Genomic DNA, 57,671 nt, shown 5'->3' on the forward strand with positions numbered 1-57,671 from the left:
GGTCGCAGGGGCGGGCTGGTCGTCAGACGAGGTGGACACGTACACAAGGATCTCCGATCCCGCCCTTGGTCAGGAACCCGACACTCACACAGGGTGTCTCACAGCAGTCTGACCAAGAGGGCCGCTCTGGTGGAAAGCCAGGGCGACGGCCTGACCCGCGACCATCTCATCCTCATCACCGGTCTGCGCGAACGCGACCTCGATGACACGCTGCGTGTGTGCGCGCCCTACCTGCGTGTTACCACAAGCGGGGCGATTCGCCCATACCATCAGTCACTACGCGACTTCCTACGGCAGTCCGGCGACATGCACATCTACCCGCGCGACACCAACGCCGACATCGCTGACCGGCTCACCCACGCCTACCAGGGCCGCTGGACGGAATGCCCGTACCTGCTCGAGCACCTAGCCACCCACCTCGCCGCAGCCTGTACCCCCGCCGGCGATGCCCCGCCAGTTGTGCGCCAGGCAGTGGCCGTGCTCACTGATCCCGCCTTCCTCCACACCCGCGCCGCCACCGCTGGCATCGACGCCCTCCGCGCCGATGAGGCCCGCCTCCTCGAAGCCCTGCGCACCCCACACCCTGAGCTCATCGCCGCCTACCAGGCCATCCGACGCCAAACCCACCATCTGCGGGGCTGGAACCCACGCCAACAGCCCGGTTTCCTGCTCCAGCAACTGCTGTACGAGACGGTCGCTGGCGGGAACCTCACCCTCACCCGTGCGATAGCTCGGTACCTCGACCAGGAGCAATTCCCGCACTTGCGGACCTTGTGGGCAACTCGGGGGTCCGACCAGCTCATCCATACCCTCAGCGGCCACACTGCTCCCGCGGGCGCAGTGGCCGTCACCCCCGACGGCTCCCGCGTGATCACCGGCTCCGACGATGGCACCGCCCGGGTGTGGGACTTGACCACAGGGCGAGAACTGCACACCCTCACCGGCCACACCACCCCCGTAGGCGCGGTGGCTGTCACCTCCGACGGCTTCCGCGCGATCACCGGTGCCGACGATGGCACCGTCCGCGCGTGGGATTTGATGACCGGACAGGAAATCCACACCCTCACCGGCTACGTTGCACCAACTGAGGCCATGGCCCGTGCCACGAACGGTAATCGCGCCATGGCCCTCGCCTCGGACGGCTCCCGCGTGATCATCGGCTCCGAGGACGGCACCGTCCGGGTATGGGACCTGACTACAGGGCGAGAACTCCGTATCCTCACCGGCCACACCGGCCCTGTACAGGCGGTGGCAGTCACTCCCGACGGCACCCACGCGATCACCGGTTCGAACGGGGATAAAACCGCCCGAGTGTGGGACCTGGCCACAGGAGAGGTAACCCACACCCTCACCGAAGGCCACACGGCCCCCATACATGCGGTGAGCCTCACCCCCGACGGCACCCTCGCGATCACCAGCTCACACTCGGACGATGGTGCCTACACCGGCACCTCCCGAGTGTGGGATCTGACCACAGGAGAGGTAACCCACACCCTCACCGAAGGACACCCCGTGGCGGTGCAGGCGGTGGCCCTTACCCCCGACGGCAGCCGCGCAATCACCGGTGGTAGCGACGGCACTGTGTGCGTGTGGGATCTGGCCGGGAACCAGGAGCCGTACGCCCTTACCAGCCACACCACCATGGTGCGTGCGGTGGCTCTCACCCCCGACGGCACCCACGCGATTACCAGCTCTCAGGACGCTGGCCCCCGCGTATGGGACCTGACCACCAATCGAGAGCGCCAAATCGCCACCAGCTACACCAGGCAAGTAATAAAGGTAGTCCTGATCCCGAACAGACCCCAGGCGATCGTCGTCCCCCTGGGCAACACTGTCGCAATACGGGACCTGGACACTGGACAGGAGCTGTATACGGTCATTAGTGACCACGGCTGGGTGGGAGGAGTAGCTGCCACGCCCGAGGGTGCCCACGCCATTGCTGTCTTCGGCGATACGCCCATTACGTGGGACCCGGAAAAGGGGCAGCCGCTAGGGCTCACTGGTCACACTGACATCGTGACCGCCGTGGCCGTCACCCCTGACGGCAGCCGCGCTGTCACCGGCTCACAAGACGCAACTGCCCGGGTGTGGGACCTGGCCACCGGGCGAGAACTCCATATCCTCACCGGCCACGCCGCCCCCGTAGGCGCGGTGGCTGTTACCTCCGACAGCTCCCGCGTGATCACTGGCTCCGACGATGGCACCGCCTGGGTGTGGGACCTGGCCACCGGACAAGAACTGCACACCCTCACCGGCCCCGTAGGCGTGGTGGCTGTCACCCTTGACAGCAGCGGCATGATCAGCGGCTCCGACGATGGCACCGTCCGGATGTGGGACCTCGCTACGGGTCGGCAGGTACTGTGTTTCGCTGCCCCCCACGAAATCCTGTGTGTAGCCATGACGACCGACGTCCCCCCGAAGATTCTTTGCGGCAGTGGAGGAGACGTGCTCTACCTGGAGGTCCGCTCATATTGAACCGAAACGGCCAGGTCGGTTGCCCGCCTGGCCACCTCACTGACCAGCGGTGTTGCTACCGCAGAGGTGGCAACCGCACAGTTTCGGTTCAATAACTCGATGTTCTTGGCCGCTGACGAGCGGCCGAGCAGAACCAGCCAACCAGCGAGCCGGACGAAGATCAGGTACAGCAATAGCCACGCCACGCCTCACGATCATGCCCTGGCGCACATGGTGCACGATCACCGCAGCTCAGCAGCCCAGGACAGAGTTCTGGCACCTACACGCCGCTCGCGGCGGCACCGAGCTCACCCGAGTTCACCCGAGCCACCCGCCGCGGACTGCGCCACATCCAGCGCCACCCCTCACTGCTCACTGGCTTCCTCACCGGAACCGGCCTCACCCTCGACCCAGCACCATCAACCTCATGGTCAAAGGTCGTTAGCGGTGCGGTGAGGTCGATGTGGGCCGACAGTTCAGCTCGACGCGAGTGTGCTCGGTGATCCCCGGTCAGCGGCGGCCGGTGGTGAGGATGACGAGGAACTGGCCGCCGCCCGCCTCGATGTCGGCGGTCACCGGCAGCCCTGGTACCAGTCGGGAGAACCGGTCCACCAGCCAATCCGCCGCCTCTCGGGCGTCCTGTCTGGTCGGACAACGGGCCACCATCTCGCGGCCCCCCTTGCGCTCCAGCCTCCCGGCAACGGTGATCAGCGGCGCGGGTTCGACCACGTGCAGGCGGTCCGGCCAGGCGATGACCACTTTGACCGCGCCCTTGCGGGTGTTGCACCCGCGGTGCGCGAGCCGCTCGGCGAGCTTGGCCTTCCGGTCGGCGGTCCGGCTGTCGACGCTGGGCCCCCGCGGGTCGTTCACCGACATGTCGGGGTCGACCGGTTCGTCGCACACCCAGCACCGCCAGTCGTCGCGCTCGGCCACATCATCGAGGAGACTCACCCGAGCAGACTAGCCGACGTTGTCCCAGGCGCAGTCGTGCTGCTCGGGCTGGACGGACACCGTCGTCACAGCCCGAGCGACGGGGCTCCTACAAGGGGAAATCAGACTTCCGGGGGCATGTCGAGTTCAACCGGATCAACTCCGCCCGGCCCTCTTGTCCCAGCGGAATCACCCAGACCCAGGAGCGCAGGTCAACGGAACTCGACTCCCGTCGGGCAGCGATGACTCCCTTCGACATGACGAGTCGGTTCCTGGCTTCGCTTTCACCTCGTCGCGGACCTGGATGTCCTTGATGGCCTTGGTCGAGCCGTCGGCCATCAGGACCTGGGTGTCCGGTGAGAAGCTCTCTCCGCCCAAGCATGACTTGGCGGCGTTCGCCGCGGCGTCGGCCTCCTTGGCGGCGGCCGTTCGGTCGCGCCGGAGCCGAGTTGCGCGGCGCAGGCGCCGGCCCTGGCAGCAGCGGCAGATCCCGTGGATTCACGGCAGGGGAGGCGGCGTGCCCAGTCTCGCCGGTTCGCTCACTTCGATCAGCGGCAGCATCAGTACAAAGTGCTCGACACCCGCGACGACACGGGCGGAGTGACCGGCAAGCAAAGTGCTGGAACCATCTGCTTCCCCGTCCTGGGAGTCGCCGGCGTTCCAGCGGCCGGTGTGAAGGCGCTGCTTGTCCGGATCGCGGTCGCCGAGCCGACCGCGACGGGCTATTTGACCGCCTACCCAGACCAGGACAACCGGCCGAGCCTGCTGTCCATGCTCCACTTCGCGGCAGGCGAGAGCAGCTCCAACCTCGCCGTTGTGAAGCCGGGTACGGGCGGCGGCCTGGCTGTCCACCACCACGCAGGCAGCACACACATCGTGGTGGACGTACAGGGCTACTTCACCACGACGACCGGCGGCGCCGGTGGCGGGTACGTGCCGCTCGATCACACCCGCCTGATCGACACCCGCAGTGGGCTGGGCACGACCGCGGGCAAGATCCCTGCCCAGGGCAGCCGCACGGTCACCATCACCGGCGCGGGTGTGCCGTCCGGATCGACCGCGGCCTTCGTGAACCTGATCGCGCCCGGCGCCACCGCCGCCGGATCGCTGGCCGTCGGCGGCGGCGGTCAATCCGTGATCAACTACATGCCCGGCTCAACACAGGCCGGCGCCTTGCTCAAGCTCGGGCCGGACGGCAGGGTCACGTTCCACAACCAAGGCTCGAAGCCCGTCGACCTGGTGGTGATCGTCCAGGGCCACTTCTCGCCCACCGCGGCCCCGGGCACCGGTCTTCGGTTCGCACACCGCGGGTTTCACAATTCGGCCGGTGCGGGAGAACCGCCGCTGGCCGCGGGGGCGACGATCGACGTGCAGCTGACCGGACTCGCTCGGCCGCACGCAGACCCGAGAGGTGCAGGGAGCGCAGGTCGTCGAAGTACCCGCGAGTTTCGAGCACGGTGGACATGGACGCCGCCACCTGCCAGGTGAACCCCACAGCGGAGGAGTCCACTTCGGACTTGTCGCGCACGCACGCCTCGACCGCGGACACGAGGTTGCGCCACTCGGCCTCCAACCAGGCCACCGCATCCGTGGTCAGGTCCTCCGCGCCCGGTACCAGCCAAGGCTCGACCGGCAGCGGGACAGGAGGCGGGCGCCGAGGCGAGAGGCGGCGCGCGGCATCCGCGGTCATGACCACCCATGCGCCGTGGAGCCGACCAGTCGCCGCACGGCGTTCCTCGACACCACAGGCGTCCGCGAGCTCGACGACGTAGGCACGAATGAGGTCGTGCAGTCGGTACCCCGCCCGGCCGGTGGCGTCCCGGCCGGCGTATTCGACCAGCTGGACCTGAACCAGTGTGTCGAGCCTGCGTTCCGCCTCACCGACCGGTGTACCCAGCACAGCGGCCAATGCCCATGCACCGAACTCACCTGTCGGCAGCAGACCCAGGTAGGTGAACGCCTGGGCATCGACGTCCGGCAACGTCTGCCGGCTCAATTCGAGACTGGCCCTGACCTCGATGCCGCCCAAGCGGAGCTCGTTGAGTCGGTGCCGTTCGTCGGTGAGCCGGTCGACAAAGGTCTCCACCAGCCAGTGCGGCTGGGCCGCGCGCCGGCCGGCAGCGATGCGCAGGGCCAGCGGGAGCCGGCCGCACAGCTCAACGAGCCGTTCGACCTGCGTGCGTTCCTCGGACGTACGGTCCGCGCCGAGGATCGCGGCCAGCATTCGCTCACATGCGTCGGCGTTGAGGACATCGAGAGCCAAGCGGTGGGCACCAGGCAGCACCGTCAGCGGCGCGCGGCTGGTCACGATGACCGCGCTTCCCGCAGTCCCCGGCAGGAGCGGGAGTACCTGGGCTTCGTCCGCGGCGTTGTCGAGCACGATCAGGACGCGTTGATCCGCCGTCCGCGACCGATACAACGCAGCCCGGTCCGCCGGATGGTCCGGAATCGCGTCGCCGGGAACACCCAGGGCGCCAAGGAATAGTGCCAGCACATCGTGCGGCTCCTCCGGCGCCGGTCCGTCGCCGCGCAGGTCGACGTGCAGCTGTCCGCCAGGGAACTCCGATCGGACCCGATGTGCGACGTGGACCGCGAGGGCGGTCTTGCCGACACCCGGTTTGCCGTACACAGCGAGCACAGGCACCGTCGTACCTTCCGCCGGGACAAGCGCGGCCACAGCCACCGCGACCTGCTCATCCCGGCCCGTGAAGTCGCTGACGTCCGGGAGCAGCTGAGCAGGCCTGGCCCTGGCCGGTTCGGGCGGCTCAGCGGGCGACGTCGTGTGCAGCAGCTCCGGGTCTGCCTGCAGGATTCGCTGATGCAGCTCCTGCAGCTCGGGCCCGGGTTCGATGCCGAGCTCGTCGGCATACCGGTGGCGCATCGACCGGTAGACCTCAAGGGCCTCGCCACTGCGTCCCAACCTGTGCAGCGCGAGCATGAGCCGGCTGTACGGTCCGTCACGAAGCGGGTGGCGCCTGATCAGATCGGTCAACGCCGCCACGGCCTCCCGATGGCGCCCGAGCGCGATATCGACGTCCGCGGCGCCTTCCACGGCCGACGCATGCGTTGCGGCTGGCCGCGTCGACCGGCTGCTGCCGAACTACGTCGGCACATGTGTGCGACGTCCACACGGCCGACGCGGACTGGCGGTGGGAGGATGTGTGGGAGGAAAGTGGGAGAATCCATTGAGCCGCAACGGAACCGACCCGCATCGAACCGCACTCAACGTCGCGGTCCCGGCATGGGTGCGGTCGTCGGTGGCGTCGCGGCCGGTGTGGTCGGCGGCATGATCCTCGGCGAGGTCGTGGAAGAGGTCTTCGAGGACGACGGCGGCGAGGACATGTCCTTCGAGGAGTGATTGCCTCGTAGTGGAGGTCTGGGGGAGCGGATACGACGAGGCCGTGGCACTGCTGGGTGCCACGGCCTCTGCATGTTCTACCGCTGTATGTCCTACCGCGGGATCAGGGCTGGACGGTGAAGGTGTAGGTCTTCTGCCCGGTGGTGACGGTGCCGCCGGCGGCGAGGGTGGCGGTGACCTCGAAGACCACGGTGTAGGTGCCCGCGGCCTCGAACGCCCAGTTGGCGTGCGCGTGGGTGTTGATCGCGATGTTCCGGCTGTCGGGCGTGCCGTTGCCGCTGTCGAACCACACGGTGGGCGTGCCCAGGCTGGTGGTGTAGACGCTGAAGTGCGCCGGGCCGGAGACCGAGATGAGCTTGGCGGTCACGGCGTTGTTCAGCAGCACCCCGGAGGGCACGCCCTGGGTGTTGATCCCGGGCCACAGGATGTTGCTGACCTGGCTCTGCGGGAGGACCCAGACCGTCGAGCCGGGGGAGCCGAGGAACGAGTACGCGGAGTTGGACGGCACGGTGGTCTTGCTGGCCGAGACGGCGTCGAGCACCACGGTGGACGGGTCCCGGTCGACGGCGGGGGTGACCGTGGCGTCGCGGATGTCCAGTGTCAACGCGCTGCCGGTCCAGTCGATGTCGAGGGCGTCGACGTGGCCCTGGGAGATGGCGGCGTTCGCGGTGCCGGGGAGGAGCAGGGCCACGGTCGCGGCGAAGGCGGTGGCGGCGAGAGTGCGGGTTCTCATACGGGTTCTCATGCGTTCACCTTGAATCGGTAGAGGGCGGGTGCGGAGGTGACCTTCTTGCCGGTGGCGGCGAGGACGCCGCTGACCCGGACGACGACGGCGTAGTTGCCGGCGGCCTCGAAGGCCCAGTTGGCGTGCTGGTGGTTGGCCGCGGTGAGGCCGATCGTGTCGGGCAGGCCGTTCTGGCTGTCCACGAGCACGGTGGGCGCGCCGAAGGCGTCGGTGGTGAAGATGCTGAACCCGGCGGGGCCGTAGACGTACTCGACCTTCAGGCTCAGGGCGTCGTTGACGAAGACGCCGGGCTCGACCTCCTCGGTGGCGATGCCGGGCCACAGCAACGCCGGGTCCTCGACCTGGGGCAGCACCCAGACCGGGCTGCCGGCCGTGCCGAGGAACGAGTAGGCGGCGTCGTCGGGCACGGTGGTGCGCGCTGCGGACTTGGCGACGATCTTCACGTCGGAAGGCGCGTACTCGATGTCGTTGGTCTCGTCGTGGACGTGGATGTCGAGTTCACCGCCCTCGAAGGCGATGCCGATCACGTCGACGTGCCCGCTGTCCAGGACGACCGTGGTCGACGCGGTGGCCGGTCCGGCGGCGGTGCCCAGGAGGGCGGCCACCGCCAGGGGCAGCAGGGCGAGGCGTGCTGAGGTGCGCACGGTGGATTGCTCCATTCGTGGGTGGATGGCCCGATCGGGCCGCGCCCGCAGTGTTACAGATGACAATCGTTATCGTTAGGGCCGAACGGTCGTTGATCGACTGGGCCGGATGGGCTGTTGAAAACGGTTGTCGTTCGGATTAGGGTCGCGGTGCCACGCCGGTCGACCGGCGTCCGTCTGGAGGAATTCCCATGCACGTGCGTGCGTTATCGCGCGCCATCGGGGCGCTCTCGGTAGCCCTGCTGACCGCCTGCACGGCCGCGGGAGGCGGCACGGCCGCGGACGGCGTGTCGGTGGTGACGACCACGGAGATCCTGGCCGACCTGGTGCGCAACGTCGGGGGTGAGCGGGTCCGGGTGGACTCGTTGGTGCCGTCCGGTGGTGACCCGCATTCCTACGAGCCGGTGCCCGCGGACGCGAAGAAGGTCGCCGGGGCCGACGTGACGTTCACCAACCACCTGTTGTTGGAGGAGCAGCGCCTGATCAAGGCGATCGACGCCAACGTGCGGGAGGGCACGCCGAACGTGTCGCTGGCGGAGGTGTCGGAAACGTATGGCGCGCACGTGATCCCGCTGGTGGAGAACATCGGTCTGGACGTGCTGTGGTTGGGGCTGCGGGTGCGCGGCGACGGCAAGGACAAGGGCGCTACCCGGTCCTCGGAGGTGCGCTTGGCGGCGACCGCGCTGGACGGGCCCGGTGAGCTGGTCGTGTACCTGACCGAGGCGCTGGGCAAGCCGGTGGTGTACTTCAACTCCGGGGACGACTTCTCCGACGTCGACGCCACGACGCTGCCACCGGCCGCGCACACGCACCTCAACTGGGCGTTCACCAAGCCGGGCGTCTACCGGCTGACGCTCGCCGCGTCGCTGCTCAACGGCGGCGGCAGCGCGCCGATCCCGTTGGGGGAGAGCACCTTCACCTTCGCGGTGGGCGTGGACCCGACCGGTGTGGCGGGCACGGTCCTGAACGAGGGGCACACCGACCTGACCGTGGACCTGGACACCGGTGGGCTCTACACGCTCAACGACGCGGCGGGCGGCACGAACCAGCAGCAGGTCGTCCCGGCGGCCGACGCGGTGATCGAGGTGCCCAACAAGGCCATCGCCACCATCCCGGACGATTCGCGGTTCGCCTTCCTCGGCGCTCCCGGCGGCTCGGTGCACCAGTTGCCGCAGGCGGTGCTGGGCAAGCACGTCCACGGCGAGATCGACCCGCACCTGTGGCAGGACGTGCGCAACGCCCGCGCTTACGCGGAGGTCATCCGTGACACGTTGCGCACCGCCGACCCGGACGGCGCGGAGATCTACGACCGCAACGCCCGCGCGTACCTCGACCGGCTCGACGAGCTGGACGGCTATGTGCGCGAGACCGTCGCCCGCGTGCCGCGTGAACGCCGGCACCTGGTCACCACCCACGACGGGTTCGGCTACTTCGCCTCCGCTTACGAGATGAGCGTCGCGGGATTCGTCGTGCCGAACCCGGCGCAGGAGCCGAGCGTGGAGGACGTGCGCAAGCTGTCGGAGACGGTGCGCAACCTGAAGGTGCCGGCGGTGTTCATGGAGCCGAACCTGGCGCAGCGCGCTTCGGTGCTGAGCCAGGTGGCCCAGGACCAGTCGGTCGGGGTGTGCGTGCTGTACGGGGACGCGTTCGACGACAAGGTCCGCAGCTACGTGGACATGATGCGGCACAACGCCGACGAGGCGGCCCGATGCCTCGCCTGACGCGGTTCCTCGCACTGCTCGCCGTGCTCGCGATCGTCCAACCGGTCGCCGTCGCACAGGCCGCCGCCGAGCAGGTGGTCATCTCGGACGGCCACGTGGACCTCGGGCCGCGGTTCGTCGACGGCCAGTGGACCGTGCAGCTGCGTGACGACACCGGTGACGAGCCACAGTGGCGCGCGCTGTCCGATGTGGTGCTGCATGTGAACGACACCGCCCGCACCGCGGTGCCCGACGACCCGGCGTACGACTTCCTCGGTGACCGGGGCAGCCCGATCTGGGTGTTGCCGCAGGTCGAACAGAGCGGCGTGGTCTGGCCCGGCTGGAACACCCAGGACCCGGAGGTGACCGCTGCGATCGACCGCGAGGTCACGTGGCGGCTGCACGGCGTGCAAGGCCCCGGCCGGTTCACGCTGTTCCTCAGCGGCAACTTCGGCGCTCCGACCACCATCTTCGGCGGCACTGCGCCGACACCGCAGGAAACGGGCATCGAGGTGGGCACTCACGTGCACGGCAACTGGGTCTTCAGCGCACCGGGCACATACCTGCTCGACCTGGAGATGGCGGCGTCCACGAAGGACCGGCGCGAGGTGGCCGACCGGCGGGTGCTGCGCGTCCACGTCGGCGACGACACCGACCCGAGGTCGGCGTTCGACGTGGCCGTCACCGAACCGGAGCAGCAGGCAGAGCCCGCGCCCGAGCCGGCGGGCGACCGCTGGTGGGTGTGGGTCGGACTGGGCGGCGCGCTGCTGGTGGTGGCCGCCGTCGTGATCGTGGTCGTGCGTCGGCGAAGGGGAGAGCGATGAACGAGCCGATCCTGCACATCCGGGACCTGGCCGTGCACCTGGGCGGACGGGAAGTGCTGTCCTCAGTGGACTTCAGCCTCCGTGCCGGTGAACTGGTGGGGCTGATCGGTCCCAACGGCGCGGGCAAGACGACGTTGCTGCGCACGGCGTTGGGGTTGCTGCCGCCGCACCGGGGTGTCGTGACGGTGCACGGCCGCACCGCCAAGCAGGCCCAGGGCAGCGTCGGCTACGTGCCGCAGCGCCACGAGTTCGCCTGGGACTTCCCGATCTCGGTGGCCAAGGCGGTCGCCACCGGGCGCACCCACCTGACCGGCCTGCTCGGGCGGCGCACCGCGCAGGACCGTGCGGCGGTCGACGACGCCATCACGCGCGTCGGCATGGACGACCTGCGGTCACGTCCCGTGGGCGAGCTGTCCGGCGGCCAGCGGCAACGCGTGTTGGTCGCGCGTGCCCTGGCGTTGCGGCCACGGGTGTTGCTGCTGGACGAGCCGTTCACCGGCATCGACGCGCCCACCCAGGAACTGCTGAGCCGGCTGCTCACCGAACTGCGTGACGAAGGGGTAGCCGTGCTGATGACCACCCACGACCTCGCCGCCGCGACTACGTTGTGCTCGCGGTTGTGCCTGCTCAACCGCACGGTGGTCGCCGACGACGAGCCGTCCCGGCTGGCCGACACCGACATCTGGCTGCGGACTTTCGGTCTGGACCGGGCGGAACAGCTGCTGCGGTCGCTGGGAGTGACCCGATGAGCGCGGTGCTCGATGCGTTGGCCGGGCCGTGGGAGTACGACTTCTGGCGGCGGGCGTTGTTGGTGGCCCTGTTGTCCGGGTTGGTGTGCGGTGTGGTCGGCGGTCACGTCGTGCTGCGCGGTATGGCGTTCATCGGCGACGCGGTGGCGCACGCGGTGTTCCCCGGGATCGCGGTGGCGTTCGTGCTCGGCACCAACCTGGTGATCGGCGGGGCCGTCGCGGGTGTGATCACCGCGTTGCTGATCGCGGTGGTGGCGCAGAACCGCAGGCTCAAGGAGGACTCGGTCATCGGGATCTTCTTCGCGGCGGCGTTCGGGCTCGGCATCGTGATCCTCAGCGCCGCGCCCGGTTACGGCGGCTCGCTGGAGTCGTTCCTGTTCGGGTCGATCCTCGGCATCAGCGACAGCGATGTCGTGTCCGTCGCGGTGATCGGGGCGATCCTGCTGCTGGCCACGGCACTGCTCAACGGCAGGCTGGTGGCCGCGACGCTGGACCGCGAACAGGCCCGTGCCGTCGGCCTGCCGGTGTTCTGGCTGGACATCGCCCTGTACGTGATGGTGACCCTGGCGATCGTCATCTCCTTGCAGGCCGTCGGGAACGTGCTGGTGCTCGCCCTGCTCGTGACACCCGCCGCCGCGGCCCGGCTGCTCACCGACCGGCTCGGCGCGATGATGCTGCTCGCACCGGCCATCGGCGCGGGCGGCAGTGTGCTCGGGCTGTACCTGTCCTACGCGTTCGACCTCGCGGCGGGCGGGCTCATCGTGCTGACCCTGACCGGGATCTTCGTGCTGTGCTGGCTGTTCGCGCCCCGGCACGGCCTGCTCACCCGTCCACGCGGTCGCAAGGCCGCTGTCTCCAACGCTCCGGTGGAGGTGACGTCGTGATCGCGGTCCGTTCCATGGCGGTGGCCGGGGTGACCGGCGCGCTGCTCGTGCTCGCCGCGCCGGCCTTCGCCGCTCCGGAGGCGGACACGGCGTCGGCCGTGATGAGCGTCCGCGACGGCTCGCTGGACCTCGCGACGGGCTCGGAGGCCGTGGTCGCGGTGGACAGCCGGGTCGGCGTGCGGTGGGACACCACGGCGATCGTGCCCGGCACCCTCTTCGGTGACGCGGTGCGGCTGCGTGCCGTCGTGCTCGACGGTCCGGGGCAGGCCGACTCGGAGCCGGTGACCGTGCCCGTGGCGGCCGACGGAACCGCGGACTGGGTGTTCACCGCAGCGGGCCGGCACACCGTCCGGCTCGACGCGGAGGCCTACCTGCTCGACGGCCGCCCGGTCCAGGCGCAGCAGGTCCTCACGGTGGATGTCGGAACGCAAGCGCAGCCGTCTGCCCCGGCCGACGTCCGGACGGAGGTCGAACCGGCAGTCGTCGAACCGCCGTCGCCACAGGTCCGCGTCGCCGTGCCCGATTCCGCTCCGAAGGTCGCGGTCCAGGCACAGCCGCCCACCGCGACCGGCAAGGTCACCCTCGACCGGGGGCACGTGGACGCGATAGCGCCCCGGCTACTCGGCGACGGGCTGAGCGTAAACGTCAAGGACGGCAGCACGATCGGCACAGTCACGTGGCGGGAACCGGCCGACGTCGAGTTCCGCATCACCGACGCCGCACGCACCGCACTGCCCGCGATCCCCGAGCTGTCCTTCCTCGGCTCGGCGGGCAACCAGATCCACCTGCTGCCCCAGCAGGAGCAGCCGGGCATCCTCTGGATCGGCTGGTCCACCGAGGAACTGCGGCCCGCCGACATCAGCGGACCGGTCACCTGGACGCTCACGGCGGTCGACGGCCCCGGCCCGTTCGGGTTGTTCACCACCGGCTCGTTCGGCGCGCCCAGCCTGATCTTCAACAGCACGGACGGGCTGCCCGACACCCACTCCGTCGCACTCGGCACCCACGCCCACGCCAACTGGGCGTTCGGCAAACCCGGCCGCTACCGGCTGGACTTCACCGTGTCGGCCACCCGAACCGACGGCAGCCCGCTCACCGACACCGAGAGCTACACCTTCGTCGTCGGCGACGCCCCGGCCACCGGCAACACCGACACAGGCAACACCAATACCGGCAACGGCGACACCACCACGCCCGGCGGCAGGCGCCCGACACAGCTCGCGTCGACCGGCCCGGCCGAAGTGCCCGCCGCCACCGCGTTGGCCCTGGCGCTGGTCGCCACGGGTGCCGTCGTCCTCTTCGTCACCCGCCGCCGCCCGGTCAAGGAGTCGTCGTGACCACGCACCGCCGCCGTGGCCTCGCCCTCGTCGCCGCAGCCCTGACGCTGCTCGCCGGCGCGTCCATCGTCCCGGCCTCGGCCCAGGACGCCACGACCGTGATCGACCGCGGTCACGTCGACCTGGTGGCGGCCGCCATCGTCGACGGCGAGCTGGCCATCCGCTTCAAGGACGGCACCGGCGCCGAGCCCGTGTTCCGCGACCCCGAGACGGTGGTCACCCACGTCAAACCCGAGGCCAAGATCCAGGTGCCCGACGCGCCGGAGTACGCCTTCCTCGGACCGGCGGGCAGCGACATCTGGATCAGCCCTCAGGTGGAGGATCCCAACCTGGTGTGGCTCGGCTGGAACACCGAGTCGCTGACCGCGGACCAGGTCGCACCCGACTCGGTGCGCTGGACGCTCGACGCGATCGGCGGCGACCTGCCCGGCAGCGCGCCACCGGGTGCCGTCACCGTCTTCCAGGCCGACCCCTTCGGCGCCCCACTGCCGCGTGTCTTCGACACGGCCAACCCCCTGCCCCAGCAGCACCCGGTGGAGCTGGCCACCCACGCCCACGCCAACTGGACCTTCGCCGCCGAGGGCGTCTACCGGCTCACCTTCGTCCTCGAAGCGACCACGCCCGCCGGTGAACCGCTGCGCGACACCGCCACCTACGCCATCGCGGTCGGCGAGGTGGACCCGACCACCGTGTTGCCCGGCACGGGCGAACCGACCACGACCACGACGACGACAACAACCACCACCACGACAACCACCACGACAACGTCGACCACCACCACGACCGATGCCACGACTACGACGACCACCAGCGCCCCGACGCCGTGTGTGGTCCTCGATGACGGGCACGTCGACCTCATCGCGCCCGGCCTGGTGGACGGCGCGCTGCGCACCCGGATCAAGGACGGCACCGCCGGCCCGGACAAGGCGGTCTGGCGTGATCCCGCCGACGTGGTCGTCCACCTCGTCCCACAGGCCCGCAACACCATTCCCGCCGACCCCGCCTACGCCTTCCTCGGCGACGCCGGCCAACCGGTCTGGCTCATCCCGCAGACCCAGATCCCCGGCATCGTCTGGGCCGGATGGAACACCGAGTCACTGCGCGCCGAGGACATCGACGGCGACGTCACCATCACACTGTCCGCAGTGGACGGACCGGGTCGGATCGCGCTGTTCCTGACCGGGTTGAAGCCGACCGTGCTGGCGAACTCCGGTGACGGCCTGCCCGACGCGTTGACCGTCGCGCTGGGCACCCACGCCCACGCCAACTGGGCGTTCAGCCAGGAAGGCGTCTACCGGATCACCGTCGCGGTCTCCGCCACGCTCGCCAGTGGACAGAGCACCGTGGACACCGACGAGTTCACCATCGCCGTCGGCAACGTCGACCCCACCGCCGCCCTCGGCCGCAACTGCACGGCACCGACCGACACCACGACGCCGACCACGACCAGCCCCGACGGCACCGTGCCGCCGACGACCACCACTCGGGCGGCCGCGGGTGGCGCGCGACTCGCCAACACGGGCGGCGGGCCGCTCGGTGCCGTGCTGGCCGTCGGTGCTCTGCTGCTCACCGGTGGAGCGGCCCTGTTGCTGCTCACCCGATCCCGACGGCGAGGACTGGATGGCTGAGTCGACCCCCGCCACGGTCACGGCGTTCGACCAGGGCAGCGCCGAGTTCGCGGAGTGGACGCCCCTGCTGTGGGATCCGATGGGCGTCGCGACCGTCGACGCCGCACCGCCGCGACCGGGCGAACGCGTGCTCGACGTCTGCTGCGGATCGGGTTCCTCCGCCATCCCGGCGGCACGGGCGGTCGGAGCGGAAGGGCTTGTCGACGCCGTCGACCTCGCGCGAGCGTTGCTCGACCAAGGCTCCCGGCGCACCGAAGGGCTGCCGCAACTGCGTTTCCACCACGCGGACGCGTCCCGGTGGACCCCTGCGGACGGCATGCCCTACGACCGGGTGCAGTGTGTGTTCGGTGTCTTCCTCCTGCCGGACATGGACACGGCGGCGGCGCGCCTGGTGGACCTGCTCCGCCCCGACGGCACGTTCAGCGTGACCACGTGGCGGCAGGGCAGCGTGGACGACGTGACCGGCCCGCTGATCCAGGCGCTCACCGAGCACACCGGGACGATGTTCGACCGGCCGCCGCCGGCCCGGCAAGCCGCCCGGGTCGACACCGACGACAAGCTCGCCGGGTGGTTGAGCGGGCTCGGGTTGCGTGAGGTCGACGTGCGCCTGGTGGAGCGGGACATCCCCATCACGCCGGACTCGGCGTGGAAGTTCGTCATGGGCTCGGCCATCCGCTCCGCGCTCGCCGGACTGGACGCCGAGGTGGTGGCCGGCATCAGGACCCGCTACCGCGCTCTGGTGGCATCGACGACCGTGCTGCGTGCCCGGGCACTGGTCGGGATCGGTGCGCGTCCGAGCTGAGCCCCCGGACGCGCGCCGACCCCGAATTCCGAGATCAGCCGATCAGCAGCTGGAACAGCAGCCGCAACCGGGTGCGGTGCAGCCGCCGCAGCAGTTGCAGCTACCGGCGTGTGGCTGTGGTGCGGGCGTGTGGTCTGTGGTCATTGTCAGCCTCCCGTGGCGGAAACGGTGTTCTGAACCGAGCACGTGCGTCCTCACCGTGCAGTGCGCGTGACGAACGAGTGAAGTGCGATCACCCGTTCGCCGGCGATTTGTCACCGGTGTGTCGTAACCAGGCGAGGTAGCGCGCACGATCGGCATCGACCCGGCACCGCTGCACGTGGTGTCCGACTCGGCAGGCTCCGATTGGCATGTCTCATGCGCATGTTCTAATATGTTACTGACGTTAGGCCGTGTCGTTCGCGGCCGTTCAGGGCAGTCGCGATCGGCTGCCGACCACAGCAGAGAGGCGAGATCTTCATGACGGCAACGCACGTCGAACACACCGCACACGACCACGTGCACGGGAACGGCTGCGGCCACGTCGCCCTCCCGCATGCCGACCACGTGGACTACGCCCACGAGGGTCATCTGCACCGCGGTCACGACGGTCACTACGACGAATGCGAGCCGACGGGGCACGCCGCCCACACGGAGCACACGCACGCTCACGGCGAAGGCTGCGGTCACGTCGCGGTTCCGCACGGCGACCACGTCGACTACATCCACGACGGCCACCGGCACGCGGTCCACGCCGAGCACTACGACGAGCACTGAACCGGCGCGGCACCGCCGGGTCCATCGACGGCCGGTGTGGCCGCTGGGCCGTGCTCGACCGCTAACGCCTGCGCCAGGCCAGTACGCCGGCCGGCGCGTCCGTCACCGGTTCGCAGCCCGCCTCGCGCAGTTCGGCGTGCAGCACCTCGTCCGAGGCGACGAACGAGGGGAACGACACCGACTCCTCGGAAATCAGCCGGTCGCCCTCGTGCACGCGGTAGGTGACCGTCCACACGAGACGGTCACCGTCGACCGCCGCCTCGGCTGCGGAGTCGTAGCGACGGCGTCCGAGCGCACGTCCCGGCATCACCGTCGCCGGCACCGCGACCGGCTCCTGCGGCGCCTGGACATCGACGACGACGAGGCCGTCGCTGCGCAGTCGGGGCACCCAACGCCGCCACAGGGCCTGTCGGTCGGCGGGGGAGAAGTGGGTGAGCACGTGCAGCATCACCACGGCGTCCACCGGCCCGTCGACGTCGGCGGTCAGCGCGTCGTCCGGTAGCACCGTGACCGGCGGATCGCCCAATGCCGCCAGTCGGGTGGTGAGGGCGGCGCGCATGACCGGCGCGGGTTCGACCGCGAACACCTCCCCACCGGCGGGGAGCCCGGCCACCAAGGCCTCGGTGAACAAACCGGTGCCCGAGCCGATCTCCACCACGCGTGAAGCGCCGCTCACCAACGCGCCGAGTGCCGCACGCATCGCGTCGCGGTGGGCTGAGGGAAAGATCAGGTCGTAGTACTGGGCGTTGACGGCGTAGCCGCTCGCGCCCGTGGTGTCGGTCATCATCGGTGAGGCCTTGTCCCGGGTAGGCAATCCACCGCGAATCTACACGAGAACGATTGTCGTTACACGGAACATGCCACTCAGTGCTAGCGGCCCGGCAGGTTCGAGCCGGTCCTCGCCGGTCCGGTTCACGGTCCTAGCTGCCGGTGCGCCCGAGCGGTGCTCGACCGTGCAGGTGGTCGGCGCAGTGCCGGCAGATGCCGGAGATCTTCACGCGCACAACGACATCGCTGAATCCGAACGCTTCCGGTGAAGTCCACCCCTCGAACGGTGAGGACTGGTCCGGGATCTCCACCGTCGACCGGCACTCCGAGCACATGAGGTGCTGGTGGGGGAGCGGGGAACAGCGGCGGTACCGGTGGCTGCCGTCCTCGTCGATCACCATGTCGACCAAGCGCATCAACCGAAGAACGTGGAGCGCCCGGTAGACGGTGATGAGCGAGATCTCCTCGCCCATCTGCCGCATCTCGAGGTGGAGTTCTCCGGCCGTGGTGAACCTGTCCTCCCACGTGAGGGCTTTCAGCACGGAGTTGGTCTTGCCGCTCAACTGCTGGTCCGGATCCATGCTTATAACCCCACCATCACGGCCTCATCGATCGGCGACTCTACTGAACATGATTGTGATTCTCGATAAGCTCCGCAAGATCCGTTCGGCCGAGATGGGTTCGACAGGTGTCGTCGGGTGGTCGGCCAACTCGTTGCCATCGCCGTGTTCATGGCGGTGTTCCGCACGAGCACTCGCCGGCACCGGGAAGCGCCCGTGCTGAGGACCACCAGAGGCTTCCCGGCATTGCTCGGCTCGGCGCGGCGGTCCCTACTCCCGCTCCGCCGACCAGCGTGGAACGGGCAACGGGTGCTCGTGCAGGTGTGGTTCGAGGTCGTCCCACGAGGGCAGGGGGTCGTCGAACCGTCGCCACGCGGTCGGACCCGCCGCGAGTTCGGCGTCGGTGAGCAGTGCGGGGTCGAGCCTGCGGCGTGGTTCGTCGCGGTCGAGGTCGACGCCGATGAACACCAGCTCCTGGCGGGCGGTGTGGCCGTCGAGCAGTTCGCCCGGCTCGATGGTGAGGTTCGGCCCGGCCTGGGACCACACGGCGAGGGTGTGCGGGCGGCTGGCGATGTGGCAGAAACCCTTGCTGCGCACGACGCCCTGCCAGTCCTCCAACGCGGCGGCCAGCCGGGCGGGGTGGAACGGGCGGTCGGCGCGGTAGGTGACCGAGCGGATGCCGTACTCCTCGGTCTCCGGCACGTGCGACCCCGCCAACTCCTCGGCCCACCCCGGTGACGTGGCCGCGGTCACCGGGTCGTAACGACCGGTGTCGAGCACCTCGGACAGGTCCACCACGCCGCGGTGCGACCGGATCAGCCGGGCACTCGGGTTGAGCTTGCGCAGCAACCCTTCCACCACCGTCAGCTGCTCCGGTGTGGCCAGGTCGGTCTTGTTCAGCACCAGCACGTCGGCGAACTCCACCTGATCCACCAGCAGGTCCGAGATGCCCCGTTCATCCTCTTCCGCGGCGGCCAGGTCGCGTTCGGCGAGCCGGTCGCCCCGCTCCAACTCGGTGAGGAACCCCGAGGCGTCGACCACGGTGACCATCGTGTCCAGGCGGGCGTGGTCGGACAGGCTCGTGCCGTCCTCGAACGTCCACTCGAACGTCGCGGCCACCGGCATCGGCTCGGAGATCCCGGTCGACTCGATCAGGATCGTGTCGAACCGGCCTTCCCGGGCCAACGCGCCCACACTCTCCAACAGGTCCTCGCGCAACGTGCAGCAGATGCACCCGTTGGTCAGCTCCACCAGCCGTTCACCGCCGCGCCCGGACACCAGGGCAGCGTCGATGTTCACCTCGCTCATGTCGTTGACCACCACCGCCACCCGGCGCCCTTCCCGGTTGGCCAGCACGTGGTTGAGCAGGGTGGTCTTGCCCGCACCGAGGAAACCGGACAGCACGGTGACGGGGGCGCGTGGATCGGCGGTCATGTGGTTCTTTCCAGGTAGAAGGGCGGGTGTGCTCCGCCGGCTGAGCGGAGCACACCCGGTCGGTCAACGCCCTTGGCTGGGGTAGGGGAGCAGTGCCATCTCTCGTGCGTTCTTGATGGCGGTGGCGACCTGGCGTTGTTGTTGCGGTGTCAAACCGGTGACGCGGCGGGAGCGGATCTTGCCGCGGTCGGAGATGAACTTCCGCAGCAGCGTGGCGTCCTTCCAGTCCACGTCGGTTATGCCCTCTTTGCGCAGCAGGTTCACCCGGCGCTTCGGGGCACGTTCGACCTTGGGCACCCGGCTCACCAACTCGACTTGCTCACGCCGGGCAGCTCGCCGCGGTGCGCCATCTCGCGCAGCCGGATGCGGGACAGGCCGAACGCGCGGTTGAACGCCCTGGGGCGACCGTCCACGGCGTCCCGGTTGCGCAGCCTGGTGGGACTGGCGTCACGGGGCAGCTTCTGCAACGCCCGCAGGGCCTCGTCGCGGCGCTCCGGGTCGAGCCGGATGATCTCCTTCAGCTCGTGGCGCCGCTCGGCGTACCGGGCGACGACCTCCCGCCGCTGCCGGTCCTTGGCGATCTTGGACTTCTTGGCCATCAGCGCTCCTCCTTGAAGTCGACGTGCCTGCGGACGACGGGATCGAACTTGCGCAGCACCAACCGGTCGGGGTCGTTGCGGCGGTTCTTGCGGGTGACGTAGGTGTAGCCGGTGCCCGCGGTGGAGCGGAGCTTGATGATCGGCCGGACGTCGGTGGACTTGGCCATCAGACCTTCACCCCCTGGCGGCGCAGGTCGGCGACCACCGCTTCGATGCCGCGGCGGTCGACGGTCTTGATGCCCTTGGTCGACAGGTTGAGCACGACGTACCGGTTCTCCGAGGGCAGCCAGAACCTGCGGCGCTGGGTGTTGGGCAGCCAGCGCCGGGACGTGCGCCGATGGGAGTGCGAGACCTGTTTGCCGAAGCCGGGCTTGCGCCCGGTGACCTGGCAGTGCCGTGCGGACACCCTACCTCCAGTTTTAAAACGACAATCGTTACCGTTAGGCTAACCCACATGGGAACCGAGGTCGTACTGGTGGCCGGTCTCGCGGAGCACGACGTGGCCGGGGAGGTCTGGCGCGCGTCGCCGGGGTCGGTGCTGGTCCGCCACGACCTGCGCGATCTCTCCGAGGGCGTGGTGCGCCGCTGGGTCGACGGCGAGCTGACGGTGCTGGAACTCGCGCACGGGTGTGTGTCGTGCACGTTGCGCCTCGACCTGCTGCCGCTGCTGGAACGGCTGGGCGGCCGGGTGGTCGTGCACCTGGACCCGGCGCTGGAGCCGGAAGCCGTCTGCTTCGCCCTGCGGGAGGTGGACGTGCGGGTCGAAGGCGTGATCACCGTGGTGGACCTCGCGACCTGGCTCGCCGACGCGACCGGTGAGGACACGATGGACGACCGCGGCCTGGGCGCGGGGGACGGCGACGAGCGCACCGTGGCGCAGGTGGTCGTGGGGCAGGCGGAGTTCGCCGACGCGATCGTGCTGACCGGCGTCGGCGTCGACCCCGCCTTGGACGCCGTGCTGGACCGGCTGAACCCCCTCGCGCCGCGTCGACACCGGGACGTCCTCGACGTGCCGGAACTGCTGGCCGCGATCCCCGAGGGCGCCCGTCGAGGCCGGTTCGACGACGGCTTCGGCACCCTGCTGCACGGGCAGCCGCCGCTGGAACCGGCGCACGGCGCGGCCGTCGTGCACTTCACCGAACGCCGCCCGTTCCACCCGATGCGGTTGCACCAGGCCATCGACGTCCTGCTCGACGGCGTCGTGCGCACCCGCGGCCGGGTGTGGGTGGCCAGTCAGCCGGATGTCGCGCTGTGGCTGGAGTCTGCCGGTGGTGGCCTGAACGTGGGCAACCTCGGGCCGTGGCTCGCGGCCGTCGACGACTGGTCCGAGGTGCCCGCCGAGCGCCAGGTGACCGCTTCGGCGGTGTGGGACCCCTACTTCGGCGACCGGTCGCAGGAGCTGGTGGTCATCACGGCCTCCGCGTCACCGGAGGAGATCACGGCGGCACTGCGCGAGGCGTTGGTGACCGACGAGGAATTGGCGTTGATCGACGAACTGGAGTTCGTCGACCCCTTCGCCGAGTGGCACGACCAGATGGAGGAGTTGTGAAGCAGGGCATCCACCCCGACTACCACCCGGTGGTCTTCAAGGACCAGGCGACGGGCAAGGCGTTCCTGACCCGGTCCACGGCCACGTCGACCCGGACGATCGAGTGGGAGGACGGCAACACCTACCCGCTCATCACGGTCGACATCACGTCCGACTCCCACCCGTTCTGGACCGGCGCCCAGCGGGTCATGGACACCGCCGGCCGGGTCGAGAAGTTCAACCGCCGCTACGGGAAGAGGACGACCTGATGGCCGTGCCGAAGCGCAAGACCTCGCGCAGCAACACCCGCCACCGCCGTGCGCAGTGGAAGGCCACGCCACCGGACCTCGTCCCGGTGACCACTCTCGACGGTCGCAAGCTCAGGGTGCCCCGCCGACTGGTGGCCGCCTATCGACGGGGACTTCTCTGACCGGAGTGCTCACGCGTGGCTGCCGGTGCCGCCGTTCACCGATCGATCAGTGAGGTCGCGGCGGCCCGGCGCCAGGGGGCATCGCGCAGCAAGCGGAGTCCGTTGAGCCCGACGATCACGGTCGGGCCTTCGTGTCCGAGGACGCCCAGGGGAAGTCGGCGTCCTCTACCTCGCGCTGCCGGACGAGGTGGCGCGCGCCGCGGGATCGCAGGCGCCCCTGGCGTGGCTGTTCGCCCTGTCCTCCCTGCTCGTCGTGTCCGCCCAGCTGCCGGTCACCCGGTGGGCCGGGAACCGGCTGGACCTGCGCAGGTCCATGGCCATCGGGCTATCGTCCTCGTCGGCAGCGCGGCAACCGGCTACCTGCTCGACCTGGCCTCCCGCATGCCGTGCCCTGGCTCGTCCTCGCCACGATCCCGGCGCTGGCCATCATGCTGCTGCCTCGGGGCGTCGACAGTCCTCGATCGACGGACGAACCGGGTGACATCACGGCGAGCGGAACGCCGGTGTGACCGGTGACCTGCGCCAACCCGGCAAACCGCGAGTTCTGGCACAGCGTGCGTACGGGTGCCGGGACTGCGAACGAGCTCGACTGGCAGACCTCCGTCACCAGTGTCATGACTCGCAACAACTAGACGCACGTAGCTTGTAACGATAATCATTGTCGAACTAGCATGCTCCCGACCGACTCGGGAGGCGTGATGGAAGAGCTCGTTCGCCGGGCCGCGACGGCCGGTGAAGCGGCGGTGGCGGCGGCCGATCTCGCAGCGCTCGGTGATCTGGCCGATCTGCTCGACCAGGCCGCGCTGCTCGCGATCGCGTACACCGTGAGACGTCAGGGACTGTTCGACGCGCCCGACACCGCGCACGATCTCCGCGAGATCGTCACTGCCATGAAGGTCGCTCCTCGGCACGTCCGGATCGTGCGTCGCTGGCTCGCGGCGCTCGTGCGCGAAGGCATGCTCGCGCGGGACGCGGCGCGGTATCGAGGACTGCGCAGGGTGGAGGCCGCGGAGGTCGAAGGGGCGCGCGCCCGCCTGGACTCTGTGGCCCGTGGGTTCGAGCACGGTCCGGGGCTGGCGCGTTTCTTCCAGCTGTCGGTGTCATATCTGCCGGAACTGCTGCGCGACGAGATCTCGTTGCAGGCGCTGCTGTTCGCCGACGGGGACCTGGATGTGGCCGACGACGTGTACCGGCGCAACCTGGCAAGTAGGTACACCAACAACGCCGCCGCGGCGGCGATGAGGGCGTTCTCCGAGCGGCACGCGGGACCTGGACCGGTGCGGGTGTTGGAGATCGGGGCGGGTGTGGGCGGTACGACGGTCGAGGTGCTGCCGGAGCTGGACGGGCTGGAAGTCGACTACCTGTTCACCGATGTGACGCGGTTCTTCCTGATGGCCGCGAAGGAGCGGTTCGCGTCTCGGCCGTGGGTGCGCTACGGCTTGTTCGACCTCAACCGCGACGCCTCGGAGCAGGGGCGCCCGCCGGAATCGGTGGACCTGGTGCTCGCGGCCAACGTGTTGCACAACGCGCGGCACGCGGAGCGGACGCTGCGGGCGATCCGCGACCTGCTCGCGCCGGGCGGGTGCCTGGTGTTCATCGAGACCTGTCGTGATCACTACCAGCTCATGACCTCGATGCAGTTCCTGATGTCGCCGCCCGCCGCCGAGCCGGACGCGGACTTCGAGGACTTCCGCCGGGGCACCGATCGGATCTTCCCGACGCGGGAGGAGTGGCTCGGCGAGCTCGCCGCGGCAGGTTTTCGGGATCCGCTTTGCGTGCCGGGTGTGGACCACCCGCTGAGCCGGATCGGGCAGCACGTGTTCTCCGCGACGCGCTGATTGACAATGATTGTCGTTTCCGTAAGCTGACGACGGTCGTCACTCGTCCGAGTGACGACCGTCGTCGCCTGGGAGTGAGCCCGTGAACGAGTCCGTCGCCGTCGTCGGGTTCTCCTGTCGTTTCCCCGGTGCCGGTGATGCGGACGCGTTCTGGCAGCTGCTCGTCGACGGCGGTGAGGCGCTGACCCGGTTCACCGACGAGGAGCTGGCGCAGCGCGGCGTGCCCACCGGGCTGCGCCGCAACCCGGCCTATGTGCCGGTGGGTGGTCTGCTGGTCGACCAGGACCGGTTCGACCCGGCACCGTTCGGCATGTCGCGTACCGAGGCGGAGCTGCTCGACCCGCAGCAGCGCGTGTTCCTGGAGTGCGCGTGGCACGCGCTGGAGCACGCCGGGCTTGCCCGCGGTGCGGGCGTGACCGGGGTGTTCGCGGGCGCCGGGCTCTCCGCCTATCTCGCGACGAACCTCGCGCACCGCTTCGACCCGCTCGGAGGCGCGGACCCCGCGGGCAGCCTGCAGCTGCACACCGGCAACGTGGCCGACTACCTGCCGTTGCGGACCGCGCACCGGCTCGGCCTGGAAGGACCCGCGGTCGCGGTGGGCGCCACGTGCGCCACGTCGCTGGTCGCCGTGCACATCGCGGTGCAGGCGCTGCTCGCGGGCGAGTGCGACACCGCGCTGGCGGGTGGGGTGTCGCTGCGGGTGCCGCAGGGACTGGGCTACCTGCACGTGCCGGACGGTCCGTTCTCCGCGGACGGCCACACCCGCCCCTACTCGGCGCAAGCCAGGGGCACGGTCTTCACCCAGGGGGCCGGTGTCGTCGTGCTGCGGCGGTTGTCCGACGCGCTGGCCGACGGCGACCACGTGCACGCCGTCGTCCTCGGCTCCGCCGTGGGCAACGACGGCGCGGACCGCGCCGGCTTCACCGCACCCTCGTCCGCGGGGCAGGCGCGCACGATCGCGGAGGCGCTCGCGGTCGGCGACGTCGACCCGCGTTCCGTGTCCTACGTGGAAGGGCACGGGACGGGAACCATCCTGGGCGATCCCATCGAAGTGCAAGCACTGCGACGGGTCTTCGGCGACGCCGACCGCCCGTGGTGCGGCCTCGGATCGGTCAAGGGCAACATCGGTCACGCGGACTCGGCGGCGGGCATCGCGGGATTCCTCAAGGTGGTTCAGGCGCTGCGGAACCGCACGCTCCCAGGGTCGCTGCACGCGCATCCGGTGAACCCTGAGGTCGGGCTGGAGGGCTCCGCCTTCCGGATCGTCGACCGCACCGAGCGCTGGGAGACCGAGCGGGTGCGCCGCGCGGGCGTCAGCTCGTTCGGCATCGGCGGCGTCAACTGCCACGTCGTGCTGGAGGAGGCACCGGTCACGCCGGAGCCGGACCGTGACGAGCGGGCGCAGGTGCTGGTGGTCTCCTCGGCGACGGCGCAGGCCTGTCGCGCCACGGCCCGCGCACTCTCCGACGCCGTCACCTCGGCGCCCGTCGCCGATGTCGCGCACACCCTGACCCGCAGGCGGCAGCTCGCCGCGAGGACCGCGGTGACGGTCGCGCCCGGTGAGGACGCCGCCGAGGCACTGCGCCGGGCCGTCGTCGTCGAGGCGGCAGGCACGCCGCCGCGCGTGGTGTTCGCCTTTCCCGGCGGCGGTGCCCAGTACGCCGGGATGGCCGAGGGCCTGTACCGCGACGAACCGGTCTTCGCGTCCACAGTGGACGAACTAGCGGAGTTCCTGCTGCCGTTGTCCGGCGCGGACGTGCGCGACGTGCTGCTCGACCCGGTGGCCACCGCGGCTGCCCGCAGTCCGCGCCGCGGCCTGCCCGCACTGTTCACCGCCTGTCTCGCCACCGCCCGCCTGCTGGAGTCCTGGGGTGTGCGTCCGGACGTGGTGCTCGGGCACAGCGTCGGCGAGTACGCCGCCGCCGTTGTCGCGGGCGTGCTCTCGTGGCAGGACGCCGCACTGCTGGTGGCCGAACGGTCGCGGCTGATGGAGGAGTTGCCGCAGGGCGCGATGCTCTCGTTGCCGCTCGGCGAAGCGGATGTGCGTGACCTGCTGTCCGCACATCCGGCTCTCGATCTCGCCGCGATCAACGCGTCCGACTCGTGTGCGGTGTCCGGGCCGAGCGACGCCATCACCGTCCTGCGGGACGTCCTCGCCGCACGGGGCGTCGAATCGCACGTCGTCGGTGTCGATGTCGCCGCCCACTCCCGCCTGGTGGAGCCCGCCATGCCCGCGCTCCGCGCGGTCGCCGCGCGGCTGTCCGCCGCACCGGCCACGATCCCGCTGGTCACCACGCTCACCGGCCAGGTGGCCACGGACGCGGCGCTCGCCGATCCCGAGCACTGGGTGCGGCACCTGCGGGGCACGGTGCGCTTCGCCGACGCGCTGGACACCGCGCTGGGCGACGGTGACCCGGTCCTCGTGCAGGTCGGTCCCGGCGGCATGATCGCCTCACTCGCCGCGCGCCACGAGTCCGTTCGCGCGGCCATGACGACCTTCCCGCGCGCGGGCGAGGACACCGACGGCCGTGCCGCGCTGCTCGACGCGGCCGGGACACTGTGGGCGCATGGTGTCCCCGTTGACCTGACCGCCACGCATCGAGGTCACAGGGCGCGGGTTCCGCTGCCCGGCTACGCCTTCCAGCGCGAACGGTTCTGGATCGAGCCCCAGCGCACGCGCACTGGGGCGGTGGTCGGCCCGGTCGCGGCCGAGCCCGATGCGGCGGAACCGCTGCAGTTGCCGTCGTGGCGCAGGCTGCCGCCGCTCGCGCCCGTGGCCGCCCCCGCGAACCGGCGGTGGGCCGTGCTGGGCGACGGGCACTGGGCCGACGCGCTGCGCGCCGCTCTGCCCGTGGTCGACGGCGACGCGGACGCGGTGATCGCGGTCCACTCTGGCACGTCCCTGCATGACGAGGTGCTGGCATACGGCCGACTCGACGGCACACCTCTGGTACAGCTCACCGTGCGCGGCGAGCGGGTGATCGGTGACGAGGTGGTGGACCCGGTCGCCGCCGGCGTGCGCGGTCTGCCCAGGGTGCTCGCCCAGGAGGTGCCCGGCCTGCGCTGGCGCACCCTCGACCTGCCGGACGACGAGCCAGACGAGACGGGTGTCGCCGCCGTGCTGGCCGAGACCGCCGATCTGCTCGCCACCCCCGACGGTGGGGCGTGGGAACTCGCGTTGCGCGCCGGGCAGCGGTGGATCCGCCAGTGGGAACCGTGGCAGCCCGACGACACCGAGGATCTGCCCTCGGACCCGGTCGTCGTCGTGACCGGTGGTTCGGGCAACGTCGCCCGCGCACTGGCGGACGCCCTGCACGCCCGCGGCTCGGCGCGGGTGGTGCTCGCTTCTCGCAGCACCACGCCGTCGGTGGACGTCACGGATGCCGACCAGCTGCGCGCGCTGCTCGCGGACGTGGTCGACCAGCACGGCAGGATCGACCTCGTCGTCCACGCCCCGGTCGTGATCGAGCTGGCCGCGTTGTCCGAAATGGACGAGCAGGTGGTGGCGGACGCCTTGGCGCCCAAGGTGACCGGTGCGCTCAACCTCCGCTCCGCTGTCGAGGCCCTGCCACCCCGGGTGCGTCCTCGTGCGGTCGTGCTGATGTCCTCGGCGGCCGGGACGATCGGCGGCTTCGGCCTCGGCGCCTATGTTGCGGCCAGCCGGTTCCTCGACGGGTTCGCCGCCGGTGGCACACCTGGCACCACCTGGGTCGCGATCGACTGGGACCGCTGGCGGTTCGGGACCGCCCAGGAACGCGAGGCCGCGGCCGAGATCACCATGCGGCACGCGCTCGGCGCGGCCGACGCGGTGCGGGCCCTGCTGCGGGTGGCCGGTCTCGCGCTGGCCGGGACCGTTCCGCACCAGGTGGCGGTGTCCCCGGCCGAGCTCAACACGCGTTCTCTCGCGATCGGAGCGCGGCAGACGCGTGCCGAGTCCGGCGGCGACGCGCCGGCCACCGCCGAGGAACGTCTCGTCGCCGAGGTGCTGGGCGAGGCGCTGGGCCGTCCGGTGACCAGCCGCGACGACGACTTCTTCGCACTCGGCGGGCACTCCCTGCTCGCCACCCGCGTGCTCGCCCGGCTGCGCGACGACCACGGCGTCGAACTGCGGTTGCGCGACCTGCTGGCCCGGCCGACCGTCGCGGGGCTCGCCGAGCTGATCACGACGACAACCGGCCCCGCCCGCCGGGAGGAGCCCGCCGCCGTACCGGTCGTCGCGGGGGAACCGTTCCCGCTCACCAGGGTGCAGCACGCCTACTGGGTCGGCCGGTCCGCCGCGTTCGCGCTCGGGGAGGTCGGCTGCCACTTCTACCTGGAGCACGACTGCGCGGAGCTGGACCACGAGCGCTACCAGAACGCGTGGAACCGGCTCATCGAGCGGCACGAGATGCTGCGCTGCGTGGTCGGCCCGGACGGCCACAACGTGGTGCTGACCGAGGTCCCCCGCTACCGGGTACCGGTGCACGACCTGTCCGGTGCGGACGAGCTGGAGGCGCTGCGTGCACGGCTGTCCCACCGCGTCGCCGACCCCGGCCGCTGGCCGTTGATCGAAGCCCACGTCGTGCGGATGCCCGGCGGGCGGCACCGGGTGCTCGTCTCGGTCGACGTGCTCGTCTGCGACTCCGCGAGCTACCTGATCCTCGACCGCGAGCTGCGCGCGCTGTACGAGAACCCGCAGGCCGAGCTACCCCTGATCGGTACGACCTTCGCCGAGTGCGCGCGGGCGATGGACCGCCGCCGCGGTGACACCGAGCACCGGCGTGCGGCCGAGTACTGGCTGCGCCGCGTCGACGCGCTCCCGGCCGCGCCACCGCTGCCGGTGCGCGAGAGCGAGGGCGCGCCCCGGTTCGCCCGGCGCAGCGCCAGGCTGGCCGCGCCGCTGTGGAACCGGGTGCGTGAGCAGGCGGGGCAAATGGGCGTGACGCCGACCGCCGTGCTGCTGACGGCGTACGCCGACGTGCTCGCCGCGTGGTCGCGCACGGACCACTTCTGCCTCACGCTCACCGTGTTCGACCGGCCCGACGTGCACCCCGACGTGGACAGGGTGGTCGGCGAGTTCTCGTCACTGCTGCTGTTCGAAGCCGATCACCGCGGGCTCGTGAGGTTCGCCGAGCGGGCGAAAGCAGCGCAGCACCGGTTGTTCGACGACCTGGACCACCGGTCGTTCTCCGGTCTCGAGGTGCTCACCGAGCAGGCGCGGCGCACCGGCAGGCAGCAGAACGTGCCGGTCGTGTTCACCGGCATGCTGGGGCTGGACCGCCTCGGCGGTGAGCCGCACGACCACGAGTGGCTCGGGCCGGTCGACTTCGGCGTGAGCCAGACCCCGCAGGTGTGGCTCGACCACCAGGCCTACGAGCACCGCGGCGCGCTGGTGCTGCAGTGGGACGTGGCCGAGACATCGCTGGACGCCGCAGAGGCCGACACCGCCTTCACCGCCTACGTCACGTGGCTGACCGCGCTGGCCGAGTCGGACGACGCCTGGACCGGCGGTGAAGCGGGCCCGATGCCGCACGGGGAGTTCGCGCCCTCGTCGTCCGAGGACGAGCACGTCGTCGGCGTGGCGGGCGACGACGCCTCGACCGGCGGCGACGCGGCGTCAGGGGAGTCCCAGGGCGACCACGTCATCGACGTGCTCACCGGGATCTGGGCGGAACTGCTCGACCTCGAACCGGGCGCGATCCCGGCGGACGTCTCGTTCCTCGGTCTCGGCGGTGACTCCCTGCTCGTCGTCCGGATGGCCTCGGTCATCCGGCAGGAGCTGGACGTCGTGCTCGCGCTGACCGAGATCCGCGCCGAGCTGACCCTCACCGATCTGGTCGAGCTGGTGCGCCGACGTGGCGAGGGCGGCTCTGCTCGCAGGGCTCTCGACGTGACCGTGCGCCGCAGGTTCGAGCCTGCCGAGCCGTTCGGGCTGCTCCCACTGCAACAGGCCTACTTCGTCGGCCAGCAGGGGGAGTGGGAGCTGTCCTACTCCTCGGCGCACGTGTGCACCGACGTCGCACTGTTCGATGTGGACGCCGAGCGCGCTCCGGTGGCCTTGGCCGACGCGCTGCGCCGGGTGATCGCACACCAGCCGATGCTGCGGGTTCGGATCACGCCCGATGGCACGCAGCGCATCCTCGGCGCCGACGACCCGCAGACCGCGGTCGTGCCCGAGGTGTGCGACCTGCGCGACGCGAACGACGACGTCGTGGCTGCCGAGCTCGACCGCATCCGGGCCGAGATGAGCCTGCGCGGACCCGACCCCGTCACGGGACCTCCGCTGGAGATGAGGCTGACCCTGTTGCCCGGCGGGCGGGCGCGGCTGCACACCGCGTTCAGCCTCCTCGCGGTGGACGGCTGGTCGGGTGGCGTGTTCGACCGTGAACTGCTGACCTACGTGGCCGATCCCAACGCCGTGCTGCCCCCGCTGCTGGTCGACTTCGGCGACTACGCCACCGCTCTTGAGGAGGTGCGCGGGGGAGAGCAGTGGCGGGCCGACCACGAGTGGTGGTCGCGACGCCTGCCGCAGCTGCCCGCCGCGCCCGCGCTGCCGATGATCGCCGACCCCGACGGGCTGGACGTGGCCGCGATGGCGGCACGGGAGGCGCGCTTGGCGCCTGCGGACTGGGCGGCGTTGCGGGAACGCTGCGCCGAGCACGAGGTCACGCCGACCGCTGCCGTGCTGGCGGTCTACGCCATCGCGCTCGCCCGGCTCGCGGGCGGCAGGCGGTTCCTGCTGAACAGCCTGCAGGCGGCCCGGCTGCCGCTGCACCCGGACGTGGACCGGATGATCGGCGCGTTCTCGTCGACCGCGCTGCTGTCGATCGACCTGCCGCACGGCGGGCGGTTCGCGGACCTGGCCGCCGCCGTGCGCGGCGAGATCACCGATTCGCTCGCGCACAACCTGGTCAGCGGCGTCGAGGTGTCGCGTGAGCTGGCCCGGCACCGGGGCACGCACAGGCCGGTCGCGCCGGTGGTGTTCCAGAGCACCATCGGCATGGACGCGGCACTGGGTGGCGAGCGGCCGCTGACCGCCGGACCGCTCGGCCGGATCGACATCTCCGACTACGTGCAGCACATCCGCACGCCCCAGGTGTTCCTGGAGCTGCGGGTGTTCGAGCTGCGCGGCGAGCTGGTCCTGAACTTCGCCGTGGTCGAGGAGCTGTTCGGCACGGAGGTGGTCGACCGGCTGTTCGGCGAAATCGTGGGCACCGTCCGTGAACTCGCCGCCGGACTGGGCTGGGACGATGTCGTGGAGCTGCCCGCCGACACCGGCGCCGGGCAAGCCGATGAGCCGACCACCGAACGCGGGCGGGTCGAGCCAGGCGCACCCCGCGACGAGCTGGAGCGGCGGATCGCGGCGCTGTGGGCCGACCTGCTCGGCGTGTCCGAAGTGGACAGGTCGGACGACTTCTTCGCGCTGGGCGGCGATTCGCTGCTCGCCGTGCGGATGCTCGGCAGGCTGGCACGGGAACACGGGAGCAGCGCGCAACCCCGCGCCTTCCTCGCCGCCCCCACGCCCGCCGGGCTCGCCGCCGCGGTGCGCGCGGACGAGCCGGTCCCGGTGGCGGACATCGCGGTGCCGCTGCGCGACGGCGACGGACCGCCGCTGTTCCTGCTGCACCCCTCGGGCGGTGACGTCCTGTGCTACGCCGACCTCGCCCGGCGCATCAGCGCACCGAACCCGGTGATCGCACTGGCCGATCCGGGGCTCTCCGGACACGACGGGCCCGAGTCGATCGCGGCGATGGTCGAGCAGTACCTCGCGGTGCTGCGGGCCCATCAGCCGCACGGACCGTACCTGCTCGGTGGCTGGTCGATGGGTGGCACCGTGGGGCACGAGCTGGCGTGCGCGCTGCGCGAGCGCGGCGAGCGGGTGGCGCTGCTGGTGATGATCGACTCCAACAGCCCGGAGCGGATCGTCGCGATCGAAGGGCTGGACCGGCAGCGCACCGACGACGAGGTCCGGCTGCGCTACCTGCGGTCGCTGGAGGCGTACCTCGACGTCGACTGCGGCACCGGCCACGGTGCCGACGAGCTGGAGCGGGCGCTGGCCGAGTGCGGGTTCACCGTGACCCCCGCCCGCTACGCGGTGTTCGCACGGCACCTGCGCGGCCTGGCTTCCCATCACGCGAGCCCGCTGGACGCCGAGACCCCCGTGCTGCTGCTGCGCGCGGGACGCACGTCGCCGCGCAACGCACGCATCGGCATGGGCGTGGACGACGCGTTCGACGAGCACGACCTCGGCTGGAGCGGCCACGTGGCGGGTGAGTTCCGCGTGGTGGAGGTCGACGCCCACCACTACTCGATCCTCGGGGATCCCGCTGTGAAGCACGTCGCCGACGAGATCTCCTCGGCACTCGCCCGGATCGCGAAGGAGAGCTGATGTTGCCCAACTGGCTCTACACCCAGAGCGTGTTGCCGGTCGAGCTGGCGGCGCAGGCCGCCGACCCGGCCGCCGACCGGGCGGAGGTGCTCGCCCGGTTGTCCGCGAGCCCGCTCGCCGACGTGGGCCACCGGGAATGGGAACAGATCGGTCGCGGCCTTGCGGCACTCGGTGCGGCGTCTCCCGGCATCGGCGGGGAGTTCGCCGAGCACCTCGCCCAGCGCTACCGCGGTGACGCGCCCCGGCCGTACCTGGTGCGTGCCGCGCTGCTCGTGTCCGCGGCGGTCGGCGTGGCGTCGACCGCCGTGCGCCGGGCGGCAGCGAGCCAGACCCGCGAGGTGGGTGAGGCGGCCACCGCCGTGCTGACGGCCCAGGCCGCGCTGCTGCGGGTGCTGGGCATGCTCGATCTGTTCGCCGCGACCGGTCGTGAGGCCGACGCCACGGTCTCGGCGGGCTTCCACACGGTGGTCCGCGGAGCGGCGCAGTCTCTGGTCAGGGCGACGGAACTGCTCGCGGGCGAAGACATTCCCGCCGATCTCGTCGAGCACGTCCACCGGACGGCGTCCGACGAGCTGATCGGCGGTCCCGAATGGTCCGCGCGAGTCGCCGAGACGCTCGTGGGGAACTGGTCCTCTTTCGAAGGGTGTGTGTGATGCTCGAAATGTCCCGCCGGACCGCGGTGGGCGCCGTTTTCCTCCTGGCGCTCGGTGGTTGCGCCACAGGGGGCGCGACCCAGCCGGGTGGCGACCCCGGAACACCGGTGGACGGTGGAACACTGCGCTACGGTGCCGTGGCCGCTGGCGGTGGAACCGCCGTGACCGATCCGCACGGCAGCTTGTTCAACGAGTCGGACTGGGTGCGCATGGGCGCGCTCTACGACGTGCTGACGGTGCCTGGCGACAACGGCGCGGTGCTGCCGCGGCTCGCCAGCTCGTGGACGTCGGAGGAGGACGCGACGCGGTGGCGGTTCGAGCTGCGCACGGACGCCGTGTTCAGCGACGGCAAGCCGGTGCGTGCCGCGGACGTGCTGCACTCGCTGCGCCGCATCGCGGCCAAGGCGGTGCAGAACGGCGGCAGGCTCGGCACGGTTGACATCGACAAGTCCACGGCGGACGGCGACCACGCGGTGGTGCTGCGCACCACGCAGCCCGACGCCGACCTGCCGAGGACGCTGGCGGGCGTGACGTTCGTGGTGCCAGACGGCGTGGAGGGTTTTGAGAACCCGGTCGGCTCCGGGCCCTTCACCCTGTCCACCATGGATGGACAAACGGCCGTGCTGGCGCGCAACGACAAGTGGTGGGGCAAGCGACCGCACCTGGACCGGCTGGAGATCCGTGGGTTCGCCGACCCGCAGGCGCTGGCCGCCGCCGCGACCTCCGGTGAGGTGGACGTGGCCGCGAACGTGAACCCGGCCGCCGCGAAGACCGCCGAGCGGACCGGAAACCTCGTGGTGTCGCGCCGTCCGGGTGCGACGACCTACCCGATGCTGATGCGCTTGGACAAGGCGCCGTTCGACCGGCCGGAGGTGCGCAGGGCTGTCAAGCTCGCCGTCGACCGGCAGGCGCTCGTGGACGGCGTCCTGCTCGGCTACGGCACCATCGGTGGTGACGTGCCCGGTGGCCCCGACGTGCCACCGCCCGCGCGTGACATCGCCGAGGCGCGCCACGTGCTCTCGTCGGCGGGAGGCGTCGTGCTGCACACGACGACCGCTTACCCGGGCATGGTGAGCGCGGCGACGCTGCTCGCCACGCAGCTCGGTGAGGCCGGCCTGAAGGTCGAGGTGCGCCAGCACCCGCCGGAGACGTACTGGACTCAGGTCTACACCGTCGAGCCGCTCGCGATGGGCTACTACACCGACGTCCCGTTCCCCGTGTGGGTGCGCCAGACCGCGCTGAGCACGTCGGCGTTCAACGAGACCGGCTGGAAGAACGCGGACTTCGACGCGGAGTTCGCCGCCGCCATGGCCGTGGTGGACCAGGGCCAGCGTGAAGCGCAGCTGAAGAAGCTGCGTGAGCGCATGGCCGCCGACGGTGGCTGGCTCGTGTGGGGCTTCGGCGACGGGCTGGACGTGTCCTCGCCCGCCGTGCAGGGACTTCCCACGAGCACCGGCTTCGCCCGGATCTTCCTGGACGGTGTGTGGCTGCGGCGCTGACGGTCGGGCGCGCCGCGCTGACCCTCTTCCTGGTGTGCCTGCTGGTCTTCCTCATCACCACCGCGCTGCCCGGTGACGCGGCTGTGATCGCCGCCGGGCAGCACGCGACACCCGAGCGGATCGCGGAGCTGCGGGCGGCGCTCGGGCTCGACCAGCCGGTCTGGACCCGGTTCGCCGGGTGGCTCGCCGGCGCCGCGCGAGGCGACCTCGGTGTGTCACTTGTGGACGGACGTCCGGTCGCCCCGCTGCTGTGGTCGCGGTTCACCGCGACGCTCTTCATCGCGGTGCCGGTCTGGGTGCTGGCGCTGGGCGTCGGCACGCCTGTCGCGATGCTGCTCGGCTGGCGTGCCGACCGCGCGGGCTCCGCGCTGCTCGCCGCGATCGCCGGACTGCCGGAGGTGGTGCTGGCCGGTGGGCTCGTCGTGGTCTTCGCGACCTGGCTGGGCTGGCTGCCCGCGGTGTCGCTGGTCCCGGCAGGCGGCACCGCGGCGGACCGGCCGGAGGTGCTCGTCCTGCCCGTGCTCGCACTCGCGCTGCCCGCGACCGCGTGGATCGCCCGCCTGTTGCGCGGCCCGGTCAGCGACGTGGTGGGCAGGCCGTTCGTCACCGATGCCCTCCTGCGCGGCGTGCCGGTGCCGGTGGTGGCGGTGCGGCACGTGCTGCCGCACCTGGTCCCGCCGCTGGCGCAGGCGGGCGCGGTGCTGGCCGGCGGCGTGCTCACCGCGACCACCGTGGTGGAGGCGGTGTTCGCCTACCCCGGCATGGGCCAGCTGCTGGCCACCGCGGTCGGCACGCGGGACAGCCCCGTGCTTCAGGGGTTGGCGGCGCTCGTGGCGGTGGTGGTGCTGATCGCGGTGCTCGCAGCCGACGCGGTGGCTGCCGTGCTGGCCGGACGGGCAGGTGCCCGATGAGGACCTGGTTGCTCGTGATGGGCCTGCTGACGGTGCTGGCGGTCGTGCTGTGTGGTGCGTGGTTCGCCCCGCACGACGTCACCGAGGTGGTCGGCGTGCCGTGGTCGGGTGAGGGCCTGTTGGGCACCGACGTGCTCGGACGCGACGTGCTCTCCCGTCTGCTCGCCGGAGGCGCGGGACTGCTGGCCGTCGCCGTGCCCGCCGGGCTCGCGGCGAGCCTGCTCGGCACGATCGCGGGCCTGGCCGCGACGTGGACCCCGTGGGTCGAACGCCTGGTGCTGCGAACGAGCGCGGGCATGCTCGCCGTACCGGGCCTGCTCGTGGTGCTCACCTGCGCGGTGGCACTGCCCGCCTGGGCCGCTGTGCTGGCGGGCATGGTGCTGCTCGGCACGCCGCTCTCGGCGCGCGTGGTGCACGCCGCCGCCACGCCGTTGCGCCGCGCGGGCTTCGTGCTGGCCGCGGTCGTGCGGGGCGAACGCCCACGCGCGGTGCTGACGCGCGAGCTGCTGCCCGTGGTGGGCGCGACGGTGCTCTCCGACGCCGGACTGCGCGTGGTGGCCGCGGTGCAGCTGACGGTCGCGGTGCACGCGCTCGGTCTCGGTCCGCAGCCACCCGCGCCGGACTGGGCCGTCATGATCAGGGAGAACCTGCCCGGCGTCGCGCTGAACCCGTGGTCGGTGCTCGCCCCGGCCGTGGCCGTCGCGGCGCTGACAGCCGTGCTGCTGCTCGGGCTTGACCTGCTCGGCACCCGGATCGTGCCCCGCACCGTGCCGCGCAGGCACGCGCCACCGCCACCCGGCCCGTCGCGCCCGGCGACCGGTGTGGTCGAACTGCGCGGCGTGACGGTGGAGTCCGAGCCGGGGGTGCCGTTGTTCGCAGGCCTCGACCTGACCGTCGCCGAAGGCGAGATCGTCGGTCTCGTCGGCCCGTCCGGCGTCGGGAAGACCAGTCTGCTCAGGCTGCTGCTGGGCGATGTCCGGCCGGGCGCGCGGGTGGTCACGGGACAGCTCCTGTGGCACGGGGAACCCGTGGTGTTCGGCAGCCGGGCGGCGCGGCGGTGGCGGCGCGCCCACGTCGGCCTGCTGCCACAGGACCCGGCCGCGACGCTGGACCCGTTGCGACGCGTCGGGTCGGTGGCCCAGGCCGACGTGCTCGCCCGGCTGGGGCTCCCGTCCGACATTGGGCGACGCCACCCGCACGCCCTGTCGGGCGGACAGGCCCAGCGGGTGGTGCTCGCCAGAGCACTGGCGGCCGATCCCGACCTGCTGCTGCTCGACGAACCGACCAGCGGACTGGACGCGGCGACCCGGCGTCTGGTGACCGAGGAGATCACCGTGAGGCGCCGCAGCACCGTGATCGTCACCCACGACCTGCGCTGGGCCCGGTCGGTGTGCGACCGCGTGGTCGAGCTGCGGCACGGGGTGCTCGTACCGGCGGGGGAGACGTCCACCCGGCCGCGGACTGCCGTCGTCGAGTTCGGTGCGCCCGTGCTGCGGCTGGAGGACGTGGCCGTCGCGCGGCGCGGCCGGGAGCTGGTGCACGGCGTCGACCTGGAACTGCGGCGCGGCGAACTGCTCGTCCTCGTCGGTCCCTCAGGGGCGGGCAAGAGCACACTGCTGCACGCCGTGGCCGGGCTGCATCCGGTGATCGGGCGGGTCGAGGCACGTGGAACCGTGGCACTGCTGGGCCAGGACCCGGTGGCCGAGCTGAACCCCGTGCACTCGCTGGGATCCGCTGTCGCACGGCCGCTGCGCCTGGCGGGCCTGCGGCGCCGGGAAGCACGGGACCGGGCGGTGGAGCTGCTCGCCGAAGTGGGGCTCGGACCGGAGTTCGCCGATCGCCGGCCGGGCGAGTGCTCGGGTGGACAGCGGCAACGCGCCGCGCTCGCGCGAGCGCTGGCGAGCGACCCGGACGTGCTGCTCGCCGACGAGCCGACCTCGGCCCTGGATGCGACGACCGCGGACGCGGTGCTGGAAGTGCTGGACCGCCGCCGTGCCGTCGGTCTGGCGGTGTTCTTCGTGACCCACGACGAGGACGTGGCGGCCAGGGCCGACCGGGTCTTCGAGGTGGCGGACGGCCGATGTGCGGAGAGGGTGTCGATGTGAGGTTCGACGACGTGTGGATCACCGGGACCGGTGGCGTGCTCGGGGAGCTGCTGCCCGTGCGGCAGGCCGTCACCGACGGCAGGTACGCGGCCGCTGACGCGGCGGAGGCGGGTATGACGTCGGTGTCGGTGTCCGTCGAGCCGCCGCCGGAGATGGCTGTTCGCGCCGGGCGGCTCGCGCTCGGCAGCGCCTCGCCCGGACTTCACCTGCACGGCGCGGCCCGCTTCCAGGGCATCGACCTGTGGTCGGCGTCCTGCTGGATCGCGAGCCGGCTGCTGCCCGGACCGCTGGCGGGGCTGTCGATGCAGGTCGACGCGCTGTGCAACAGCGGACTCGCGGCACTGGAGCTCGCCGCGACCATGCTCACCGCACGCCAGGACCTCCGCGAGGCGCTGATCACCGTGGCCGACTGGTTCCCCGAGTCGGCGGTTGACCGGTGGAACCTCGACTCCGGGGTGCTGCTGGGTGACGGCGGGGCGGCGGCCGTGCTCGGCCGTGGCGGCGGACAGCTGCGGCTGCTGTCGTGCGTGTCCCGGTCCGACCCGTCCCTGGAGGGGCTGCAACGGGGCAACGAGCCGTTCCACGCGGCGTCGCCCGCGGTGCTGAAGCCGCTCGTGCTGCGCCGGTTGGCCCGCGAGTTCTACGCGGTGAGCGGGCGGTCCCCGGCCTCGGTGGTCGACGCGCACGTCACCGGCGTGCGCACCGTCGTCGCACAGGCGCTCGCCGAGGCCGAGACGACGCTCGAAGAGGCGCGCTGGGCCGTGCCGCCGTTCGTCGGCCGCACCTCGTTCCGCTTCGGCTACGCCCAGCCGCTCGGGCTCGACCCGGCGCGAACGCTGATCGACCTGGGGCTGAGTACCGGCCACATGGGCGGCGTCGACCACCTGTACGCGCTGGACCACCTGCTGCGCGGCGACCTGCTCGCACCGGGGGACAAGGTCGTGCTGATCGGCGTCGGCGGCGGGTTCACCTTCTCCTGCGCGGTGCTTGAGGCCGCGTGAGCCGCCCGTCCGCTCCCGGCCAGTGACCGACTTGGCTGTGGTCGTGAGCGGTTTCCGTCGCCAGAGCGACGGAAACCACTCACGACCAGGAGGATCAGCCGGGGATCGGCACGTTCACGGACGAGCGGAACAGGTCCTGCTCCAGCCAGATCGCGGCCTTCGCGCCGTCCGCCGCCGCAGTGATCACGAACGGCGTCGGACCCACCAGTTCGGCCAGTCGCGCGGTGTCGCCCGCGGCGTAGACGCCCGCCACCGTGGTCTGCTGCATGGCGTTGACCCGAACGCAGCCGTCCGGCAGCAGCTCGCAGCCCAGTGACGCGGCGAGGTCGGAGCGCTGCCGCGACACCGGCCGGTGGAAGACCGCGCCGCGCTCCAGTGGTGCGCCGTCGGCGAAGTGGACGGTCAGCGCGTCCTGCACGCCGTCGACGCGGGTGACGGGTTCCTCGCGCACCTCGATCTTGTGGTCGGCCAACGCGGCGCGCAGTTCCTCGGATACCTCCAGCGGGCCGTTCGCGCACAGCACGACGTCGTCGCTGAACCGGTCCGCCACGTACAGCGCCAGCATCGCGTGCGAGAAGTCGCCGCCCAGCACCGCGAGCGGCTTGCCCGCCGTCTCGAAGCCGTGGCAGAACGGGCAGTGGTACACACCGCGCCCGAACTGCTCGGCGACCCCCTCGACCTCGGGCAGCACGTCGGCTTGGCCGCTCGCCAGCAGCAGCCGCCGGGCGTGCTCGCTTGATCCGCCCGCCAGTTCGACGGTGAAGTCGTCCGCGGCTCCGGTCACCGCCACGACCAGGTCCTCACGGATCTCGACGGTCGAGTAGCGCGACAGCTCCTCGCGACCCAGCCGCCTGAGCTCGGCGGGCGGGAAGCCGTCGCGGGAGAGGAACATGTGCATCTCCTCCGCCGGCTCGTTGCGGTAGGTGCCGCTGTCGACCACCAGCACGCGCCTGCGTTGCCTGCCCAGGGTCAGCGCGGCGTTGAGGCCCGCGGGCCCACCACCGACGACGATCACATCGAACACGGTTCGTCCTCTCGTTTACTTCTGCCCTGCGGCGATGCGCCAGCCGCGGGCGTTTTCCCTCTGGGTCACGAAGTCGGCGTACCGGCCACCGCGCTCCAGCAACTCCTCGTGCGTGCCTGCGTCCGCGACACGACCGCCGTCGAGCACGACGATCCGGTCCGCGTTGCGCACGGTGCTGAGTCGGTGCGCGATCACGAGCAGGGTCCGTCCTCGCGCGAGCGTCGCCAGCGCGGTCGTCACGGCCGCCTCGTTCTCCGCGTCCAACGCTGCCGTGGCCTCGTCCAGCAGCACGATCGGGGCGTCCTTGAGCAGTGCGCGCGCGATCGCCACGCGCTGCCGCTCGCCGCCGGACAGTCGTGTTCCGCCTTCCCCGACCCGGGTCTGCCATCCGTCCGGCAGACGGCGCACGATCTCGGTGACACCGGCCAGCCGCGCGGCCTCGCGCACCTCCTCCTCGGTTGCGTCGGGCCGGCCGAGGCGGATGTTGTCCTCCAGGGTCGTGTCGAACAGGTAGGTGTCCTGGAACACGGGCGCGATGAGGCCGAGCAGGTCGGCCGTGCGCAACTCGCGGACGTCCGCGCCGCCCACCCGCACCGAGCCGGAGTCGACGTCGAAGAACCGCGCCACCAGGCGGACCACCGTGCTCTTGCCCGCGCCCGAGGCCCCGACGAGCGCCGTGGTTGTGCCGGGCGCGACGGTGAAGGTCACGTCGTCGAGCACCGGTCGGTCGTCGTAGCCGAAGCGGACCCGGTCGAACTCGATCGAGGGTGGGCCGACGGGCGCCGAGCGCTCGGGTTCCGGCAGCGCCCGCGCGGCGAACACCGCCTCGACGCGATCCAGCGAGCCAGAGGCCATGCGCAGTGCCGCGCCCAGTTCGGCCGCGCTGAGCAGCGGTTCGGTGAACCGGACCGCGAGCACCAGCGCCACCACGACCGCGGGCAGGTCCACGTCCGCGCCGGCCGCGAGCGCCGCGCCGAGCACCAGCAGCGCGGTGAACGCCGTCTGCACCGCCAGGACGAAGCCTGCGAGTCCGGGCAACGCCGTGCGCAGCATGCGCCGTGCCGCGTTGCGCGCGGCGACCAGCGCGTCGTCGAGGAGGGCGAACCCGTGCGCGGAGCGGCCGAACGCCCGCAGCACCGGCTGGTTACGGGCGAACTCGACGACCTGACCGCCCGCTTCGGCGCCGGCCGCGTCTGCGGCGTGGTCGGTGCGCTGCACCAGCCTTCCGGTCCAGCGGTGGGCCGCGATCACGACGGGTGCGGCGACGAGCGCGCCGACCGCGATCCGCCAGTCGACGAACAGCAGCACGACGACAACGGTCGCTGGCGTGACCACCGCGTGCGCGAGCGGATCGAGCAGGTGCCCCGGCACGCCCATGACGCTCATGACGTTCTGCGTGGCGACGCGGCCGAGCGAGCCGACCCGCGTGGTGGTGAACCAGCCCAGCGGCAGCGTGACGACGTGGTCGCCGAGCCGCTCGTGCAGCACGCCGCCGAGCGCGTATCCCGCCCGCCTACCCGACACGACCCCTCGGCTGTGCAGCAGCGCGTACGCGCCGACGGCGACGGCGAGCACCGCGAGCCATGGCCACGCCCGCTGCGGCTCGCCTTCGACAAGCGCCCGCAGAACCGGGAGCAGCACGCCGAACGCCACGCCCTGCACGGCGGCGGCCGCACCGAGGCACCACACGGCACGGCGCAGCTGCGTGGCCTGCCCCGGACCCATCAATGACAGCAACCGGCGGATCACGCGTGCACCGCCCACAGTGCCGCGTACCTGCCACCGGCCGCGAGCAACTCGGTGTGCTTGCCCCGTTCCATGACAACTCCTCCGTCCAGCACGACGATCTGGTCCGCGTCGACCACCGTGGACAGTCGGTGCGCGATCACCAGCACGGTCCGGCCATCGGCCAGTTCGCTGATCGCTTCCTGGATCGCGGCCTCCGATTCGGCGTCGGCGAACGCCGTCGCCTCGTCGAGCACCAGCACCGGGGTGTCGGCGAGCAGCGCCCGCGCGATCGACACGCGCTGTTCCTCACCACCGGAGAGCCGCACGTCGTCACCGAGAACCGTGAGATAGCCGTCGGGCAGCTCGCTGATCCGGTCGTGGATCCGCGCGGCGCGTGCCACCCGGACGACCTCGTCGAAGTCGGCGTCCGGCCGGGCGAGACGGATGTTGTCCAGCACGGTGGTGCGCAGCAGGCGCACGTCCTGCAGCACGAAGCCGATCCAGCGGTAGAGCTGCGCGCTGGGCAGGTCGCGGATGTCCACGCCGTTGATCCGCACCGCCCCTTCCGTCACGTCGTCGAACCTCGCCACGAGCGCGGCCAGCGTCGACTTGCCCGATCCCGACGGCCCGACGAGTGCGGTGACGGTGCCCGGTTCGAGCACCAGGTCGATGCCGTGCAGCACCTCGGCGTCGTCGTCGTAGCGGAACCGGACCGAGTCCAGCTCCACGCGGGCCGGGCCGAGCGGCACCTCCGGCGCGTGCGCGGGCTCGGGCAGCGGCGGCGTCGCGAGCAGGTCCTCGATCCGGCCCGTCGCGGCCCGGCCCGCCCGCAGGTCCTGGACGCTGTAGCTGATCGCCAGCGCGGGTGCGCTCAAGCCGATGCCCAGCACGACGAACGGGATCAGGTCGACGGGCGTGAGCAGACCGGCGCCGATGAGCGCGGTGCCCGCGGTCAGCACGACGAGCAGCGACACCAGCGGCGCCTGGGCGAGCTGGCTGCGGGTGAGCGACGGCGTCACCTGCTCCGCCCACCCGGTCACGAACTCGCCGTAGGAGCGTGCGGCGTCGCGGAACCGCCGGTGCGCCTTGCCCGTCTGGCCGAACGCCTTCACCACCGCGATCCCGTGCACGAACTCCACCACGGCGTTGTCCAGCCGCTGGGTCGCCTGGTGGTACTCCGCCATGCGCGCGGTCACGTCGCGCATGGCGCGGGCGTGCAGCAGCAGCCCCGCGCCCAGCGGCAACAGGGTGATCACCGTCATCAGCGGGTCGATCGCGAGCAGGTAGAGCATCGAGGCCACCGGCACGACGACAGCGGTGACGAGGTCGAGCAGCGAGTGCGCCACCAGGTGGTGCAGCGCCGCGACGTCGTCGTGGACCGCTCGCTTCACCGCGCCTGAACCCCGCGCGGAGAACCAGCCGAGCGGCAGTCGGCCGAGATGGGCGGCGAGCTTGCGGCGCAGGTGCAGCTGCAGGTCGTTGTCCGCGAGGTGGGTGAGCGTCGTGGCGGCAGTGAGCAGGACCACCCGGACGGGGAGCGCGGCGACGCCGAGCATCACGTGATGCCACCACGGGCCACCACTGAGCAGTGCTCGACCGACCTCGGCCACGGCGACGAAGGGGACGACACCTGCCAGCGCGGCCAGCGCCTGACAGGCGATTCCAGTGATCAACCGGCCGCGCACCGGCCGTATCAGGATCATGTCGCCCAGCCTAGTTGACAATAGTTATCAATGTCGACAAGGGTGAAGGGACGCCCGATCGGGTGAGGAAGTTCTTCACGTTCTGGAGTTGTGATGCTCTCCGTTGAGGCGCTGGTCCGGGAATCCGTTGCCGATCTGGTCGGTCTGCCGCCGCAGGAGGTCGACCTCACCCGGCGGTTCGCCGAGCTGGGTGTGGAGTCACTGGAGGCGCTGCGGTTGCGCAGGCTGGTGGCGACGCGCACGGGTGTCGAGCTCCCGCTGACGTGCTTCCTGGGCGACCGCCCGGCGTACGACGTCGTCGCCGAGCTCGCGAACACCCCGGCGGGGGTCCGGCAGGCCGCCGTCGAGATCCCGTCCGTGACGGCGGGGGAACCGGTGCCGCTCACCCCTGTGCAGGCGGCTTACTGGGCCGGCCGCGGTGCCGACTTCGCGCTCGGCGGCGTGGCGACGTTCTGGTACCACGAGTACGACCTCGCCCCCGGCGTCGACTTGGACGCGCTGGAAGCGGCCTGGAACCGGCTCGTCGCGCACCACCCCATGCTGCGCACCACCATCGGCAGGGACGGCAGGCAGCGGGAGTCGGCCTCGATCCCGCCCTACCGGATCGGCCGAACCGAGCTGCGCGACGTCGCCGACGCGGACCGGCTCAGGGAGGAACGCTCGCACCAGGTGCGTCCCGCGCACGAGTGGCCGTTGTTCGACCTGCACGCCGCGTTGCTCCCGGACGGCCGAATCCGGCTGTTCGTCGGGTTCGACGTGCTGGTGCTGGACTTCGCGAGCTGGCGACTGCTGATGCGGCAGTGGGGGGAACTCCTCGCTGACGCAACCGCCCAGCTGCCCACCTCGTCCGCGGAATTCCTCGACATCGTGGCCCACCGCGAGGTGGATCCCGCGTACCGCGAGCGGCGGGCCCGCGACCGCTCCCACTGGCTCGCCAAGCTGGACGAGTTCCCGGACGGGCCGCGGCTGCCGGTCGTCGAGCTCACCGGCGCGCCGCGGTTCGGCAGGCGCTCCCACCGGCTCACCGCCCAGGAGTGGGCGAACCTGCGCACGCGTGCGGCCGAGCACGGGGTCAGCCCGACCGCGGTGTTGCTCGCCGCATACGGCCTCGTGCTGTCCCGGTGGGGCGCCGGTGGCCGGTTCGGTCTCAACGCGACACTGTTCGACCGACCCGAGGACGTGCCCGGCGTCGAGCACGTCGTCGGCGACTTCACCACCACGGCGCTGGTCGGGATGCCCGGGCTGGACCCGCTGGGCTGGTCGGGTTTCGCGTCGTTCGCCAAGCAGGTCAACGTCGAGCTGTGGACGGCCATCGACCACCGCGCGTTCGCGGGGGTCGAGGTCCTGCGCGAACTCGCCGCGCGGCGAGGTGACGTGCTCGCCGCGGGCACTTACCCGGTTGTGTTCACCTCCGGCGTGGGCATCGGCGACGGCGCACCGCCCGCCGCCTGGCTCGGCACCGAGGTCTTCGGCGTCTCCCAGACGCCCCAGGTGCTGCTCGACCACCTCGTCTGGGAGGAGGACGGCACGCTCCGGCTGGTGTGGGACGCGGTCGAGGCGGCGTTCCCCGCCGGTTTCCTCGACGGCTTGGCCGAAGCGCAGTGCACGCTGCTGCGCTCGCTCGCCCGCGACCCGTCGCTGTGGACGGCGGTCGACCTCGGCTGGGATCCCTCCTTCGCGCGTGGAGAACCGCTGGACGTGACGCCGTTCGGCGACTGCGGTCCGCTGCTGGACGCGCCGGTGCGGCAGGCGGCGACGCGCGTGCCGACCGCGCCCGCGCTGCTGTCCGCCGCCGGCGCGGTCACCCACGCCGAGCTCGCCGACCGCGCCCGTGTACTCGGCGAGCACCTGGCCGCGTCCGGCGTAGGGGTGGGGGACTTGGTGCTGGTCGCCTTGCCCAAGAGCCCGGCGCAGCTGGTCGCAGTGCTCGGCGTGCACCGCTGCGGCGCCGGTTACGTACCGGTGGACCCGAGCTGGCCCGCCACCCGCGTCGAGGCGGTCTGCGAGCGTGCCGGGATCAGGCACGCCGTGGTGGCGGCAGGGCACCGTCCGGCACTGCCTGACGACATCCAGGTGTCCGAAGTAGACGACCGGGGCGCGCCCACGGTGCTCGCGACCGGCGCGGCCCAGCCCGGCACTGTCGGGCCCGGCACTGTCGGGCCCGGCGCGCCGGACCCCGCGGACTTGGCCTACGTCATCTTCACGTCGGGCTCCACCGGTGTGCCGAAGGGCGTGGCCATCGAGCACCGCCAGGCACGCACGACCGTGGACGACGTCACCGACCGGTTCGCGATCACCGGCGAGGACCGGGTGCTCGCGTTGTCCGCGCTGAGCTTCGACCTCTCCGTCTACGACGTCTTCGGCGTGCTCGGCACCGGTGGCGCGGTGGTGGTGCCCGACTCCGCACGGCAGCGCGACCCCCAGCACTGGTGCGAGCTGGTCGGCACGCACCGGGTGACCGTGTGGAACACCGCGCCCGCACTGCTGGAGATCCTCGTCGAGTACGCCGAAGCGGATCCGGTCGCCGCCGCGCAGCTGTCGTCGCTGCGCCTCGCGATGCTCTCGGGCGACTGGATTCCGGTGAGCCTGCCCGACCGGTTGCGCGCACTGGTGCCCGGCGTCGAGGTGATGAGCCTCGGCGGCGCGACCGAGGCGTCGATCTGGTCCATCACGTTCCCGATCGGGGAGGTCGACCCGGACTGGCCGAGCATCCCGTACGGCCGGGCGCTGCGCGACCAGAGCTTCCACGTGCTGGACGACGAGGGACGGCCCTGCCCCGTCGGCGAGCCGGGTGAGCTGTTCATCGGCGGTGCCGGCGTGGCGCGGGGCTACCTCGGCGACGAGGCGCAGACCGCCGCGCGGTTCGCCGTCCACCCGGTGCTCGGCGATCGGCTCTACCGGACCGGCGACCTCGGCAAGTGGCGCTACGACGGCACCATCCAGTTCCTGGGCCGCACCGATCGCCAGGTCAAGGTGAAGGGCCACCGCATCGAGCTCGGTGACGTCGAGTCGGCGCTCGACCGCCTACCTGAGGTCCGCCAGGCGGTCGCCGCGGCGGTGCCGGGCCCGGACGACCGGCCGCGCCTGATCGCCCACGTGGCGCTGGCGGCGCCGCTGGCGAACGCCGACCGCGTGCTGGCCGAGGCACTGGGCAAGCGACTGCCGGACTACATGGTCCCGTCGAGGTTCGTGTGGCACGACGCCCTGCCCGTCACCGAGAACGGGAAGGTGGACCACAAGGCACTGCCCAACCCCTTCCGGTCCGCGCCACGGCAGACGCCGTCGCCGTCGGCACTCGTCCATCCGATCGAAGCCGTGCTGCGGGAGGTGCTCGGCCCGGAGGCCGACTTCTCCGCCGGACTGATCGCCTCCGGTGCGACGTCCTTGGACGCGGTGCGCATCGCCAACGCCGTCGAGGACATGACCGGCGTCCGGCCGTCGTTCCGCGACCTGGCCGCTCACTCCTCGATCGACGCACTGGTGCGCTCGTTGTCCGCACCGGCCGCCCGCCCTGCCGAACTCCAGCCCGCCGCGCCGGTCTCACCCGCGCTGGTCTCACCTGCGCCGGTCGGCCCGTTCCCGGTGCCGGACGCGGCGCTGCACCTCGCGGACGCGCTCACCGAGGCCGCGCGCTGGTTGCGCGAGCTGCACGGCTGGGCACGGCAGACCCGTCCGGAGGTTCCGGCCGCCACACCGGGACCGTTCCATCTCACCGAGATGCAGCTCGCTTACCTGGTGGGGCGAGCCGACACGTGGCTCGGTGACGCCGTGGCACCGCACTACTACACCGAGGTCGATGTGGACGACCTCGACGTCGACCGGCTCGCGGACGCGCTGCGGACCGTCGTGACCCGGCATCCGATGCTGCGCGCGACCGTGACTCCCGAGACGCTGCAACAGGTGCACGGCGAGGTGCCCGCTCCCCGGATCGACGTGCTCGACCTGCGTGCGCACGACGAGACGAGCCGGGAACGAACGTTGCTGCGGCTGCGGGAGGAGCGCTCGCACCGGGTGCTCGACCCGGCCCGGTGCCCGATGCTGCACGTGGCGGCGAGCAGGTTGACCGAGCACACCTGGCGTGTCCACTTCGGGCTGGATCTGCTCTTCTGCGACGCGCAGAGCGCGGTCCTGCTCGCGCAGGAGTTGATGACGGCCTACCGCGATCCGGCGGGGTTGCCCGCCGCACCGGCCGTGACGTTCGAGCAGTGGGTCACGTCGCGGCGCCCCGCCGCCGAGCGGGCACTCCAGTACTGGCGCAGTGCCGCGGCGGAGATGGCCGACGGCCCCGCGCTACCCGCCCTTCCGCCGGGCCCCGGTGCGGTGCGGTTCACCCGCCGTCGCGCCGTCCTGGACGAGCGCGCCTGGACGGCGTTGCGCCGGCACGCCCGCGCCCGCGGCGTGACCCCGGCCGGGCTGCTCGTCACCGCGTTCGGGGACGTCCTGCGCGCGGGCGGCGGTGGCGACCGGTTCACCCTGGTGATGACGGCGTTCGACCGGCCCGCCGAGCACGTGGGCGTCATCGGCGACTACACCTCGACGTTGCTGCTGGACGTGCGTGCCGGCGCGGGCTCGTTCGCCGACCGCGCGCAGGCACTTCAACAGCGGCTCTGGACTGACCTGGATCACAGCGCCGGTGTGCACGGCAACGAGGTGCTGCGCGAGCTCGCCACCCACAGGGGTGGACAGGTTCTGCTGCCCGCGGTGTTCTCGAGCGGGCTGGGCAGCACGACGGCGGACGCCTCGGAGCTGCTGGCCGGCTTCGGCCGCACCGCCTACGCGATCAGCCAGACCCCGCACGTGCTGCTGGACTGCCAGGTCTTCGAGCAGGACGGCACTCTGCGGATCAACTGGGACTGCGTGGACGCCGCCTTCCCCGACGGCTACCTGGACCGTCTCTTCACCGCCTACCTCGACCTGGCGACCACGCTCGTGGAGCCGGCGGCGTGGGAGACGGTCGATCCGGCGGGCTTGGCCGCCCGCGCGCTGACCGCACGTGCCCCGGTGCCGCGCCGGCCAGCGCCCGCACGGATCGCGCAGCACGGTGACCCGGCGTTGGAAGCCTCGGTGGCGGAGGTGCTCGGCGGGCTGCTGGACGTGCCCGCACAGCGGCTGGACCGGACGCGGACGTTCTTCGAACTGGGCGCCACCTCGCTGCTGCTGGTCAAGGCGCATCGCGAGCTGCGCGCGACCTGTGCGCCCGCGTTGACCGTGCTCGACCTGTTCGCCCATCCGTCGATCCGCGCACTGGCCGCCCACCTCAGTGGCAGGGATGCCGTGAAGCCCTCCGGGGAATCCGCTGCGGAATCGGCTGTGGACCCGATCGTGCTCGCGGCCCGTCACCGGGGCCGCAGGCGTGCCGGTCGGGTGGCCCTTCGACCGACAGGAGGCGCGAAGCCGTAATTCGCCCGTTGGTGGTGACGATCGACTGTTCCCTCGACTTCGCGCCGGACTCCGTGTCCTGGACTCTGGACAACGCCGAGTTCGAGGAGCCGATGAGCTCCGAAATCCGACAGCGAGTCGAGGAGTTGGCCCAGGAGCTGGACACTGAGGGACCTGCCCTCGACCGCGATGAGATCGGACCGATCTGTGCCACGCGCGTGACCGCCGAGAGGCCGGGAACCGCATGTGTCGGGTTCAGGCGGGCCAGCGGGCGTGGAGGTCGTCGATCCGGTGCGGGTGCACGTGGCACCAGCGGCCATCGACTACTCCGGTGACCCGAACTTCAGCGTGGGCACGTTCGACGGTGGCACGAACAAGGCCAACGGGTTCCTCAAGTTCGACTCGCTCTCCGAAGGCGTCCACGAATCAACGCTCGTGCTCGGGTGCCGCTTCCCCCTGTTCCTCCGGCGAGCCCGGCGGAATTCTTGAAGTCGATGCTCGATGCCGCGCTGCGGCGAGCGCGTGAGACCCTGGTCCAGCGAGGCGTCACCCGACAGCCCGACCAACAACTGGAAGTCGTCGCACGCCTCTGACCTCAAGGCAAGGACGGTGCCCGCTGTCGGGTCTGTCGACGTTGTGCCTGCTAAGAGGCTGTCCACTGTGGATGGTTCGCGTGGTGGACTGAGTGACTAACTGAGTGACAAGCGGTGCGCACCCGCGCGGACGTCGGTGGACGTCGGGGGGATTGTTCGCGCTGGTCAAAGTCCTGTTCGGCCGTGGTGGAAACCCGCTGGAAAGCGTCGCAGGGGCAAGATGTGCCGCCCGCTAACGGTCGCGACTAGGGCGTGCCCGATCCGGTACTACGCGTACCTGAAGTAGCGGCAACCCAACGGGCCATCGTTGTTGAAGGCCATCCAGTACATGGCCCCGCGGGTCTTCGGCCCGAAGATCCCGTCCGCAGTGACATTGATGCGCTTCTGCACGGCGATCAGCGCGGTCCGCGTATTCGGCCCGAACTGTCCGTCGATGGTGATACCGGCGCCGTAGCAGGAGTTCAATCCGCGCTGCATGGCTTTGACACCTGCGCCGGAGCTGCCTTCGGACAGGTGGCAATCACCCGGGGACCAGGAAGCACCACCGCTGACGCCGGGAACGACTGCACGCGCGGTGCTGGTGTCGCTATCAATCGTCACCGCGCTGGTGCAGGTGGCTGCCGCGTTGGCAGGAGCGGCAGTCAGCGTGGCCAACCCAGCGCCCAGCACCGCCACAGAAACGGCCGAACCAAACCAGCGAGCCTTGAACTTGCCCATTCACACTCCTTGGTGATGATGAAATCGCGCATGGATACCCGCGCCGGAACCAGGCGACCGCCCGGCCGCAGGACGGCGGTCGCGGTCGCGCCGCGCTCGTCGGAGTGGATGCTCTCCAGGAGCGGTCCGTAAAACCGTGCCGAGACAATCCAAGTCGGCCGCGTTCATCAGGACCTGTGGATCTACCTTCCTCACCGTCGGACATGCCCATCCTCCGGCACCTCGACGTCGCTCGCCTTCCACGCCAACAGAAACAGGTGTCCACTACCCCGAGCAGGTATCCGTGCCGCAGTGCCGCAGCTGATCACAGGGTAGGAGAATGACGACTCTGCCGATTTCCGGTGAACACCCGACAGCCTGTGGGACTCTGTTGCCCAATTCGGCTATGCGGCGAGGTCGAGCCTGGCGAGGTGGCTGGTGCTTCGCTGGTCGGTTGATTTGCCGCTCCACCATGCGTCCAGGCGGATCAGGTTGAGGGCGGTGGCGGTGAAGACGTGGGCGAGGCGAGTCTTGGGCAGCCCGATGTAGCGGCTGCGGCGGATCCCGGTGACGGCGGCCGTCTGGTGGATGGTGCCTTCGACACCGGATCGGGTGGCGTAGCGCTGTTTCCACTCGTCGGTCGCCTGTTCGGTCCGGGCGTGCTCGACCGCCTCGGGGATGTCTCGTGTGCGCAGCATCAACTGGCGTCCGGACCGGGCGGATCGAGTGCATTGTGGACGGACGGGGCATGATTGGCAGGCGGTGACAGGAAAACGGACCACGATCGAATCCCGGCCGCGTTCGGAACACTCCGACCAGATCGTGTTCCGCGCTCCCTGAGGGCGGACGACCCGGCGTTGGTCCCAGTCGATGGTGAACGCGGCGCGGCCGTAACCGTCGCCGGTGCGGGGTCTGTGCGGAGTTGTCGACGCGCAGCGGGCCGAGCAGGGTGATGCCGTGCTCGCGTCGTGCGCCGACCATCAGGTCGGCGGAGGTGTAACCGGCGTCCACGACGTGCTCGCCGGGCAACAGACCGCGGCGTTCAAGATCGGTGTGGATTCCTTCGAGCACTTCCACGTCGGTGACGGTCGCGTCGGCGTAGCGCGTTGTCACCAGGCCCATACGTAGGTTGTTCAGACGAACCCGTAGCTGTTCGCATTGCGCCGAAAAGTGGCCGCGCCAGGACCCCGCAGGCCAGTAGTCTGCCCAGGAAATCCACCGCTCACCCTGCACGACGCGTCGGGGGACGTCGCCAACACCGCAGGGACACCGAGTGGCTACAAGGGGGGACACCTTGTCCATCAGCACTGCCACGCGCCCGCGTGCGGTTCGTAGACGTGCGCTGAGAACCGCCGTGGCGGTCGTCCTGGCGTTCGCGACCACCTTCAGCGGTACGGCCGCTTGGGCGCAGGAGACCGACGCCCCAACCGTCACCGACACGCCCGTCGAGACCACGACCACCGCTCCCGCCGCCGAGGCGCCGACCACGACCGCGCCGCCCGAGGTCACGCAGCCGGAGAGCCCGGTCGAAACCACGGCGGGCGCCGCGCCCGAAGCCCCGACCGGGAGCCCGGCGGTGCCGGATCCGGGCCAGGACCACCAGCCGGTCGACCGACCGGACACGGCTCCGACGCCGGAGCGCGCCGCCGACAAGGACACCAGGCAGGCCGCCGAGGCGGACCTGAGGATCACCGCGGTGTTCGACCGCGCGGAGTACGCGCCGGAGTCCGACCTCCCGATCACGGTCACCGTCGACAACGTCGGTGACGACGTGGCCACGGAGATCAAGTTCGTGGTCTTCGACGGCAACGTCTGGCTGAACAGGGGCTGGGAGCAGATCTCCGGGCGCTACACCCTGGCACCCGGCGAGCGGATGGTGGTGAACCTCGTCGCACGGCAGATGGACAGCCGGGCCGACCACGCGCGGTTCAGCATCCGCGTCTTCCGGGCGGAAGGCACGATCCCCGATCCGACACCGGCCGACAACGAGGCCATCGCACGGGCGAACGTCGTGCAGGAGCGGGGCGCGGCCTCCGGCGTCGTGTACGCCGACGCCGACGGCAACGGCCGTGTCGACGCCGGCGAGGGCGTGTCGGGCCTGGAGTTCTTCGCCGACGGCGGCTCGCCGTTCACCTCGCTGAGCGCGGTGACCGACGGCGAGGGCCGAATCTCGTTCACCGACGTGCCGACCGGCCGCTACCGGATCTACATCCGCAACACGAGGTTCGTGGTCAAGCCCGGGTTCAACGAGTTCACCGTCGAGCGCGACGCCACCGCGAACCTGGCGATCCCGACCGCCGCCCCGATCTCCGACGTGCTCACCGCCCGGCTCGAACTCGACAAGGACACCTACGGACGCGACGACCAGGTCAACGTGAAGATCACGCTGACCAACTCCGGCGCCGTGCCGCTGACCGGTGTGGTCGCGACCTGCAACCACTCGGGCGAGCCCCACGTGCTCGACGGCAGGGGTCCCGGCTGGGCGCCGCTCGTGTTCGACGGACCGGGCACGACCGTCGGCGCGGGCGAGACGAAGGTCCTGATCATTCCGGACGTCGTCCCGCAGCGCGCGTACGAGCGCGGCGCCCTCTACGCCGAGTGCAACTTCGGCAACAACGGCAACCACGAGGACGGCTACGTCGGCTCGTCCGACAGCGCGAAGGTCGTCGGCGCGCGCGGCGATGCCGAGGGGAAGTTGCACTACTACTCAGGTCAGGGCCCGGAAACTCCACTGGCCGGGGTCCGGCTGCTCGCGCTCGACGGGGTGGGCCTGCCGATCGCCGAGGCGCGCTCCGGTGACGACGGCACGTGGCGGTTCAGCGACCTGCCCGTGGGCAACTACGACGTCCTCGTCCTCGGCCCGTACCGGAACCGCTACGACGGCGCGTTCGGCATCCAGGTCGACGGCAGGTACGTGTCGTCCTCCTACTTCTCCGTGGTCGACGGCCCGGTCGTGGTCGAGCCGCTGCCCAAGCCGAACGTGCGGGTCACCGCGTCGTTCGACAAGCCGTCCTACGACATCAACGAGCAGGCGAAGGTCGTCGTCAAGGTCGTCAACGTCGGCAACGTGTCGGCGTTGGCGCGGTTCGTGCCCGAGCGGGGCGAGGACAGGCTGAACTACGACCACAACCAGTGGGGCGACCTGCGCCCGTGGGGCGGCGCCCACCTCGAACCGGGTGCGGAGCGCGACATCACCCTGGTCGGCACCATGACCTGGGTACAGGGCGGGGTGGTGCGACTGAAGGGTGTGATCGAGACCGCCGACGACGCCGACCCGTCCGACAACGTCATCGACATCAGTGCCGCGGTGACCCACCGGACCGGGGACGCGGTGGTGGTCGTGTACGGCGACCGCGACTTGGACGGCGTGTTCGACGACGGCGAGGAGTTGCCGCGCATCCGGATCACCTTCGAGGGTGGCACGCCGCGCAAGTGGGTCGTCGGCGAGACCGGGGCCGACGGTCGGTTCCGGCTGGACGACGCCCCCGCGGGTACCTACGAGGTCTACACGTGGGACGACAACACCGGTTGGGTGGTCCGCAAACAGCCCGATCTGGTCGTGACGGCCGGTCAGGAGACCACCGTCGTCTACCGCATGGTGCGTCCGCTGTCGGACAAGCTGCACGCGTCCGGGGCGTTCGACCGCGAAACCTACGGCCTCGACGACCAGGTGCGGCTCACGATCACCCTGTCGAACTCCGGCGACGCCCCGATCCTGGCCAAGGCGTTCTGCGGCAGCGCCGAACTGCCGGCGCTCTACAGCGGGCCCGCTTGGGGGCCGCTCGCCCAGGACGGCGCCGGCGTCGAGATCGCGCCGGGCGAGACGCGCACGTTCACCATCCAGGAGACCGTGCCCCAATGGGCCGACGACTACGGCATATTCGGCGTCTGGTGCGACTTCGGCCCGGACTACGCCAACGGACTGCCGTCGATCTCGGACCTGGCCCGCGTGCCGGGAGCGGTGTGGACGGTGTCCGGTCGCGCGCTCAACGGCACCGGCCCCAACCCGGCGGGCATCCCCGGCGTGAAGCTGGTCCTGCTCGACTTCCGCACCGGGCAGCCGGTGGCGCGGACGGTGACCGGCGCCGACGGCGGTTTCACGTTCACCGACCTGCCGGTCGGCTACTACACGCCGGTCCTGGTCGGGCCGTGGAAGTTCAACACGAACTGGGGCCCGTACGCGTACTTCAAGGTGATCCGAGGGCGTGAGGGGCCGGTGAACATGCACTTCGACCCCGGTCCCGAGGTCACCGACCCGGATGTCGCCGCGCCGACGAGCCCCGGTCAGCCCGCTCCCGGTCCGGCTGACTCCGGCCGGCCCGGTCCCGACCAACCCGGTCCCGGTCCGTCCGGTGGCGGAACGGCCGCCGGCGGCGATCTCGCTGACACTGGCACGAGCGTGATCGGTCTCGGACTGCTGGGCCTGCTCGCCGTGGCGCTCGGCGTCGGCGCCCGGGTGGTCGGACGCCGACGCACCGCGTGACATCGGCTGACACCAGGTGGCCTGGGGTCTGCTGACCCCGGGCCACCGCCTTTCGCACCGCCACAGTCCCTGTGGGTGTCAAAGTCAGCACTGCAGCGCCGACGTGCGTGTTCGGCCGTCGTAGTTTCGCGCCTTCTGATCACGTCGTGTCGACACAGTTGTCGCGGACCCATGTTGCTGCTGGTCACTTGATTTCATGTCAAGTAGTCGGTCCGTTGACAGGCGTGGGCCTTCGTCGAACGTCTCGCTTCTGGTGCCCGTGAATGCGTCTGTGCACGTAGTGGGTGCCGTCGGTGCGGAGAATTGCGAGCAGTTGCCGTGCGCCCCTGGGTCCTCCGAGTACCGGTAGCCCGGCTCACCCCGGCGCGTCGGGGTGCCGTCGCGACGTGCTCCTCCGTGATCGTCGGGGTCTCGCTGTGCACGCTCACCCCTTCACGGCCCCCGCGGTGAGGCCCTCGGTCAGGAACCGCTGCCCGAACCCGTACATGACAGCGACCGGGATGCTGATCAGCAGCGAGGCCGCGGCCAGCTGTCCCTGCGGCACGACGTCACCGAAGATCATCGACTGCATGCCGACGGGCAGCGTCTTGTAGTCGTCCTTGGTGATGAACACGAAGGCGAACAGGAACTCGTTCCACGCGTTGGTGAGCGTGAACAGCGCGACCGCGAGCAGGCCCGGCTTGGCCAGCGGCAGCACGATCCGGATGAACGCCCCGAACCGCGTGCAGCCATCGACCAGCGCAGCCTCCTCGAGGTCGGCCGGGATCGACTTGAAGTAGCCAACGAGCAGCCACGTCGCGAACGGCAGGGTGAACGTGGGGTAGGCGAGCACGAGCGACCACAACGAGTCGTTGAGCCCGATCCCGCTCATCATCTGATACAGCGGGATGAACAGCAGCGCGCCCGGCATCACGTAGGTGAGCAGGATCGTCACCGTGAAGCTCTCCGAACCCCGGAACTTCAGCCGCGCCAGCGCGTAGCCGGCCAGCGCCGCGCAGATCAGGGCGATCACGGTGGACGCCACCGACACCAGGATCGTGTTGACGTACCAGGTGCCGAACGCCCTGCCCGTGAACAGGTTGGTGAACTGCTCGGTGCTCCACGGGGTCGGCCAGAGGTCGTCGGTGCGCGCGACGATCTGGTCGTCGGACTTGAAGGCCGTGACCGTCATCCAGTAGAGCGGGGCGAGCACGAAGCCCAGCAGGCCCACGAGCGCGATCCCCGTGCCGGCGCCGCCGACCAGGCGTGCGGCCAGCCGGTTGCCCCGCTGGGCGAGCGCGGAGACGACCCGTCCGACGGCGGCCGCGAGCACCACGAACACGCCCAGCACGAGCGCGGCCTTCCACACGATCTGCGGCGACGCCCAGGCCAGCACGAGCACCGAGACCACGACGATCACCCACGGCAGCGCCCGGCGCTGAGCGGGAGTCAGCCGCCTGCGCCCCATGTCGCCTGCGCCTGGCAGGTCGCTGCGTCGCATCATCCGCACGAGGATCACCACGAGGATGCCGATGATCGGCAGCATCACCAGCGTGACCGCGGCGCCTGCGCCCAGCTGCAGCTGCTGGATGGCCTTCGAGTAGGCCACCATCACGTACGGGGCGGTGGCGTCCCCCGGTCCGCCCTGGGTCATCAGCCAGATCAGGTCGAAGTTGTTGAACGTCCAGATCGACGACAGCAACACTGTCACGATCATGATGTTGCGCAGCCCCGGCAGCGTGATGTGCACGAAGCGCTGCCACGGCGAGGCGCCGTCCACCATCGCCGCCTCGTAGAGACCGCTGTCGATGGCCTTGAGCCCGGCGAGGAACGTCACCGTGAAGAAGGGGATGCCCTTCCAGACGTTGACCAGGATGACCGCCGGCATCGCGAGCGCGGGATCGGACAGCCACTCCGCAGGCCACCTGTCGACGAGCCCGATCGCGGCGAGGGCGGGCCCGATCCCGGAGTCGGTGAGCAGGACGTTGATGCTGCCGAAGATCGGGTCGAACAAAGACCGCCAGGTGAAGGCCGTGACGACCGTCGGCACCACCCACGGCAGCAGGATCACCCCGGCGATGATCGCCCGGCCGCGGCGCATGTGGTGCAGCATCAACGCCGCGATGAGACCGAGGGTCACTTTGAAGATCTCGGCGTACGCGGTGAAGACGAACGAGTTGAGCACGCCCTTGTGGAACACGGCGTCGTCGAGGAGGGCGGTGTAGTTGTCCAGCCCGACGAAGACCGTCTCCGCGCCGTGGCGCTCCGTGGCGCTGGTGAAGATCGAGCTGACGATCGGGAACAGGATCAGCCCCGCGACCAGCAGCAGCGTCGGCCCGATGAACACCGCGGCGAGGCGCCAGTCGCGCCCGAGCAACCGCTGCGATGCGGTGAGCGAGGACGACGCGCTCGGCGCCGGACGGGCCGGCGCCGGCCGCGGACGCAGGACGGTCACTGCTTGTAGCCCTGCTGCTCGAAGACCTGGACGATCCGGGCGTGGGTCGAGGCAACGGCGTCGGCCGGCCGGGTGCCCTGGATGACCGACTGCATCATGTCGGTCAGCAGATAGGCGGCGGTGGCGGCTTGATCGCCGGGGCTCGGGGCCTGGGGGAAGGTGTAGCCGGTCGTGGTGGTCATCGGGAGCGGCGTGCGGGTCTGCTCCCGCAGCGCGGGGAAGGCCGGGTCACCGCTGGTGTAGTACGGGTCGGAGTCCCACACCTTGTCCCACGCGGGGTTGACCAGGCACGGTGCTCCCTTCGCGACACCGAGCAGTGCGCTCCCGCCGACCAGGAACTTCGCCACCAGCTTGGCGAGGTCGGGGTTCTTCGCCCCCTTGAACACGACGAACGAGTTGGACTCGCCGTACGCGAGTGGCCGGTCGATCGCCGGTCCGGTGGCGCCGTTGAACACGTGCGTGTTGGCGTAGACCGGGTTGTTCTTGGTCTTCGAGTCGGCGTAGACGCTGAACTGGTTGAGCGTGAGCCCCAGGATCTGGGCCAGCCAGTTCTCGTTGTTGCTCGAGTCGGTCCAGCTTCCGATCCCGGGTGGCAGCATCGGCGCGTACTTCGGGTTCGTGTAGATGTCGCCGATGAACGTGACGGCGGCGACGGTCTCCGGCGAGTTGAACACCACCTTCGTGCCGGTGTTGTCCGCGATCGCCCCGCCGTAGCAGTTGATGACGTTGGCGATGAAGCCGTTGGCGTCGCCGGAGCGGTTCACCGTGAGACCCCAGCCGAAGCGCCGCTTCGCCGGGTCGGAGACCTCCAACGCGTTGTCGCGCAACTCCTCCCACGTGTAGTGGGGCTTGAGCGGGAGACCCTTCTCCTCGTACCAGTCCTTGCGCAGGTACATCCCGGCCGCGATGAAGTGGTATGGGATCGCGTACCAGCGCCCGTCGAACACGCAGTAGTTGGCCGCCTCCGTCGCGGGCTCCCCGTAGAGCGCGCGCAACTCCTCGACCACGTCGGTGACGTCGGTGAGGGCGCCGAGGTTGTGGAGCTGGCCGACGAACCGCCGGTCGCTCATGAAGGCCAGATCGCGGCTGGTGCCCGCCTTCACCTCGGCGTCCATCTTCGCGACCA

General features: G+C 70.9%; 41 protein-coding genes and 1 pseudogene (1 of these 42 running past the window's edge). 22 read left to right on the forward strand and 20 right to left on the reverse strand.

What is annotated here, in order from left to right:
• Positions 1 to 129 precede the first annotated feature (129 nt).
• Positions 130 to 2,475 carry a WD40 repeat domain-containing protein gene (locus ALI22I_RS17280; RefSeq protein ID WP_143532257.1) on the forward strand — a complete coding sequence of 782 codons (2,346 nt, stop codon included), beginning with the start codon at positions 130 to 132 and terminating at the stop codon, positions 2,473 to 2,475.
• A 489-nt stretch (positions 2,476 to 2,964) separates the two neighbouring features.
• Here the strand turns inward: ALI22I_RS17280 and ALI22I_RS17285 are convergent, their stop codons facing one another.
• The 5 genes and pseudogenes from ALI22I_RS17285 to ALI22I_RS17310 all read right to left on the reverse strand — a co-directional run bounded on the left by ALI22I_RS17285 (position 2,965) and on the right by ALI22I_RS17310 (position 8,131).
• Positions 2,965 to 3,405, reverse strand: a complete 441-nt coding sequence (locus ALI22I_RS17285) for a hypothetical protein (protein WP_077006547.1) — start codon at positions 3,403 to 3,405, stop codon at positions 2,965 to 2,967.
• 477 nt (positions 3,406 to 3,882) lie between these two features.
• Entirely contained in the window at positions 3,883 to 4,515 is a 633-nt protein-coding gene (locus ALI22I_RS49290; protein WP_143532259.1) for a hypothetical protein, read from the reverse strand.
• A 70-nt stretch (positions 4,516 to 4,585) separates the two neighbouring features.
• Positions 4,586 to 6,460, reverse strand: a pseudogene (locus ALI22I_RS17295) (BTAD domain-containing putative transcriptional regulator); the annotation flags it as partial.
• A gap of 385 nt (positions 6,461 to 6,845) precedes the next feature.
• Complete coding sequence (locus tag ALI22I_RS17305; protein WP_077006551.1) at positions 6,846 to 7,487, reverse strand: choice-of-anchor M domain-containing protein; 642 nt, start codon at positions 7,485 to 7,487, stop codon at positions 6,846 to 6,848.
• Positions 7,484 to 8,131 carry a choice-of-anchor M domain-containing protein gene (locus ALI22I_RS17310; RefSeq protein WP_077006711.1) on the reverse strand — a complete coding sequence of 216 codons (648 nt, stop codon included), beginning with the start codon at positions 8,129 to 8,131 and terminating at the stop codon, positions 7,484 to 7,486. Before ALI22I_RS17310 ends, ALI22I_RS17305 begins: the two co-directional genes overlap by 4 nt.
• A gap of 191 nt (positions 8,132 to 8,322) precedes the next feature.
• Between ALI22I_RS17310 and ALI22I_RS17315 the strand changes: the two genes are divergently transcribed.
• The 8 genes from ALI22I_RS17315 (at position 8,323) to ALI22I_RS17350 (ending at position 16,811) form a co-directional block, all read left to right on the forward strand.
• A complete protein-coding gene (locus ALI22I_RS17315; RefSeq protein WP_077006552.1) occupies positions 8,323 to 9,852 on the forward strand; it encodes an anchored repeat ABC transporter, substrate-binding protein in 1,530 nt (509 codons plus the stop codon).
• Positions 9,840 to 10,655, forward strand: coding sequence for a TIGR03773 family transporter-associated surface protein (locus ALI22I_RS17320; RefSeq protein ID WP_077006553.1), 816 nt, complete (start codon positions 9,840 to 9,842; stop codon positions 10,653 to 10,655). The genes ALI22I_RS17315 and ALI22I_RS17320 overlap by 13 nt, the downstream gene beginning before the upstream one ends.
• A complete protein-coding gene (locus ALI22I_RS17325) occupies positions 10,652 to 11,404 on the forward strand; it encodes an anchored repeat-type ABC transporter ATP-binding subunit (RefSeq protein ID WP_077006554.1) in 753 nt (250 codons plus the stop codon). The genes ALI22I_RS17320 and ALI22I_RS17325 overlap by 4 nt, the downstream gene beginning before the upstream one ends.
• Positions 11,401 to 12,288, forward strand: coding sequence for an anchored repeat-type ABC transporter permease subunit (locus ALI22I_RS17330; RefSeq protein WP_077006555.1), 888 nt, complete (start codon positions 11,401 to 11,403; stop codon positions 12,286 to 12,288). The genes ALI22I_RS17325 and ALI22I_RS17330 overlap by 4 nt, the downstream gene beginning before the upstream one ends.
• A complete protein-coding gene (locus ALI22I_RS17335; protein ID WP_077006556.1) occupies positions 12,285 to 13,625 on the forward strand; it encodes a choice-of-anchor M domain-containing protein in 1,341 nt (446 codons plus the stop codon). The genes ALI22I_RS17330 and ALI22I_RS17335 overlap by 4 nt, the downstream gene beginning before the upstream one ends.
• On the forward strand, positions 13,622 to 15,253 hold the full coding sequence (locus tag ALI22I_RS50915; RefSeq protein ID WP_077006557.1) for a choice-of-anchor M domain-containing protein: 1,632 nt from the start codon (positions 13,622 to 13,624) through the stop codon (positions 15,251 to 15,253). Before ALI22I_RS17335 ends, ALI22I_RS50915 begins: the two co-directional genes overlap by 4 nt.
• Positions 15,246 to 16,055: a class I SAM-dependent methyltransferase gene (locus ALI22I_RS17345; RefSeq protein ID WP_077006558.1), complete on the forward strand. Its 810-nt coding sequence runs from the start codon at positions 15,246 to 15,248 to the stop codon at positions 16,053 to 16,055. The genes ALI22I_RS50915 and ALI22I_RS17345 overlap by 8 nt, the downstream gene beginning before the upstream one ends.
• Before the next feature lie 459 nt (positions 16,056 to 16,514).
• Positions 16,515 to 16,811, forward strand: coding sequence for a hypothetical protein (locus ALI22I_RS17350; protein WP_077006559.1), 297 nt, complete (start codon positions 16,515 to 16,517; stop codon positions 16,809 to 16,811).
• Positions 16,812 to 16,872: 61 nt separating this feature from the next.
• Here the strand turns inward: ALI22I_RS17350 and ALI22I_RS17355 are convergent, their stop codons facing one another.
• The 7 genes from ALI22I_RS17355 to rpmB all read right to left on the reverse strand — a co-directional run bounded on the left by ALI22I_RS17355 (position 16,873) and on the right by rpmB (position 20,578).
• Complete coding sequence (locus ALI22I_RS17355) at positions 16,873 to 17,598, reverse strand: class I SAM-dependent methyltransferase (protein WP_077006560.1); 726 nt, start codon at positions 17,596 to 17,598, stop codon at positions 16,873 to 16,875.
• Positions 17,599 to 17,731: 133 nt separating this feature from the next.
• Positions 17,732 to 18,160: a Fur family transcriptional regulator gene (locus ALI22I_RS17360; protein WP_077006561.1), complete on the reverse strand. Its 429-nt coding sequence runs from the start codon at positions 18,158 to 18,160 to the stop codon at positions 17,732 to 17,734.
• A gap of 249 nt (positions 18,161 to 18,409) precedes the next feature.
• Positions 18,410 to 19,573, reverse strand: a complete 1,164-nt coding sequence (locus ALI22I_RS17365) for a GTP-binding protein (protein WP_077006562.1) — start codon at positions 19,571 to 19,573, stop codon at positions 18,410 to 18,412.
• Between the two features lie 63 nt (positions 19,574 to 19,636).
• Positions 19,637 to 19,870 (reverse strand): 30S ribosomal protein S18, encoded by a 234-nt coding sequence (gene rpsR / locus ALI22I_RS17370; protein ID WP_143532261.1) that lies wholly within the window; start codon positions 19,868 to 19,870, stop codon positions 19,637 to 19,639.
• A gap of 5 nt (positions 19,871 to 19,875) precedes the next feature.
• Entirely contained in the window at positions 19,876 to 20,172 is a 297-nt protein-coding gene (gene rpsN / locus ALI22I_RS17375; RefSeq protein WP_077006564.1) for a 30S ribosomal protein S14, read from the reverse strand.
• A complete protein-coding gene (gene rpmG, locus ALI22I_RS17380; RefSeq protein ID WP_033439124.1) occupies positions 20,172 to 20,339 on the reverse strand; it encodes a 50S ribosomal protein L33 in 168 nt (55 codons plus the stop codon). The genes rpsN and rpmG overlap by 1 nt, the downstream gene beginning before the upstream one ends.
• On the reverse strand, positions 20,339 to 20,578 hold the full coding sequence (rpmB, locus tag ALI22I_RS17385) for a 50S ribosomal protein L28 (protein ID WP_077006565.1): 240 nt from the start codon (positions 20,576 to 20,578) through the stop codon (positions 20,339 to 20,341). Before rpmB ends, rpmG begins: the two co-directional genes overlap by 1 nt.
• Positions 20,579 to 20,626: 48 nt before the next feature.
• On the opposite strand from rpmB, the gene mrf reads away from it, so the two are divergent.
• The 3 genes from mrf to rpmF are packed head-to-tail and all read left to right on the forward strand — an operon-like array spanning position 20,627 to position 22,130.
• Positions 20,627 to 21,721, forward strand: a complete 1,095-nt coding sequence (mrf, locus tag ALI22I_RS17390; protein WP_077006566.1) for a ribosome hibernation factor-recruiting GTPase MRF — start codon at positions 20,627 to 20,629, stop codon at positions 21,719 to 21,721.
• A complete protein-coding gene (locus ALI22I_RS17395) occupies positions 21,718 to 21,969 on the forward strand; it encodes a type B 50S ribosomal protein L31 (protein WP_077006567.1) in 252 nt (83 codons plus the stop codon). Before mrf ends, ALI22I_RS17395 begins: the two co-directional genes overlap by 4 nt.
• Entirely contained in the window at positions 21,969 to 22,130 is a 162-nt protein-coding gene (rpmF, locus tag ALI22I_RS17400; protein WP_077006568.1) for a 50S ribosomal protein L32, read from the forward strand. The genes ALI22I_RS17395 and rpmF overlap by 1 nt, the downstream gene beginning before the upstream one ends.
• A gap of 165 nt (positions 22,131 to 22,295) precedes the next feature.
• On the opposite strand, the gene ALI22I_RS50920 is transcribed toward rpmF, so the two are convergent.
• Positions 22,296 to 22,451 (reverse strand): hypothetical protein, encoded by a 156-nt coding sequence (locus tag ALI22I_RS50920; protein ID WP_179118260.1) that lies wholly within the window; start codon positions 22,449 to 22,451, stop codon positions 22,296 to 22,298.
• A 377-nt stretch (positions 22,452 to 22,828) separates the two neighbouring features.
• Between ALI22I_RS50920 and ALI22I_RS17410 the strand changes: the two genes are divergently transcribed.
• The 7 genes from ALI22I_RS17410 (at position 22,829) to ALI22I_RS17445 (ending at position 38,505) form a co-directional block, all read left to right on the forward strand.
• Complete coding sequence (locus ALI22I_RS17410; protein ID WP_143532262.1) at positions 22,829 to 23,968, forward strand: class I SAM-dependent methyltransferase; 1,140 nt, start codon at positions 22,829 to 22,831, stop codon at positions 23,966 to 23,968.
• Between the two features lie 82 nt (positions 23,969 to 24,050).
• Positions 24,051 to 32,336, forward strand: a complete 8,286-nt coding sequence (locus ALI22I_RS17415; RefSeq protein WP_077006571.1) for a type I polyketide synthase — start codon at positions 24,051 to 24,053, stop codon at positions 32,334 to 32,336.
• A complete protein-coding gene (locus tag ALI22I_RS17420) occupies positions 32,336 to 32,989 on the forward strand; it encodes a hypothetical protein (RefSeq protein WP_077006572.1) in 654 nt (217 codons plus the stop codon). Before ALI22I_RS17415 ends, ALI22I_RS17420 begins: the two co-directional genes overlap by 1 nt.
• Positions 32,990 to 33,150: 161 nt before the next feature.
• Complete coding sequence (locus tag ALI22I_RS17425) at positions 33,151 to 34,488, forward strand: ABC transporter substrate-binding protein (RefSeq protein WP_202971002.1); 1,338 nt, start codon at positions 33,151 to 33,153, stop codon at positions 34,486 to 34,488.
• A complete protein-coding gene (locus ALI22I_RS17430; RefSeq protein WP_077006573.1) occupies positions 34,473 to 35,399 on the forward strand; it encodes an ABC transporter permease in 927 nt (308 codons plus the stop codon). The genes ALI22I_RS17425 and ALI22I_RS17430 overlap by 16 nt, the downstream gene beginning before the upstream one ends.
• Complete coding sequence (locus ALI22I_RS47770; RefSeq protein WP_083751792.1) at positions 35,396 to 37,504, forward strand: ABC transporter ATP-binding protein/permease; 2,109 nt, start codon at positions 35,396 to 35,398, stop codon at positions 37,502 to 37,504. Before ALI22I_RS17430 ends, ALI22I_RS47770 begins: the two co-directional genes overlap by 4 nt.
• Entirely contained in the window at positions 37,501 to 38,505 is a 1,005-nt protein-coding gene (locus ALI22I_RS17445) for a ketoacyl-ACP synthase III family protein (protein ID WP_077006574.1), read from the forward strand. Before ALI22I_RS47770 ends, ALI22I_RS17445 begins: the two co-directional genes overlap by 4 nt.
• Before the next feature lie 94 nt (positions 38,506 to 38,599).
• On the opposite strand, the gene ALI22I_RS17450 is transcribed toward ALI22I_RS17445, so the two are convergent.
• Genes ALI22I_RS17450 through ALI22I_RS17460 form a run of 3 tightly spaced genes read right to left on the reverse strand, consistent with a single transcriptional unit; the run spans position 38,600 to position 42,960 of the window.
• The gene (locus tag ALI22I_RS17450) at positions 38,600 to 39,529 is read right to left on the reverse strand and encodes an NAD(P)/FAD-dependent oxidoreductase (protein WP_077006575.1); all 930 of its coding nucleotides are present in this window, start codon (positions 39,527 to 39,529) and stop codon (positions 38,600 to 38,602) included.
• A gap of 15 nt (positions 39,530 to 39,544) precedes the next feature.
• Entirely contained in the window at positions 39,545 to 41,278 is a 1,734-nt protein-coding gene (locus tag ALI22I_RS17455; protein WP_077006714.1) for an ABC transporter ATP-binding protein, read from the reverse strand.
• A complete protein-coding gene (locus ALI22I_RS17460; RefSeq protein ID WP_077006576.1) occupies positions 41,275 to 42,960 on the reverse strand; it encodes an ABC transporter ATP-binding protein in 1,686 nt (561 codons plus the stop codon). The genes ALI22I_RS17455 and ALI22I_RS17460 overlap by 4 nt, the downstream gene beginning before the upstream one ends.
• A 93-nt stretch (positions 42,961 to 43,053) precedes the next feature.
• On the opposite strand from ALI22I_RS17460, the gene ALI22I_RS17465 reads away from it, so the two are divergent.
• The gene (locus ALI22I_RS17465; protein WP_143532263.1) at positions 43,054 to 48,360 is read left to right on the forward strand and encodes a non-ribosomal peptide synthetase; all 5,307 of its coding nucleotides are present in this window, start codon (positions 43,054 to 43,056) and stop codon (positions 48,358 to 48,360) included.
• 252 nt (positions 48,361 to 48,612) lie between these two features.
• Entirely contained in the window at positions 48,613 to 48,828 is a 216-nt protein-coding gene (locus ALI22I_RS17470; protein ID WP_077006578.1) for a hypothetical protein, read from the forward strand.
• Between the two features lie 371 nt (positions 48,829 to 49,199).
• Here the strand turns inward: ALI22I_RS17470 and ALI22I_RS47775 are convergent, their stop codons facing one another.
• Complete coding sequence (locus ALI22I_RS47775) at positions 49,200 to 49,649, reverse strand: peptidoglycan-binding domain-containing protein (protein ID WP_083751793.1); 450 nt, start codon at positions 49,647 to 49,649, stop codon at positions 49,200 to 49,202.
• Positions 49,650 to 50,032: 383 nt separating this feature from the next.
• Entirely contained in the window at positions 50,033 to 50,500 is a 468-nt protein-coding gene (locus tag ALI22I_RS17480; protein ID WP_083751794.1) for a transposase, read from the reverse strand.
• A 482-nt stretch (positions 50,501 to 50,982) separates the two neighbouring features.
• Here ALI22I_RS17480 and ALI22I_RS50925 point away from each other — a divergent pair, with 482 nt between their 5' ends.
• Complete coding sequence (locus ALI22I_RS50925; RefSeq protein WP_077006582.1) at positions 50,983 to 54,111, forward strand: carboxypeptidase-like regulatory domain-containing protein; 3,129 nt, start codon at positions 50,983 to 50,985, stop codon at positions 54,109 to 54,111.
• Between the two features lie 424 nt (positions 54,112 to 54,535).
• Here ALI22I_RS50925 and ALI22I_RS17495 read toward each other — a convergent pair whose 3' ends face one another.
• Positions 54,536 to 56,545, reverse strand: coding sequence for an ABC transporter permease (locus tag ALI22I_RS17495; protein ID WP_077006583.1), 2,010 nt, complete (start codon positions 56,543 to 56,545; stop codon positions 54,536 to 54,538).
• A protein-coding gene (locus ALI22I_RS17500; RefSeq protein WP_077006584.1) for an extracellular solute-binding protein crosses the window boundary here: on the reverse strand, positions 56,542 to 57,671 show its 3' portion. It continues 295 nt past the right edge of the window; only the last 1,130 of its 1,425 coding nucleotides appear in the window; its start codon lies off the right edge, out of view — the gene reads right to left on this strand; its stop codon occupies positions 56,542 to 56,544. Before ALI22I_RS17500 ends, ALI22I_RS17495 begins: the two co-directional genes overlap by 4 nt.

The sequence above is a fragment of the Saccharothrix sp. ALI-22-I genome, from assembly GCF_001984175.1.
Taxonomy (GTDB): domain Bacteria; phylum Actinomycetota; class Actinomycetes; order Mycobacteriales; family Pseudonocardiaceae; genus Actinosynnema.

Bases quoted from the DNA above. Each gene is read 5' to 3' on its own strand.
- ALI22I_RS17325 (WP_077006554.1), top strand. From the start codon at position 10,652: ATGAACGAGCCGATCCTGCACATCCGGGACCTGGCCGTGCACCTGGGC.
- mrf (WP_077006566.1), top strand. From the start codon at position 20,627: ATGGGAACCGAGGTCGTACTGGTGGCCGGTCTCGCGGAGCACGACGTG.
- ALI22I_RS17460 (WP_077006576.1), bottom strand. From the start codon at position 42,960: ATGATCCTGATACGGCCGGTGCGCGGCCGGTTGATCACTGGAATCGCC.
- ALI22I_RS17420 (WP_077006572.1), top strand. From the start codon at position 32,336: ATGTTGCCCAACTGGCTCTACACCCAGAGCGTGTTGCCGGTCGAGCTG.
- ALI22I_RS17355 (WP_077006560.1), bottom strand. From the start codon at position 17,598: ATGATGACCGACACCACGGGCGCGAGCGGCTACGCCGTCAACGCCCAG.
- rpmG (WP_033439124.1), bottom strand. From the start codon at position 20,339: ATGGCCAAGTCCACCGACGTCCGGCCGATCATCAAGCTCCGCTCCACC.
- ALI22I_RS47775 (WP_083751793.1), bottom strand. From the start codon at position 49,649: ATGGGCAAGTTCAAGGCTCGCTGGTTTGGTTCGGCCGTTTCTGTGGCG.
- ALI22I_RS17410 (WP_143532262.1), top strand. From the start codon at position 22,829: ATGGAAGAGCTCGTTCGCCGGGCCGCGACGGCCGGTGAAGCGGCGGTG.
- rpmF (WP_077006568.1), top strand. From the start codon at position 21,969: ATGGCCGTGCCGAAGCGCAAGACCTCGCGCAGCAACACCCGCCACCGC.
- ALI22I_RS17350 (WP_077006559.1), top strand. From the start codon at position 16,515: ATGACGGCAACGCACGTCGAACACACCGCACACGACCACGTGCACGGG.
- ALI22I_RS17315 (WP_077006552.1), top strand. From the start codon at position 8,323: ATGCACGTGCGTGCGTTATCGCGCGCCATCGGGGCGCTCTCGGTAGCC.
- ALI22I_RS17320 (WP_077006553.1), top strand. From the start codon at position 9,840: ATGCCTCGCCTGACGCGGTTCCTCGCACTGCTCGCCGTGCTCGCGATC.
- ALI22I_RS17360 (WP_077006561.1), bottom strand. From the start codon at position 18,160: ATGGATCCGGACCAGCAGTTGAGCGGCAAGACCAACTCCGTGCTGAAA.
- ALI22I_RS17345 (WP_077006558.1), top strand. From the start codon at position 15,246: ATGGCTGAGTCGACCCCCGCCACGGTCACGGCGTTCGACCAGGGCAGC.
- ALI22I_RS17465 (WP_143532263.1), top strand. From the start codon at position 43,054: ATGCTCTCCGTTGAGGCGCTGGTCCGGGAATCCGTTGCCGATCTGGTC.
- ALI22I_RS50920 (WP_179118260.1), bottom strand. From the start codon at position 22,451: ATGGCCATGGACCTGCGCAGGTCCAGCCGGTTCCCGGCCCACCGGGTG.
- ALI22I_RS17305 (WP_077006551.1), bottom strand. From the start codon at position 7,487: ATGAGAACCCGTATGAGAACCCGCACTCTCGCCGCCACCGCCTTCGCC.
- ALI22I_RS47770 (WP_083751792.1), top strand. From the start codon at position 35,396: ATGAGGACCTGGTTGCTCGTGATGGGCCTGCTGACGGTGCTGGCGGTC.
- rpsN (WP_077006564.1), bottom strand. From the start codon at position 20,172: ATGGCCAAGAAGTCCAAGATCGCCAAGGACCGGCAGCGGCGGGAGGTC.
- ALI22I_RS17365 (WP_077006562.1), bottom strand. From the start codon at position 19,573: ATGACCGCCGATCCACGCGCCCCCGTCACCGTGCTGTCCGGTTTCCTC.
- ALI22I_RS17330 (WP_077006555.1), top strand. From the start codon at position 11,401: ATGAGCGCGGTGCTCGATGCGTTGGCCGGGCCGTGGGAGTACGACTTC.